The sequence below is a fragment of the Stutzerimonas marianensis genome (assembly GCF_022810315.1).
Classification (GTDB): Bacteria; Pseudomonadota; Gammaproteobacteria; order Pseudomonadales; family Pseudomonadaceae; genus Stutzerimonas; species Stutzerimonas marianensis.
Window position 1 is genome coordinate 113,563 of sequence record NZ_JALGRD010000007.1, and the last position, 56,091, is coordinate 169,653.

Sequence of the window (56,091 nt, forward strand, 5' to 3'; positions counted from 1 at the left end):
ATGCACGGCGCTGCGCCAGTGGTCGGCAGCGGGCGAGCGGTTTCTTCTAGGCGCTTGGCCGCCCGGATGCCAGTGGTAGACTCGCGTCTTTATTCGAGGTGGCAGTATTCATGGCGGCGAAAGTCGAACCCTTCTGGAAGCGCAAGACCCTGGCAGAACTCGACCCCGAAGAATGGGAGTCGCTGTGTGACGGTTGCGGTCTCTGCTGCCTGCAGAAGCTCGAGGACGAGGACGACGGCAGCGTCTACTACACCCGCATCGCCTGCAAGCTGCTTGACCTCGGCACCTGTCGCTGCAGTGACTATCCCAACCGTCGGGCCAGCGTGCCCGACTGCGTGCAGCTCACCGCCGTCGATGCGGCGCAGTTCAAGTGGCTGCCGCCGACCTGCGGCTACCGTCTGGTCGCCGAGGGCAAGGATCTCCCGCTCTGGCATCATCTCGTCTGTGGGGACCCGGACGCGGTCCACGCCGAGCGCATTTCCCAAGCTGGCCGGATGCTGGCTGAAGGCACGGTTGCCGAGGATGACTGGGAAGACCACCTCATTTTTCGTGCCGGTTGACGGGTCGCCGACCCTATATCCAATCCGATCTGGAGCCGTCTGAATGCACTTTCGCCAGTTTCTGCTGTTCGTCGTGCTGTCGCTTGTCCTAGGGCAGAGCCAGGCTGCCAAGCGCGTCGACCTCGATATCAACGTCAGGTTTCTTCCACAGGACGATGCGGCCGAGGTCGAGCTGGTGCTCGAGGACGGCGCGGCGATTCGCTACCTCGACTTCAACCTGGGGGACGATGGGCATTACAGCGATTTCAAGGCTGATTCCGACGAGGCATGGCAGGTCGAAGCAGGGCGGGGTATCTGGCGCCCTGCCAAAGGTACGGCGCGGTTGGCTTACCGGGTCAAGGTCACCCATCAGCGCAAGAATGGCCGCTTCGATGCACGCATGACACCCGACTGGGCGCTGCTGCGTGGCGACGATCTCGTGCCGGCGGCACGCATCGATCAGCAGGATGACGTTCGCCTCGTGTCGCGGTTGGCGTTCACACTGCCCGATGGCTGGAAGAGCGTGGAGACCGGCTGGCCACGCATCGGCAAGAACCGTTTTCGTGTCGACAATCACGAACGCCTTTTCGACCGGCCGACGGGCTGGATACTGGCCGGGAAACTGGGCAGCCGCCGGGCGCGGCTTGGCGAGACGGATGTCACCGTGGCCGCCCCTGTCGGTGAAGATGTTCGACGGATGGACATTCTCACGATGCTGACCTTCGTCTGGCCGGAGGTGCAGGCTGTCTTCCCGCGCGATCCGAAGAAGCTGCTGATCGTTGGTGCGGATGACCCGATGTGGCGCGGTGGCCTGTCGGGGCCTAATTCGCTGTTCATGCACGCCGATCGGCCCATGGTCAGCGAGAACGGCACGAGCTCACTCGTTCATGAGCTGGTCCACGTGTTCAGCCGGATTTCCGACGCTGACCGCAGCGACTGGATCAGCGAAGGGCTGGCCGAGTACTACGCCGTCGAACTGATGCGTCGAGCTGGTGGCCTGAGCGAGGACCGTTATCAAAAGGTCCGTGACCATCTGACCCGGTGGAGCCGCAAGGTCGATAGCCTGCGTGGCGAACGTTCGAGCGGACCGGTCACGGCGCGGGCGGTGCTTCTCCTCCAGGAGCTGGACAAGGAGATCCGTCAGCGTAGCAAGAGTCGACATTCGCTCGACGACGTGGCCCGCGGCCTGATGCGGCTTGATCGGGTCACGACGGACGATTTCATCAACATCACCGAAACGCTGCTGGGCGGTCCGTCGTCGGTTCTCGACACGCGCCTGTTGCGCTGATCGGCATCCCGGCGGGTAGCCGGAGGTGGACGCGAGGCAACCATGAACCTGATTGATCTGCGCAGCGATACCGTCACTCAACCTACGCCGGCCATGCGTGAAGCCATGGCGAGCGCGTCAACGGGCGACGATGTGTATGGCGAGGATCCCACAGTCGACCGCCTCGAGCGCGTGCTTGCGGCGCGGCTAGGCCTGGAGGCGGGGCTGTTCGTGCCGAGCGGTACCATGAGCAATCTGCTGGCGCTCATGTCGCATTGCGAGCGTGGCGACGAGTACATCACCGGCCAGCTATTCCATGCCTACAAGTACGAGGCGGGCGGTGCCGCCGTGCTGGGCTCGATCCAGCCGCAGCCAATCGAAATGGAGGCGGACGGCTCGCTGAACCTCGAACGGGTGGCTGCGGCCATCAAACCGGACGATTTTCACTTCGCGCGGAGTCGCCTGCTGACGCTGGAAAACACCATGCACGGCAAGGTCCTGCCGCTGGACTATCTGGCCGAGGCCAGGCGCTTTACACGTCAGCGCAACCTGGCGCTGCATCTCGATGGCGCACGGCTGTTCAACGCGGCGGTCAGGCTCGGATGCGATCCGCAGGCCATCACCCGTCACTTCGATTCGGTATCGGTGTGCCTGTCCAAGGGGCTCGGTGCGCCGGTCGGTTCGGTGCTTTGCGGCAGCGAGGCGCTGATCGGCAAGGCGAGGCGGCTGCGCAAGATGCTGGGCGGCGGCATGCGCCAGGCCGGCGTGCTCGCCGCTGCGGGGCTCTATGCGCTCGAAAGGCATGTCGAACGGCTCGCCGATGACCATGAGAAGGCCCGGCTGCTCGGTGACGGGCTACGCAGCCTGGGTTACCGCGTGGAGCCAGTGCAGACGAATATGATCTACCTGCAGGTCGGCGACCGTGCCGCGTCGCTCAAGGCCTTCTGCGCCGAGCGCGGCATCCGGATCACCGCAGCGCCGCGGCTTCGGCTCGTCACGCATCTGGACATCCAGCCCGTGCACATCGAACCGATCCTGCAGGCCTTCGCTGAATTTGCCGAAGCACAGCACCAAATCGCCGTCGAATAGCTTGATTCAATCTTATCTATCCACTATGCGGACGGCGTCGGCCCGATATAATGCGGCCCTTTGCCGGCTACCTGTTCGGTAGTTGCGAACCGGCTCCCGGTGTCGCCCCGCCGTGTCGTCTTTGCAGCTGTTCGGCCGCAGTCTTCTGGAAGAAAACTATGAAAAGCGCAGAAATCCGTGAAGCCTTCCTCCGCTTCTTCGAAGAGAAGGGCCACACGCGTGTGGCCTCCAGTTCGCTGATTCCAGCGAACGACCCGACGCTCCTGTTCACCAATGCCGGCATGAATCAGTTCAAGGATTGCTTCCTCGGCCTGGAAAAGCGCGCCTACACCCGTGCCACGACCAGCCAGAAGTGCGTTCGTGCAGGGGGCAAGCACAATGACCTGGAGAATGTCGGCTACACCGCGCGTCATCACACCTTCTTCGAGATGCTGGGCAACTTCAGCTTCGGTGATTACTTCAAGCGCGACGCGATCGCCTATGCGTGGGAGTTCCTGACCTCTGAAAAGTGGCTCAACCTGCCGAAGGAAAAGCTCTGGGTTACCGTCTACGCGAGTGATGACGAGGCCTATGACATCTGGACCAAGGAGGTTGGGGTACCGGCTGAGCGCATGGTTCGCATCGGCGACAACAAGGGTGCGCCCTATGCATCCGACAACTTCTGGGCCATGGGCGACACCGGCCCTTGCGGCCCGTGCACCGAGATTTTCTTCGATCACGGCGAGCACATCTGGGGTGGCCCGCCGGGTTCGCCTGAAGAGGACGGTGATCGCTATATCGAGATCTGGAACAACGTGTTCATGCAGTTCAATCGAACCGCTGACGGCGTGCTGCATGCACTGCCGGCGCCGAGTGTGGACACCGGCATGGGCCTGGAGCGCATCAGTGCCGTCCTGCAGCATGTCAATTCGAACTATGAGATCGACCTGTTCCAGCGTCTGTTGAATGCCTCTGCCGAGGCGATCGGTTGCGGTAATGAAGGCCAGGCGTCGTTGAAGGTCGTGGCTGATCATATCCGCTCCTGCGGTTTCCTCATTGCTGACGGCGTGACGCCGTCCAACGAGGGCCGCGGCTACGTGCTGCGGCGCATCATCCGCCGCGCCTGCCGGCACGGTAACAAGCTGGGGGCCAAGGGCAGCTTCTTCCACAAGATCGTTGCCGCCCTGGTCGCAGAGATGGGCGACGCCTTCAACGAGCTGAAAACCCAGCAGGCGCATATCGAGCGCGTGCTGAAAAACGAAGAAGAGCAATTCGCCAAGACGCTTGAGCAGGGATTGAAGATTCTCGAGCAGGACCTCGCTGAGCTCGAAGGCAAGGTCATTCCGGGTGAGGTGATCTTCAAGCTCTACGACACCTATGGCTTTCCAGTCGACCTCACTGGCGACATTGCCCGCGAGCGCGAACTGACCCTGGACGAGGAAGGTTTCGAGCGTGAAATGCAGGCGCAGCGTGAGCGTGCTCGCTCGGCCAGCGCGTTCGGCATGGATTACAACAGCTTGGTCAAGGTCGAGGGGGAGACGCGCTTCACCGGTTACCTGGGCACCCATGGGGAAGGCAAGGTCCTCGCGTTGTTCAAGGAAGGAATGGCCGTACAGCACCTGGCTGGAGGCGAGGAGGGCGTAGTGGTGCTCGACCAGACCCCGTTCTATGCCGAATCGGGTGGCCAGGTCGGTGATTGCGGCTTCCTGTCCGCCGAAGGGTTGCGATTCGATGTGCGTGATACCAGCAAGGCCGGCGGCGCCTTTCTGCATCACGGTATTCTGGACCGCGGTCGGCTCGAAGTCGGTGCGACCATTGAAGCGACCGTCGATTCCTCGGTGCGCCAGGCCACGGCGCTCAACCACTCGGCAACGCACCTGCTGCACGCGGCGCTGCGGCAGATTCTCGGCGAACACGTCAGCCAAAAAGGCTCGCTTGTAGACAGTCAGCGTCTACGCTTCGACTTCAGCCACTTCGAGGCCATCAAGCCTGAGCAGCTCAAGGCGCTGGAAGACAAGGTGAATGCCGAGATCCGCAGCAACTCTGCGGTGGAAATCGAGGAAACCGATATCGAAACGGCCAAGCGCAAGGGCGCGATGGCGCTGTTCGGCGAGAAGTATGGCGACCAGGTTCGTGTACTGACCATGGGGGGCGGTTTCTCCGTTGAGCTGTGCGGCGGAACGCACGTCAAGCGAACCGGCGATATCGGCCTGTTCAAGATCGTCAGTGAAGGCGGCGTGGCGGCCGGCGTCAGACGAATCGAGGCGCTGACTGGCGAGGCTGCTTTCGCGTATCTGAACGACGCCGAAGAGCAATTGAAGGAAGCCGCGGCATTGGTCAAGGGCACTCGTGACACGCTGGTCGACAAGCTGAATGGTGTGCTGGAGCGCAATCGCCAGTTGGAAAAGGAGCTCGAGCAACTGAAGGCCAAGGCCGCCAGTGCGGCGGGTGATGATCTCGCCGCATCAGCGGTAGAGGTCAGCGGAGTGCATGTGCTGTCGGCGCGGCTGGACGGGCTCGATGGCAAGGCCCTGCTGGCGCTGGTCGATCAGTTGAAGAACAAGCTGGGGAGCGCGGTCATCCTGCTGGGTGGTGTTCAGGATGAAAAAGTCGTGCTGGTGGCCGGTGTGACCCAGGATCTAACGGGTCGCTTCAAGGCAGGTGAGCTGATGAAACAGGCTGCGGCGGCGGTAGGGGGCAAGGGTGGCGGTCGTCCGGACATGGCCCAGGGCGGCGGCAGCGACGCGAGTCGGCTGGACGAGGCCCTGACACTGGTCCGGTCGTTCGTCGAGGGCCGATGACGTCAGTTGGTCGGACAGCCGGGGTGAAGGGTGGGCCGATTGGGGTTGAAAGTATCAATGAGCGCCCGTGATGGGCTTAGGCGGCGATGAAATGGCGTTGATCGTACAAAAGTTTGGAGGTACCTCGGTGGGCTCCGTCGAGCGCATCGAGCAGGTGGCCGCGAAGGTCAAGAAATTCCGCGACAACGGTGACGATATCGTCGTGGTGGTTTCGGCGATGAGCGGCGAAACCAACCGGCTGATCGACCTGGCCAAGCAAATCAGCGAGCAGCCTGTTGCCCGCGAGCTGGACGTCATGGTGTCGACGGGCGAACAAGTCACCATCGCCTTGCTGGCCATGGCGCTCATCAAGATCGGCGTGCCCGCGGTTTCCTACACCGGTAATCAGGTGCGCATCCTTACCGACAGCGCCTTCACCAAGGCGCGAATCCTGCAGATCGACGCGCAGAACATTCACAAAGAGCTCAAGGCGGGCCGCGTCGTGGTCGTGGCCGGGTTCCAGGGCGTCGACGAGGCCGGCAACATCACCACGCTGGGGCGTGGGGGTTCGGACACCACCGGCGTTGCGCTCGCGGCCGCGTTGAAGGCTGACGAATGCCAGATCTACACCGATGTGGACGGCGTCTACACCACGGACCCGCGGGTCGTGGCCAAGGCTCAGCGTTTGGACAAGATCACCTTCGAGGAAATGCTCGAGATGGCGAGCCTGGGTTCCAAGGTGCTGCAGATTCGTGCCGTGGAATTCGCCGGCAAATACAGCGTACCGCTGCGCGTGCTGCACAGCTTTCAGGAGGGTCCGGGAACCCTCATTACCCTAGATGAAGAGGAATCCATGGAACAGCCCATCATTTCTGGCATCGCTTTCAACCGCGACGAGGCCAAGCTGACCATCCGTGGGGTGCCGGATACACCCGGTGTTGCGTTCAAGATCCTCGGCCCGATCAGCGCGGCCAACGTCGAGGTCGACATGATCGTGCAGAACGTGGCGCACGATAACACCACCGACTTCACCTTCACCGTGCACCGCAACGACTACCAGAACGCGCTTCAGGTACTCGAAGGCATTGCGCGTGACATGGGAGCGCGCGAGGTGATTGGTGACACCGACATCGCCAAGGTGTCCATCGTTGGCGTGGGGATGCGCTCGCACGCGGGTGTCGCGAGCCGCATGTTCGAAGCGCTGGCAAAAGAAAATATCAACATTCAGATGATTTCGACGTCAGAGATCAAGGTGTCCGTCGTCATTGAGGAGAAGTACCTGGAGCTGGCGGTACGTGCGCTGCACACGGCGTTCGAACTGGACGCTCCGGCCGGGAAAGTGGAGTGATCATGCGAGAGAGCGGGTCAAGTCGGCACCTTCTGTCGATTCGGCTGGTGAAAAAGGAACTTTAGGCTCTCGGTAGCTGGTCAATAGCTGGTGAAACGCTCTAGGCTCAATGTCTTACGGAACATTATCCGTCTTTATCTTTGCAGACTGCTTACTGAACTGAATCCGTTTTTAAGGAGAAAGGAATGCTGATTCTGACTCGCCGGGTCGGAGAGACCCTGATGGTGGGTGACGATGTGACTGTCACCGTACTGGGTGTCAAGGGAAACCAGGTGCGCATTGGAGTGAACGCTCCCAAGGAGGTCGCTGTGCACCGAGAGGAGATTTACCAGCGGATCCAGAAAGAGAAGGACTCGGAACCAAACCATTAATTTTGTTTGATTTTTGGCTTTGCAAACGGGGTAAAGATGGGTATGATGCGCCCCGTGTTGCGGAGAGGTGGCCGAGTGGCCGAAGGCGCTCCCCTGCTAAGGGAGTACACCTCAAAAGGGTGTCGGGGGTTCGAATCCCCCCTTCTCCGCCATTTTGCATAGTCTGGTCGTGATGGTTTTGGTTGTCGCGGATGTGGTGAAAATCACTAAGCAAACAGCTTGACCGAGAGAATCGCGAACTTATAATGCGCACCCTCAGCGCACTCATAGCTCAGCTGGATAGAGTACTCGGCTACGAACCGAGCGGTCGGAGGTTCGAATCCTCCTGAGTGCGCCAAAATCGGAAGGGCCTGCAGCGATGCAGGCCCTTTTTCGTTTCCGTATGAATCACTTCCTGACGCAGCCGCGCTCATCGAAGCTGACAGTCTGCCTGCTGCCTCGTTCATTCAGGTAACGATACTGAACCTGGCCGTTGCGGCGCGTGATGCCGTCCGGCTTGCCCAAGGCGCTTTCCACGTCCGTCTGGGTCATGCCTTGCTGAACCTTGCCGGAGATGATGGCGTTGCGCCGTGCCTGGCCGGTTACCTGATTACCGCAGCCATCGTCACGCTCGCCAACAACCACGACTGTCCTGTTCGCTGGCGGGTTTCGGATGGATCTTGGCTCAGCGAGGGGTGTCATCCTTTTCGTACTTGGCGTCGGGTTGCGGGCATCCTGTACGGCGAGCGCCTGGTCAGAGGGGCAGCCCTGGCGGGTGAACGTCGTGTGGCCGGCACTGTCAACGCAGCGGTAAACCGTTGCGGCATTCAGGAATGGTGGGCTAATCAGCAAGGCGCAGAAGCACGCCGTAGCCATGGCTTTCATTGCCGTCGTCCTCCTTGACGAGTGTGAACGGACAGCCTAACCGACAAAATCTGCGCGTGCTGCCGTGTCTTCTCTCAACGTGAAGGCGTCGACAGTGACGACGCCTGACATAACGTCCTGGCGTCCCGATGCAAAGGCCTGTATGGCCTTGCATTTCATGGGCTGAACTGGCCAGCGCAGTGTTAATATGCCGCCGTCCGCCCGTTCGGGTTTGTGGATTCCCCTCATGGACTTACCCAGTAGATACACCAATTTTCCGCTAGCTGATCGCGTATCGAATGATTGAACCCTGGCGCATGCCCGCCGCTGGGGTGGAGTGCGCCATGACTGAAGTAGAAGCAAAGAAGCCGCAGGAAAGTCTCCAGGATCGCCTGGCACAAGTCGTTGAGCTGCTTCATCGGCACAAGATCGTGGAGGATCTGGCTCATCGGCAGAGCCAGGAGGGGCAGCATCAGGAGCTGGTGGATCAGCTGGTGCATCGCCAGAACCTGGTCGAACTGCAGCGCCGGCTCGAGGTGCTTCACCCAGCCGATATCGCGCACATTCTCGAAGCGCTGCCGCTCGATGACCGTCTGACGGTCTGGCAGTTGGTCAAGTCCGAACGCGACGGGGATATCCTCCTCGAGGTGTCGGACGCTGTTCGCGAAACGCTCATAGCGGACATGGACGATCACGAGCTGCTTGCAGCGGCGAAGGAGCTCGATGCTGACGAGCTCGCCGATCTGGCCGCCGAACTGCCGCGCGACGTTGTCCACGAGCTGATGGAAACCCTCGATGCGCAGCAGCGTGAGCGTGTCCGTTCGGCCCTGTCCTATCAAGAGGATCAGGTCGGCGCACTGATGGACTTCGAGATGGTGACCATTCGTGAGGATGTCAGTCTTGAAGTCGTCTTGCGGTACCTGCGTCGCCTGAAAGAGCTGCCGGGGCATACCGACAAGCTCTTTGTGGTTGATTACGACGGCGTGCTCAAGGGCGTGCTGCCGATCAAGCGGCTCCTGGTAAACGATCCGGAAAAGCAGGTCGCTGAAGTGATGGCCAGCGATCCGGTGACTTTTCATCCGGATGAGGATGCCTACGAAGCCGCTCAGGCGTTCGAGCGTTATGACCTGGTTTCGACGCCGGTCGTGGACAAGAGTGGCAAGCTGATCGGGCGTCTGACCATCGACGAAATGGTCGACCTGATTCGCGAGGAAAGCGAGAGCGAAGTGCTCAACATGGCCGGTCTGCGCGAAGAGGAAGATATCTTCGCCTCGGTCTGGAAGTCGCTGCGCAACCGGTGGGCGTGGCTCGCGGTGAATCTGATTACGGCGTTCGTTGCGTCACGCGTGATTGGCCTGTTTGACGGTTCGATCGAGAAGCTGGTCGCTTTGGCGGCCTTGATGCCTATCGTCGCAGGTATCGGCGGGAACTCGGGCAATCAGACGATTACCATGATCGTCAGGGCCATGGCGCTGGATCAGTTGGGCACCGGTAACAGTACGCGCTTGTTGCGCAAGGAGGCGGGGGTCGGCTTGCTCAACGGCTTGATATGGGGCGGCGTCATAGGGCTTGTCGTGTACTGGCTGTATGGGAGCTGGTCGCTCGGTCTGGTAATGATGGCGGCCATGACGCTCAATCTTCTTCTCGCCGCGCTGATGGGCGTCTTGATCCCTGTGACCCTGGCCCGGCTTGGGCGCGACCCAGCGCTGGGCGCGAGCGTGATGATCACCGCGGTTACCGACAGTGGCGGCTTTTTCATTTTTCTCGGCCTGGCGACGCTTTTTCTCCTCTGATGGGCGCGGGGTGTGGCTCCTTGTCGTTTGCCTTGGCGTCGTTTTTCGGGCTACTGTTCGCGGGTTTCGCTCTTGGCGAAGCCCTTGAACACCGACACGAATAACAGGCGGCTCGAGCTGCTGATCTAAAGGGAACCCCGATGACCCCTAGCGAACTCCTGCTCGAAGGTGTCGAACTCATGCTGTTCGGCCTTGGTTCTGTCTTCATCTTTCTCGTGCTGTTGATTGTCTGCATACGCCTGATGTCCTCGATCGTTGCTCGCTTCGATACGACACCAAGCGTTCAGCCGAGCACGCCCGCACCCGGCGCAGCGCCAGAAATCGACGCCGATATCCTTGCCGCCATCCAGGCCGCCATCCATCAGCACCGCGCCCGTCGCGGTTGACCCGGAGTTCCCTCGATGAACCCTGTAATCAAACCGCTCGGCATCACCGACGTGGTGCTTCGTGATGCCCATCAATCCATTCTCGCGACCCGGGTTCGGCTGGAGGACATGCTGCCCATCGCTGCCAAGCTCGATCAGGTCGGCTTCTGGTCAGTCGAGTCCTGGGGTGGGGCGACATTCGATGCCTGCATCCGTTACCTGGGCGAAGACCCATGGGAGCGCATCCGTGAACTCAAGAAGGCGATGCCCAATACGCGACAGCAGATGTTGTTGCGTGGGCAGAATCTGCTGGGCTACAGGCACTACGCGGACGATGTGGTAGAAAAATTCGTGGAGCGCGCCGCGATCAATGGCGTCGATGTGTTCCGCGTTTTCGATGCGATGAATGACCCGCGTAATCTGGAAACTGCGCTGCGTGCCGTCAAGCGCCATGGTAAGCATGCCCAGGGGACCATCTCTTACACGACCAGCCCGGTCCATACGCTGGAGATGTGGGTCGATCTGGCCAAGCAGATCGAAGACATGGGTGCCGATTCGGTCGCGATCAAAGACATGGCCGGTATTCTTGCCCCCTACACCGCCTACGAGCTGGTATCGCGTCTCAAGCAGAGCCTGGCCATTCCTGTCCACATGCAGTGTCACGCAACCGCTGGGCTGTCGACCGCCGCGATCGTCAAGGCCGTTGAGGCGGGTATCGACAATGTCGATACGGCAATCTCCTCGCTGTCGATGACCTACGGCCATTCGCCTACCGAATCGGTTGTCGCAATTTTCCGAGGTACCGAGCGCGATACCGGGCTTGACCTCGAGCTGCTGGAAGAGATCGCCGCCTACTTTCGTGAGGTGCGCAAGAAATACGCGAAATTCGAGGGAACGCTCAAAGGCGTCGATTCGCGCATCCTCGTCGCGCAGGTGCCGGGCGGCATGCTCACCAACATGGAAAGCCAACTCAAGGAGCAGGGTGCGCTCGCCAAGTTCGACGAGGTGCTGGCCGAAATCCCACGCGCACGCGAGGATCTTGGTTTCATTCCGTTGGTCACACCCACCTCGCAGATCGTCGGAACACAGGCTGTCATCAACGTATTGACCGGGGAGCGCTACAAGTCGATCACGAAGGAGACCGCAGGCATTCTCAAGGGTGAATATGGTGCAGCCCCGGCGCCCTTCAACGCTGAACTCCAGGCGCGTGTGCTCGAAGGTACAGAGGTCATTACCTGCCGTCCCGCCGATCTGCTGCAGCCGGAAATGGACAAGCTCACCAATGAGCTGCGCTCGCTCGCGAAGGAGAAGCGCATCCGGCTGGCTGCTGACGATATCGACGACGTGCTGACATATGCGCTGTTTCCGCAGATCGGATTGAAGTTTCTGGAAAACCGCGACAACCCCTCAGCCTTCGAACCGACTCCGGGGAGCGAGCCGTCCACACCGCGCGACGCGGGCGAGCCGGGCGTCTACACCGTGGAGGTCAACGGCAAATCTTTCGTCGTGCAGGTCAACGAGGGTGGCGACATAGACGGCATCAAGCCGCTTGGTGCGGCCGGCTCCGTGGCTGCGGCTCCGGTTGCCGCGCCGGCCGCTGGTACGGGTGAACCACAACCTGCCCCCCTTGCGGGCAATATCTTCAAAGTGCTGGTGCAGCCAGGGCAGGCGGTGCAGGAGGGTGACGTCGTAATCATCCTCGAAGCCATGAAAATGGAAACCGAGATTCGAGCCTTCAAGGCAGGCGCCGTCTCCAGTATCAATGTGAAGGTCGGTGATGCGGTGGCTGTAGGCGATTGCCTGCTGACCATCGCCTAAGGGGAGCAACATGGATAAGTTGCTCAAGCTGTGGCAAAGCACGGGTCTGTACCACTTGGAACCGGGCCAGTTGCTGATGATGGTCGTATGTCTGGGACTGATCTACCTGGCCATCCGCAAAGGGTTCGAGCCGTTGCTGCTGATTCCGATCGGCTTCGGTGGGGTGCTCGCCAATATTCCGGTTGCGAACATGGCCGAGGGTGCGGGCATCCTGCATCTTTTTTATGAAGTCGGGCTGCCGACCAGCGTGTTCCCGCTGCTCATCTTCATGGGCGTAGGGGCCATGACGGATTTCGGACCGATGCTGGCCAACCCCAAGACGCTGCTGCTCGGCGCGGCCGCGCAGTTCGGCATCTTCGCGACATTGCTCGGTGCGCTGGCTTTGGCGGCAGCGGGTATCCCGGGTATGGAGTTCACGCTGCGCGAGGCGGCATCCATTGCCATTATCGGTGGTGCTGATGGCCCGACGTCGATCTTCGTTACGGCGAAATTGGCGCCTCACCTGCTCGGTCCGATCGCTGTGGCGGCGTACTCGTACATGGCGCTTGTTCCGCTGATCCAACCTCCGATCATGCGTGCGCTTACCAGCAAGCAGGAGCGAATGATCGTCATGCAGCAACTGAGGCCGGTCGGGCAGGTCGAAAAGATCGTCTTCCCGTTGATGCTGGCCCTTCTGGTGGGTTTGCTGTTACCAGATGCTGCTCCGCTGGTGGGTATGTTCGCCTTCGGCAATCTGCTTCGTGAATGCGGTGTGGTGGAGCGTCTAGCCGACACGACACGTAACGCGCTGATCAACATCGTGACCATTGCGCTCGGTTTGACAGTAGGCTCGAAGCTGTCGGCCGACGCTTTCCTGCAAATGAAGACGCTCGGCATCCTGGTGCTTGGGATGGTTGCATTTTGCGGGGGCACCGCAGCGGGTGTGCTGATGGCAAAGGGTATGAACCTGTTCAGCAAGAACAAGATCAACCCCCTTATCGGCGCAGCGGGGGTCTCGGCCGTCCCGATGGCTGCTCGTGTGGCGAACAAGGTCGGGCTGGAAGCCAATCCGCAGAACTTCCTGCTGATGCACGCGATGGGGCCTAACGTTGCCGGCGTTATCGGCTCAGCCGTAGCGGCAGGCATTCTCTTGAACTTCGTCGGTTGAACTCAGGCCCGTGTCGAGCGCGACACGGGCCGCTCATCCCGCCGCTGCAAAACGTCAAAACGAAAACGCCTCGATAGATCGAGGCGTTTTTTCGAAGGGCGCGCGAGCAGGGTGGTAGTAGCTGTTTCTTATTCTTCGTCGCGAGCCGCCTCGGTGTCCTGCGCAATCAACGCAATGAGCGCGTTCTGCTGTCGATGAGCCAATTGGCGAAAACGCTGCAGCAATTCGCGTTCATGAAGCGTCAGCTCCGGGCTGTCCAGGCGCATGTTCAAGTCATCGTCCAGCGCCCCTTCCTGAAGAAGGCTCTGTTCCAGTCTCGCGATGATTTCAGAATTCATGCTGCGATGATGGTTGCGCGCGACCTCTGCAATACGCTCGCGCATGCCGTCAGGTAGCCGAACCACGAATTTGTCAGCCGTACGGCTGGAATAAACTGCCTGCTTCATTGGGCGCATAGTAAACCGGTTAGTCAGGTGGACGATGGTGGCTCATTGCCGTTCTAGTCACGGTCTGACAACCGAACAGCGCCTGCTGTTCCGCGACCTGCAAAAAAGATGCTAGACGGCTTTATGGCGCCAATTGTACGACGTACACGGCGACAGTAAAGTAGTCTGTGATGGCAAGATGCCGGTAGTGTGATACGCGCCCTGTCCTGAACCTCGACTGCGTCCTACTACTAGCGCAGTACAGGATCGAACTTGATTTTTCGCCCTACGAAGAGCGAAGCAAGGAACAGGATGCCGAACAGGACGGCGCCGCCCTTGATGGCTAGATCCCAAGTGCCGCTGGGGTCCATGGTAAGAGAGAGCGCAACGAAGGTGCTACTGAGAATCAGACAGAAGAGCGTGAAAAGCGACATGGTTTTTTCCCTGATAGAACCTGATGGCGATTCGCGTGTCCTTAGAATACCCACCGCTGTGGTTGTGCCGGAGCGCTGACCTGAACCTGATTGATAGTCTGTGCAGCTGGATAGGCAGGCCGATCAACCGACAAAGGCTGTGGCGCCGATGCGTTGGAAAGTCGAGTACCGCTTTCCGACTTGAGATCGTGAAACTCCAGAGCGGCAACAGCGATCAGTATCGATGTGCTGAGCAAGTAAGCCGGGCGTTGCATGGGCGTCTCCTTCGCGTTGCGGATAGCCATTTACATAGCACGCGCTGTGCCAGTTCTTTTGTTAGAAAAACCTTTTTAATATCAATACCTTGCGAAGGTCGCTGCGTTGTTGGGTAGTGCGCTTTGCACGGTCAACCTGAAGGCTAATTGCATTTTGCAATGCTGACCGCCAGATGCTGTACGCGAACCAGCTCCCGGCTCGCCTTAGGGTTGCGAACTTGCCCATGGATGGCATGTGACAAAGTGAGCGTGGGCAGCTAAGATGCTGCCCCGATTTGTCCCAGTAGCTCAATTGGATAGAGCATCCCCCTCCTAAGGGGAAGGTTGTGAGTTCGAACCTCGCCTGGGACGCCAGCCTTCTCCAAACTGCTTCGGCTTTCACAGAGCAAACGGTAGGACGACAGAACGAGAAAAGGCCCTGCGGCGTCAAGCTGCAGGGCCTTTTTGTTGTCAGGGCAGATCAGCTGAAACGGTCGGATACCTGGTCGCGACGTGCTTCACGTTGCAGCTGATAGACGAAGCGTTCGATGTTGCGCTGTGGAAGGCCGCCGAGGCGGTGAAACCGAAGGCCGCAAAAGGTCAGGTCCAGCTTCTCATCGTAGGACAGGTGTCGCAGCTCGACCGCGGTGGTGATGTTGCCGATAGGCAGGGCGGCTGACAGGTCATAGACCTGGCCAGTCTGCAGGCCACTTGCTATCTGCCCGCTCATACTGATCCTGCAGCCCGTGGCCGACATGTCCAGCAGTCGACCATCCAGCGGCTTTCTGATGGCTTTGCCGCTCAGCGTAACGCTGATTGCAGGGCCGGACAGTTGCGCGCGATAGGCATTGCGGCGCTGGTGATAAAGCATCTCGGTGGGGACGGCAATCCAGTAACAGCGCGCGTCGTCCAGCTCTCCAGGATGGGTGGGTAGCGCATTCTGCCAAGCGATGCGCACGCCTTCATGAAAACCCTCTACCGAGAAAGGTTCGCCCGCGAGCAGTAACCGCTCGCCATCGTTGGGGACCAGCTCATCAAGCGCGATCCAGCCTTTTTCCTGACTGATCTCGACCACGTAGGTCTGATAACGGGCGTTGCGTCCGGAGAAGTGAATCAGCAAAGGCGTACGGTTTTCCTGAAGTAATCGTAGGTTTGCGTAGACTTCTACGGGTGTCTTCAGCATTTGCGGAGGCTGCGGACCGTCGTTCTCGACAAAAAGGCTGGACACTTTGCTTGGCTCTCCGGCACCTGGCGAGATGAAGGTCGCAATGATAGCACTTGGCCCACGAAAAGCCTGTGCGTTTGGTTTCAGGCCTGGCTGAGTGGGCGGTGGTAAGTGCTTTTCGAGGCTGAGCCACGGCGATCGTATAGATCTGGCGTGTCAGCACTGCCTTTCAGGATGCGCAGCATGCCGCCTACTGCCGTCTGGTTGGCGCGAATGAGTTTGCCGTTGCGCTCGTTGGACTGCCGACAGGCCTCCAGAAGCTCCTCGAGCTGCCGTGCGTTATCGAGCAAGCCGGCGCCGCAGCTTGAGCGGGAGGCGTAGGCCTTCATGCCGTCCATATCGCTCGTCACGCCTGCTTGACGGAGTCCCTGGCTACGACGGGCGCCGTGCTGCCCGAGCAGGGCCAGGGTCGTCTGTTTCTGAGTCAGCAGGGTCTCTAGGCCGGCAAGGTCGCGCTCGGCCAGCGCCTGGTATTCCTGATCGATGAGATCAAGAAGCCGTTGCGCGTTGCCGATGTCTTCTGCGAGTTGGGAGAGTAGCTCGGTGTCTTGCATAGCTGCCCCTGATAGCCTTGCCGCCGGCGTGTCAATCAGCGCTGGCTTTCGAAAGCCAGCAGCTTGGACGCAACGCGTTGGCTGTCGACCTGATAGCTGCCATCGGCGATGGCCTGCTTGATCTGAGCGACACGCGCCTGATCGACAGACGGTTGCTGGTTCATTTTCTCCGTTGCCTGCTGTAGACGCTGAGCCTCAGGGCTGAGCTGGACGTTTTCGCCCATGGCTGCTGCACTGGAGGCGCCTTTGCTGGCATCGGCTGCTGGAGTTTGTGTAGCGGAGGGCCGCTCGGCGTTCTGAACACCACTGGTGCGCCCGCTGTTGGGCGGAGTGGCCGGCCCGTTTGGTCGGTTGAAATCGATAACCATGATGGAACCTCGAATAAGTCAGGTCGCTTGCCTGCTTTTCGGCAACCCATGACAAAACTTTAGCGTTTTTTTGGCAGGGCGCTATCGAGGTGACTACATCATGACTTCCACCTGACCCGGCCCTGTCACTCGGGCCTTGACCACGCGGCCAGAGCTTTGGTTCTTGACCCGGATCTGGCTGCCGACAGCACCATCGGATAACGCTTCGCCCGGCATTCTGACATTAATTGCCGAATTTTTCGCGCTGATCACGACCTGATCACCTTTGCGCACCACCTCCGCGAGCGAGACGTAGCTTGGCGGTACGACCTGGTCGGCGAGGACAGGACGGGTCAGCTTGTTGCCCACAACCTGATCGATTGCCGTGAGATAGCCCTGATTGAGGAGGCTCACGTCCCGTTCAGCCAGCGTTACATCGGTTACATCAATGATGCTGTCCCGCTTGAGCGGGCGCAGCGTGACGACGACCTCACGGTATAGATGAACCTGGGCGGGGACGAAGACCGACCAGGGCGCCGAGCCTTCGCAGCTCACCCGGACTGTCGTTCGGCCAACAGGTTGTGCCGGGCTTTCCAGGCGTGCGGCCAGCGGTTGATCGCATGCTGCCAGGCGCAGGCGAGGGTCGAGGCGATTGACCTGCACCTGGTAGCGCGCCTGGATTTGGCTACGCTGCAGGTATTCCGTCACCTCACGCTCAAGAAAGGCGTGGGTCTCGTCGATAAGTTGTTCGGGCCGGGTTGCGGTCGTTGTCTGGGCAGCCTGGCTCAACCCGCTCAAGGCCGGTAGCAGGATTGCGCCGAAAGCAACGCTGAAACGCCGGAAAAAAGTCATTAGTTCGCTCATGACCAACACTAAGCAAGGGGCGTGCCGTCATGCTCCGGCTTCTAAACTGTCTCAGTGCCGATGTGGCAAGCAAGAGGAACCTGGCATGGCCGGTGTATTGGATTCCGTAAACCAGCGAACGCAGCTGGTGGGGCAAAACCGTCTGGAGTTGTTGCTGTTCAGGCTCGATGGCAAGCAGCTGTACGGGATCAACGTGTTCAAGGTCAAGGAAGTCCTGCAATGCCCCAAGCTGACCGTCATGCCCCGCTCGAGCTCGGTGGTCCGGGGGGTGGCGAACATTCGGGGTAGCACGCTTTCGATCCTGGACCTGTCTCGTGCCACGGGCAAGCCGGCGCTGGAGGACATCACCAACAGCTTCGCCATCATCGTCGAGTACAACAACAAGGTGCTGGGCTTCCTGGTTCGCTCGGTCGAGCGCATCGTCAACATGAACTGGGAAGACATCCTGCCGCCGCCCAAGGGCGTTGGACGGGATCATTACCTGACGGCCGTGACTCATGTCGACAGCCAGATGGTTGAGATCATCGACGTGGAAAAGGTCCTGGCTGAGGTCGCGCCGGTGTCGGAAACCGTCTCGGTCAGCATTACCGACGAGGAAACCCACTCCAAGGCATCGCTGTGCCGTGTACTGATCGTCGATGATTCATCCGTTGCGCGAAAACAGATTATCCGTTGTCTACAGAACCTCGGTATCGAAGTCGTTGCGCACAACGACGGTCGTCAGGCGCTGACCTACCTGAAAGGGCTCGTCGCGCAGGGCAAGAAGCCGTCCGACGAGTTCATGATGATGATTTCCGATATCGAAATGCCGGAAATGGACGGCTATACCCTGACAACCGAGGTACGCCAGGACCCGGACATGCGGGACATGCATATTCTCCTGCATACTTCGCTCTCCGGTGTCTTCAACCAGTCGATGGTAAAGCGCGTCGGTGCGGACGACTTTCTCGCCAAGTTCCAACCAGACGATCTGGCGAACCGGGTGATCGAGCGTGTCCGGTTGACGGATGGGAAATGAGGCGCAAGCCTCTCAACAAGACGACCTGAGGGGCGTGATTAGTGTCAGGTGATCTGGATTTCGATCAGTTCCGGGTGTTTCTGGAAAAGACGTGCGGCATCTTGCTGGGCAACAACAAGCAGTACCTGGTGTCCAGCCGGCTCAACAAGCTGATGGAGCAGCAAGGTCTCAAGACTCTCGGTGACCTGGTCAGGAAGATCCAGGCTCAACCTCGCAGTGGACTGCGCGAACAGGTCGTCGATGCCATGACGACCAACGAGACGCTCTGGTTTCGTGATACCTATCCGTTCGAGGTCATGAAGAGCCGCATCTTGCCGGAGCTGCTCAAAGCCGCGCCGGGCCAGCGCTTGCGCATCTGGTCGGCCGCGTGTTCTTCCGGGCAGGAACCCTATTCGTTGTCGATGACAATCGACGAATACGAGCGCAACAGCCCCAGCCAGCCGAAACTATCGGTACAGATCGTCGCAACCGAGCTGTCCGGCGCCATGCTGGCGGCGAGCAAGGCCGCGGAGTACGACAGCCTGGCAATCGCGCGAGGGCTGTCCAGTGATCGTCTCCAGCGGTACTTCGATGTGAAAGCGCCCGGGCGCTGGGGGGTCAAGCCGGCAATCCGCAACCGTGTCGAGTTTCGCGTGCAGAACCTGCTCGACAGCTATGCCGCGCTGGGCAAGTTCGACGTGGTTTTTTGCCGGAACGTGCTCATCTATTTCTCTGCGGATGTGAAGAAAGACATCCTCCGCCGCATTCATGCCACCCTCAAGCCAGGTGGCTACCTCTTCCTCGGCGCATCCGAAGCGCTGAACGGGTTGCCGGAGCTGTATCAGATGGTGCAGTGCAGCCCCGGCATCATTTATAAGGCCAAATAGCCGACCTCCGAGCGGCAGAATTCTGTCGCTGCGCAACAAGATAGCGGCAAGGAGGATGGAAAAACCTTGCCGCTTTTGACGCCTGAGTAGGCGTACTCTTCCTGAAACCCTTGCAATTCAGTGCCTTGAATAAATGGCACGACCTTTGCTGAAGCTCTGTCACGCAGACTTGTATCCGGCAAAGGTCCAGATCATGAGCATCAGTTTCGACAAGGCACTTGGCATTCACGAGAAGGCGCTCGGCTTTCGCGCGCAGCGCGCCGAGGTATTGGCCAACAACATCGCCAACGCCGACACCCCCAATTACAAGGCCCGTGACCTCGACTTCAGCGCTGTGCTGGCCGCCCAGCACAGCAAGAGCGAGGGGCATTTCGGGGTGAACGTCACCAACAGCAAGCATATCGCCGCCGAGGGGATGGAAATCGCCGATCCCGGCTTGCGTTTCCGTACGCCGGCGCACGCCTCGCTCGACCAGAACACCGTCGACGCTCAGGTGGAGCAGGCCGCCTATGCCGAGAACGCCATCGACTTCCAGGCGAGCTTCACATTGCTCAACAGCAAGTTCAGGGGGCTGATGAGCGCCCTGCGCGGCGAATAAGAGGAGTTTTCCCATGTCCCTTAGCAACGTCTTCAACATCGCCGGCAGCGGCATGAGTGCCCAGAGCACTCGGCTGAATACCATTTCCAGCAACATCGCTAACGCCGAGACGGTGTCCTCCAGCGTCGACCAGACCTATCGTGCGCGGCATCCGGTTTTCGCCACCATGCTGCAGCAGGCCGGAGGCGCGCCGAATGAGTCGCTGTTCGCTGAGCAGGATCAGGCAGGCGCTGGTGTCCAGGTGCTTGGCATCGTCGAGGATCAGAGCGAGCTGCAGGCCCGCTATGAGCCTAACCATCCCGCGGCGAACGCCGACGGCTACGTGTACTACCCGAACGTCAACGTCGTCGAAGAAATGGCAGACATGATCTCGGCCAGCCGCTCGTTCCAGACCAATGCCGAGCTGATGAACACGGCCAAGAGCATGCTTCAGAAAGTCCTGACCCTGGGTCAGTAATCCCTACGAGAGATCGCCATGACGACGACTAACGGTGTCAGCGGTACGGGCTCGGTGCTCGACCAATACCAGATCAAGGATCGGGAAGTTAAGAGTAACGACCTTGGCAAGAACGAGTTCCTCGAGCTGCTGGTAACGCAGCTGAACAACCAGAACCCCCTGGAGCCACAGGAGAACGGTGAGTTCATCGCCCAGTTGGCCCAGTTCAGTACGGTCGAAGGGGTCGAGAAGCTCAACTCCAGCGTCGAGACGATGCTGTCCGGCTATCAGTCCTCGCAGGCACTCCAGGCCTCGTCCCTGGTGGGTCGCAAGGTCATTGTGCCGACCGACAAAGCCGTCGTGGATACCAGCGAGACCTTCAAGGCCAGCCTGGTCCTGCCCACCACCAGCAGCAACGTATCGGTAAACGTCTACGACAGTGCCGGTACGGTCGTGAACCGGATCAACATGGGCCAGCAGGAAGCGGGCAACGTTTCATTCATGTGGGATGGCAAGGACTCGAGCGGCAAAACCTTGCCGCCGGGCACCTACCGATTCGAAGCACAAGCGACCTACCAGGGCGAGACCAAGGGGCTGTACACCCTGCTTCCCGCCAACGTAGACAGCGTCACACTCGGACAGAACGGCGGTGAGCTGATGCTCAACCTGGCCGGTGTCGGCAGCATCGCGCTGTCGCAAGTCCAGGTCATCGGCCAGTAACCGCCGGCACGCCCGGCACAGGAGCATTTCATGTCGTTCAATATCGGCCTCAGCGGCATGCGCGCCGCCAGCAAAGACCTCAACGTCACCGGTAACAACATCGCCAACGCGGGCACGGTGGGCTTCAAGCAGTCGCGTGCGGAGTTTTCCGATGTGTATGCCGCCTCGATGCTGGGCTCCGGCAAGAATCCGGTCGGCAGCGGCGTTCTGCTGTCCGACATTTCCCAGCAGTTCAACCAGGGCAACATCAACTACACGCAGAATGCCCTCGACCTGGCGATCAACGGCAACGGCTTTTTCCAGGTCAGCAACAACGGTGCGCTGAGCTATACCCGTGCCGGTTACTTCGGTACGGACAAAGAGGGCAACTTGGTCGATAACTTCGGCTACAACCTGCAAGGTTATGGCGTCGATGACAACGGCAACATCCGCACGGGACAGGTCAGCGATCTGAAGATCCAGACGTCCAGCCAGGAGCCCAAGGCCACGACCAAGGTCACCCAAGGCTTCAACCTGAACTCGACGAACACCGAGCCGGTCAACACGCCGTTCGATCCGTCCGATCCGTTGAGCTACAACTCGTCCACCTCGACCAATATCTATGACGAGCAGGGCAACGCCCATGTCATGACTCAGTATTTCGTCAAGACCGGCACCGCCAATACCTGGCAGATGCACGTCCTGGTCGACGGGCGAAATCCGGCCGATCCAGTCAATAGCACCGCGCCGGCAACCACGGCGCTGCAGTTCAGCCCCTCCGGCGCCCTGATCGATCCGGCCAGTGGCACCTCTGCCATTACCGGTTGGCAGCCGGCCGTGAAGAATACCGACGGTACGTGGTCATTGAACAATGCAGCGCCGGCGGCCGGCTTGAACATGACGCTGGACATGCGAGGCTCGACCCAGTACGCCAGCGCCTTCGCCGTCAACAGTGTCAGCCAGGACGGCTACACCACCGGCGAACTGGCGGGCCTGGAGATCAGCGAGACCGGCGAGATTTTCGCGCGCTACACCAACGGACAATCCAAGGTGCAGGGGCAGATCATCCTGGCGAACTTCGCCAACGTTCAAGGTTTGACGCCTGTCGGCAAGACCCAGTGGGTGCAATCGTTCGAATCGGGCGAGCCGGTTCGCAACCCGCCGGGTAGCGGTACGCTGGGTTCGCTGCAGGCCGGCGCGCTTGAGGATTCGAACGTTGAATTGTCCGACCAGCTCGTCAACCTGATCGTGGCGCAACGCAACTACCAGGCGAACGCAAAAACCATCGAGACCGAAAGCGCCATCACTCAGACGATCATCAACTTGCGCTAAGCGTCCATCCTTTGACAGCGGGGCGGCGGGAAACTGCCGCCTCGCCAGCTTCAGGCCCCTCGGGGCCTTTTTTTTCATATAAAAATCCTTTTATTTCAGCCGTTTAGATTGATTGGCTGCGGTGGCATGCGTCTTGCTATTTAAGCTTCTGAAGAGTCATTACGCGTCAATCAGCGCGTTTCGGAGGTTCGATGGACAAGATGCTTTATGTAGCGATGACGGGTGCGAGCCAGAACGCGCGCGCTCAGCAGGCGCACGCCAACAACCTGGCAAACATCTCGACAACCGGCTTCCGGCGCGACTTCGAGCAGGCCCGCTCGATGCAGGTATTCGGCGACACGTTCCCCGCTCGCGTCTATGCGATGACGGAGCGACCCGGCACGGATTTCAGCGCCGGCACCCTGCAAGAGACCGGCCGGGATCTCGATGTTGCCGTCGAAGGCGAGGGCTGGATCGCGGTACAGGCGCCCGATGGCAGCGAGGCCTATGCCCGCACCGGCAGCCTCAACATCGACACCCTGGGCATCCTGCGCACCGGCGATGGTTTGCCGGTGCTCGGCAATGCGGGGCCGATCGCCGTGCCCCCGGAGGAGAAGGTCGAGATCGGCGCCGATGGCTCCATCAGCATTCGCGCGCTCGGTGAAGACCCGAACGTAGTGGTGACGGTCGATCGCCTGAAGCTGGTGAACCCCGATCCCAAGCAACTGGAGAAGGGCACCGACGGATTGATCCGCATGAAGGACGGCCAGCCTGTCGAGGCTGATGCCGCGGTCCGTGTCACGTCCGGCTTCCTCGAGGCGAGCAACGTCAATGCCGTCGCCGAGATGACTTCGATGCTTGCCCTGTCCCGGCAATTCGAGCTTCACGTGAAGATGATGCGCACGGCCGAAGAAGACAGTGCCGCAGCGGCCCGAGTCTTGCAGAACAGCTAACAAACTAGGCGGCGTGCCTGATTCCCGGCACGCGAGGAGAAGACCATGCTTCCAGCACTGTGGGTGAGTAAGACCGGTTTGTCCGCCCAGGACATGAACCTGACCACCATTTCCAACAACCTGGCGAACGTGTCCACCACCGGCTTCAAGAAGGACCGTGCCGAGTTCCAGGACCTGCTCTACCAGATCCGTCGCCAGCCCGGCGGCCAGTCCAGCCAGGACAGCGAATTGCCGTCCGGCCTGCAGCTGGGTACCGGTGTGCGCATCGTCGGAACGCAGAAGCAGTTCACCACCGGCAGCCTGCAAACCACCGAGCAGCCACTGGACATGGCCATCAATGGTCGCGGGTTCTTCCAGGTCCTGCTGCCCGACGGCACCGTGTCCTATTCCCGTGACGGTAGCTTCCACCTGAACGCCGATGGCCAGATCGTCACCTCCAATGGCTACGCGTTGGAGCCCGCCATCGTCGTGCCGCCGGAAACCCAGACCTTCACCGTGGGCGAGGACGGCACCGTCTCGGTCACGACGCTCGGCAATCCGGCGCCGCAGGTGATCGGCAACATCCAGACCGCTGACTTCGTCAACCCGGCTGGTCTGCAGGCCATGGGCAGCAACCTGTTCCTTGAAACCGCCGCCAGTGGCGCGCCGCAGGTCAGCACGCCGGGCCTCAACGGCCTGGGCACCGTGCTGCAGAACACACTGGAAAACTCCAACGTCAGCGTCGTCGAGGAACTGGTGAACATGATCACCACCCAGCGCGCCTACGAGATGAATTCGAAAGTCATCTCCACGGCCGACCAGATGCTGTCTTTCGTTACCCAGCAGCTGTAACAGCAGTCAGCCGCTGGATTGAGGTGAATATGCGTCGCTTGTTGAATGTCCTGCCGCTGGTGCCTGCCATGATCCTGTCCGGGTGCATGGCGCCGGCTCCGAAACCCAACGATCCGTACTACGCGCCGGTGCTGCCACGCACACCGCTGCCGGCTGCGCAAAACAACGGGGCGATCTACCAGGCGGGTTTCGAAACCAATCTGTACGACGACAGGAAGGCCTATCGGGTCGGCGATATCATCACCGTCACGCTCAACGAAAAGACCCAGGCGAGCAAGAACTCGAACTCCAAGATTTCCAAGGAGAGCAAGGCCAATATCGGTCTCGGCTCGCTGTTCGGCGGCGCCGTCTCGATGGCCAACCCGCTGACCGGCAACAGTATGAGCCTGGGCGCCGAGTACGACGCGTCACGTGACACCTCCGGTTCCGGCCAGGCAGGGCAGAGCAACAGCCTGTCCGGCTCGATCACCGTGACCGTCTCGGACGTATTGCCCAACGGCATTCTGGCGATTCGTGGCGAGAAGTGGATGACGCTCAACACCGGCGACGAGCTGGTACGCATCGCTGGCCTGGTGCGCTCGGACGATATCGCGACCGATAACACCGTGCCCTCGACCCGCATTGCCGACGCCCGCATCACCTATTCCGGCACCGGCGCCTTCGCCGATGCCAGCCAGCCAGGTTGGCTGGACCGTTTCTTCATCAGCCCGTTGTGGCCGTTCTAAGCAGGTGTCGGCTATGAAAGTGTTCAGCTTCTTATTGATGGCTCTGCTGTGTCTGGCTGGCGCGCCGGTGCATGCCGAGCGCCTCAAGGACATCGCCAGCATCCAGGGCGTGCGCAGCAACCAGCTGATCGGTTACGGCCTGGTCGTCGGCCTCAATGGCAGCGGTGACCAGACCACCCAGACCCCGTTCACCGTGCAGACCTTCAACAACATGATGGCGCAGTTCGGTATCAAGGTGCCGGCGGGCGGCAACGTGCAGCTGAAGAACGTCGCGGCGGTATCGATCCATGCCGAGCTTCCGCCCTTCGCCAAGCCCGGTCAGACGATCGATATCACGGTATCGTCGATCGGCAACGCCAAGAGTCTGCGCGGCGGTAGCCTGCTCATGGCCCCGCTCAAGGGGATCGACGGTAACGTCTACGCCATTGCCCAGGGCAATCTGGTCGTCGGTGGTTTCGATGCAGGCGGTGCCGACGGCTCGCGCATCACCGTCAACATTCCTTCGGCCGGACGTATCCCCAACGGTGCCACCGTGGAACGCCCAGTACCCAGCGCTTTCAACCAGGGCACCACCCTGACGATGAACCTCAACCGCCCCGATTTCACCACGGCCAAGAACATCGTCGATCACATCAATGAACTGCTCGGTCCGGGCGTGGCCCAGGCGCTCGATGGCGGTTCGATCAGCATCACCGCGCCGCTCGATCCGAGCCAGCGCGTCGATTACCTCTCGATTCTGGAAAACCTTGAGGTCGACGTCGGCCAGGCGGTCGCCAAGGTCATCATCAACTCGCGTACCGGCACCATCGTCATTGGCCAGAATGTGCGCGTGCAGCCGGCTGCCGTGACACACGGCAGCCTGACCGTGACCATCACCGAGGATCCGCAGGTCAGTCAGCCCAATCCGCTGTCCGACGGCCAGACCGTGGTGGTGCCGAACTCCAAGGTGAAAGCCGAGCAGGAAGCCAAGCCGATGTTCAAGTTCGCCCCGGGTACGACGCTCGACGAGATCGTGCGCGCGGTGAACCAGGTCGGCGCGGCTCCGAGTGACCTGATGGCCATCCTCGAGGCGCTCAAACAGGCCGGTGCGCTGCAAGCAGACCTGATCGTGATCTGAGGACCGGGACATGGAAAATCGTCTGGGAACGGCTCGGCGTACGCCTGACAGTGGCAGCTACTCCGACCTGAATCGCTTGAACCAGCTCAAGGTGGGCAAGGACCGCGACAGCGCCGAGAACGTGCGCAAGGTCGCCCAGGAATTCGAGTCCCTGTTCATGAACGAGATGCTCAAGTCGATGCGGTCGGCCACTGAAGTCATGTCCCAGGACAATCCATTCAACAGCCAGGCCAGCAAGCAGTACCAGGACATGCACGACCAGCAGCTGTCGGTCACGCTGTCGAAGGAGGGCGGTGGCATCGGCCTCGCCGACGTGCTGATTCGCCAGCTCAGCAAGCAGCAGGCGCCCAGCGAGAAGCCCAACCCCTTTGCCCAGGTCGCCCAGACGCAAGGCTCCAAGTGGTCGAGCAGCCCCGACGCCGCTGTCGCCAAGGTCGACCCGGCGCGTAACGACGTGCAGATGCTCAATCAGCGGCGTCTGGCGCTGCCTGGCCGGCTCACGGAGCGCAGCCCGGCGGACGTTGCGATGGCGCCTACGCCGACCGAACAGGCCACCCAGGTAGCCCAGGCCGGAACGGTACAGCCTCTGGTCGACCTTGACTGGAAGCCCGCCACCGCTTTTGCCGCACCTGTCGAGGCACCCTTGACCGTCAATGGCGTCGAGGCGAGCGCACCGAGCGCGCCGAGCAAGACACGCTTCAGTTCGCCGGCTGAATTCATCGCGACCATGCTGCCGATGGCCGAAAAAGCGGCCAAGCGCTTGGGCGTGGAAGCGCGTTTCCTCGTGGCACAGGCTGCGCTGGAGACTGGCTGGGGCAAGTCGATGATCAAACAGAAAGACGGCAGCAACAGCCACAACCTGTTTGGCATCAAGGCCACCGGCTGGCAAGGCGAGTCGGCGAAGGTCACCACCACTGAATATGTCAACGGCAAGGCGACCAAGCAGGTCGCCGGCTTCCGCGCCTACGACTCGTTCGAGCAGAGCTTCAACGACTACGTGCGGCTGCTTGAGAGCAACGACCGCTACAAGCCCGCGATCCAGGTGGCGAGCACCTCGGGTGACTCCGAGCGCTTCGTAAAAGAATTGCAGCGGGCCGGCTATGCCACCGACCCACAATACGCGCGGAAGATCAACCAGATCGCCCGCAAGGTGCAGACCTATCAGACTATCGCCGACGCCAGCACGGCGCCGACGACGCGGACTAGAGGCTAATCATGGCTGACCTGTTGAACATAGGCCTGTCTGGCCTGAGTGCCAGCAAGACTCAACTGTCGATCACTGGTCACAACATCAGTAACGTCAACACGCCCGGCTTCAGCCGCCAGGATGCGTCGCAAGCGACCCGCACGCCGCAGTTCAGCGGTGCCGGCTACGTCGGCTCGGGCACGACGCTGGTGGAAGTCCGGCGCAGCTATAGCGAATTCCTCACCGCCCAGCTGCGCAGCAGCACGTCGCTGAGCAGCGACGTGGAGGCGTACAAGAGCCAGATCGACCAGCTCGACTCCCTGCTGGCGGGCAGTACCACGGGCATTACGCCGTCGCTGCAGAAGTTTTTCTCGGCTTTGCAGACCGCGGCGGAAGATCCCGCCAACATTCCGGCGCGTCAGCTCGTGCTGGCTGAAGCCGAAGGCCTGGCGCGCCGCTTCAATACCGTGTCGGATCGCCTGACCGAGCAGAACAATTTCACCAACAAGCAGATGGCTGCGGTGACCGACCAGGTCAATCGCCTGGCCGGCAGCATTGGCAGCCTGAACAATGCCATCGCCATTGCGGCGGCCAACGGGCAGCAGCCCAACGACCTGCTCGATGCGCGCGACGAGGCTGTGCGCCAGCTGTCGACCTATATCGGCGTGACCGTTACGCCGCAGGACGACAACACCTTCAACGTTTCCGTCGGCACAGGGCAGCCGCTCGTGGTCGGCAGCACGGTCAGCCGCCTGGAAGTGGTCCCCGGTCAGAGCGATCCCAATCGGCACGAGATCCAGTTCGTCAGCGGCAGCTCGCGTCAGGGTATTACTTCGCAGATTACCGGCGGTGAGCTGGGCGGGCTGATTCGCTATCGGGAAGAAGTACTCGACCCGACCCTGAATTCGCTCGGCAGGCTGGCGCTGGCGGTGAGCGACCAGGTCAACTCGCAGCAGATCCAGGGGCTTGACCTGAAGGGGCAGGTCGGAACGGCGCTGTTCGGCGACTACAACTCCAGTTCGCTGATGGGGCTGCGTGCGACGCCGTTCAGCAGCAACACCTCGACCGCCGATGCGTCCCTGCGCATCACCGATACCCAGAACCTGACCATCAGCGACTATCGCATGGAGTTCGACGGCACGAACTATACGGCTCGACGCCTGAGCGACGGTGCGAACATCACCGTCACGCAGAATGCCGGCCCGCCGGCCTATCTCAGCTTCGCCGACAGTGCGGGCAAGGACCAGGGGTTCACCGTCGCCATCAGCGGGGCGCCGAACGCTGGCGACAGGTTTTCTCTGCAGCCGACCCGACGGGGCGCCACGGACATCAAGGTGGTGCTGGACCAGGCCGACCAGCTGGCGTTCGCCGCGCCGGTGAGGGCGGAAAGCAACCTGCAGAACGTCGGGACCGGTGTGATCAGCCAGCCTGGCACGACCGACAGTGTCGACATGGCTGCCTTGAAGGCAGCGCTGGGCAGCGACATCACGCTGACCTACAACGCCGGCACGCCGCCGAGCATTACGGGAACAGGAGTGACGCAGGTCAGCCCCGCGGTGTTCACGCCTGGGCAGGCCAATGAACTCGCCATCGAGATCGATGGGCGCAGCTTCACGTTCACTGTCAGCGGCCGTCCGCAGGATGGCGACACCTTCGTCATCGGTTTCAACACCAATGGCGTCTCGGATAACCGCAACGCGTTGAACATGGTCAATCTCCAGACCAAGCAGACCATCGGCGCAGACCCGAGCGTACCGGGGTCCGGCAAGAGTTTTACCGATGGCTACGGCGAGCTGGTCGAGCGTGTCGGCACTCTGACGGCGCAGGCACGAATGGACAGCGAGGCGACCGGCGCGATCCTCAAGCAGGCCACGGACAATCGTGATTCGTTGTCTGCGGTCAACCTCGACGAAGAGGCGGCGAACCTGATCAAGTTCGAGCAGTACTACAACGCGTCTGCCCAGATCATTCAAGTTGCCCGCACGATGTTCGATACATTGATCAGCACCTTCAGGTAATAAGGCCGGCTTATGCGCATCTCGACCCTGCAAGCATTCAATAACGGCGTATCCGGCATCCAGCGGAACTATGCCAACGCCACGCGCACCCAGGAGCAGATCAGCACCGGCAATCGGATTCTCACGCCGGCGGACGACCCTGTCGCCTCGGTTCGTCTGCTCCAACTCGAGCAGCAACAGAGCGTGCTGAGCCAATATGATTCGAACCTGACGGCGGCCAAGAACAGCCTGACCCAGGAAGAGGTGACACTCAACTCGGTCAACACCGTGCTGCAACGTGTGCGGGAATTGGCCGTCCAGGCAGGCAATGGCGCGCTGGACCCGCAAGACCGGAAATCCATCGCAGCGGAACTGGGCGAGCGCGAAGATGAACTGCTGGCATTGATGAACACGCGCAATGCTCGCGGCGAATACCTGTTCTCCGGTTTCCAGGGCAAGACCCAGCCGTTCGTTCGCGCGGCAGACGGCAGCTACAGCTATCAGGGTGACGAGGGGCAGCGCAAACTGCAGATTGCCAGCTCCCTGAGCATTCCGATCAGTGACAACGGCAAGTCCGTGTTCCAGTCCGTGACGAATGCCGGCCGGCTGTCGATGACTCCGGCCGCCAGCAGCATCAGCGCGCCGGCGGTGCGGCTCTCGGCGCCACTGGTCGAGGATGAAGTCGCGTTTGCCGCGACGGACTTCCCGGCGGCGGGCTTCGAGGTGCGCTTCGATCCGACCGATCCCAAGGCGTACGAGGTGTACGAGGTGGGTGGCACTGTAGCGCTGCAGAGCGGCCGCCTCGACGAAGACGACACCTCCAGCGACAAGCTGGTGTTTCGCGGCATGACGATCCATATCGATGGTGTTCCCGCAGGCGGTGAGACCTTCACCTTTCAGCGAACTGGCCAGGAAAAACAGGGCGTGCTGGACACCGTCGCTAACCTGCGCAAGGCACTTGAAGATCCGGCCACGGGCAATAACGGTGTGCGCGATGCGGTCGGCGTTGCCCTGACCAACCTCGATCACGGCATGGTCACTGTCGATGCGGCGCGCGGCAACATCGGGGCGCGCTTGAACGTCATCGAAACCACTCAGACTGATAACCAGGACGTTTCCTTGGTGAACAAGGGTGTCCAGGCCGAGCTGCGTGAGCTGGACTACGCCGAGGCGCTTTCCCGCCTGTCCCTGCAGACGGTCGTCCTGGAAGCTGCGCAGCAGAGTTACGTGAAGATATCCGGATTAAGCCTGTTCAACGTCATGAGATAACTGGCGCTTCCGCCCGTCGCTGCGCCGGATACAGGCTGCGACCCGCCGGGAATAACGCGCCGATCGGTCAGAGCACGGCTGCCAAGGCCGTTTTCGCGTTTGCAATGGTTCACATAACGGGACACTCGGTTTGACTTGGCTCGCTCAATACTTAGAGTGACCGGGCGGCGCATGGAGTACCGCGCCGGTCTATACCGAACTTCAAAAGGATGTGAAACATGACCAAGTCTTTCCTGACTGCTGCGTTTTTTGCGTTGTTCACCAGCGTTTCGGTCGGTGCCAGTGCCGCCGACGCGCAGCCGGCCAAGCCAGCCTCCGTTGTCGCTCAGGCGGCAGCCATTAACCTCAATACCGCTGATGCCGATACGCTGACCCGCGAACTTGCCGGCATCGGCGCGACCAAAGCCCAGGCCATCGTCGATTATCGCGACGCTCACGGCCCCTTCACCGCGGTCGACGAGCTGCTCGAAGTCAAGGGCATCGGCGCGGCCACCCTGGAAAAGAATCGCGCCAAGCTCAGCGTCAACTGAAGCGGGACCCGATCAAGAGGCCGGTCATCTGACCGGCTTTTTTGTTTCTGCCGTACGCCCCCTGGGCTTGCGAACCGGCGATGCGTATCCGTTGTCGTTGTTAGAACGGCCGTTCACGATGGCCCGCTGGTAGGAAGCAAAAATCGCATCAGAAAGGGATTGACAGGCGCTGGTTATGCACATTCGCTTCCGCTTCGACTTTCGGTCATTCCAACACGCGCTGTGCTTTTTTGGCTTCCGATAAGTCGTTGATTCATAGAGCAATATTAGGGGTGAGCAAAAAGCCGTCGATCCGTAGAGAGGGCCCGCGCCACGGGCGTTGGCGGCAACCATCCAGACGCTGCACACAGACTTACCCACAGGTTTTGTGGATAAACCTTCCAGCCCAAACGGGCCGGCACTTTGCGAGGATTCGAGCCATGGCTGCACCCTGGATGTTCTTCAAGTACCTGCCATTGGCCCGGCGCGTGCTGGCTCGGGGTCGCTTGCCGGCGGTCCTCGTCGCCGTCGCACGGAAACGCTCTTCCAAAGGCGGGCTGCTCAAGGGATTGCGCGAGGATCTCAGCCTGTTGCAGGCGCTCTGCGTCGCCTGGTGGCGCGGCGAATACCGGGCCGTCAGTCGCCCGGCATTGGTCGCGGCGGTTGCTGGGCTGTTGTATTTCCTTTCGCCGCTCGACGCCATACCGGACTGGATACCGGGGCTGGGCTTCGTTGACGACCTGGCCGTGCTGGGCTGGGTGATGCGCAAATGGTCCGGTGAGCTTGATGCGTTTCGTCAGTGGCGAGACCGGCAACCCGCCACTGTCCGTGAAGAGCTGGAGCGCATGCCGGAGGCAGATGGTTCGCTGGGCGAGGATGAGCTGAGCCCAACAAGACGCCGCTAACGCGCACCGATCTGCAGGGATTAATCCCAACTTGCCGATAAATCGATGGCGTTTCGTATTGCTCAAGTGAGGCCTTCTTGGCTAAAACCGACCGCCTAGGCTGTTAATATCCGCCCTTCGAAAGGCAGCCAGCGGAGAGAGCGGATGAGCGTGCAGGTCATCATGCGGGATGGGGCACCCGAGTATGCAGTGTTGCCCTGGGACGACTACCAGGCCCTGCTGACCGCCGCAGGGCAGGCGGCGGAAATCGCTAGGCCGAAATCCATCAATAAGCCTTCATTCAGCGAGCTCGCCGGATTGCGCGAAGCGCGCCAGCTCAGCCAGGCCGACCTGGCGCGAGCGGTGGGGATCAGCCCGGCCTATCTCGCACTGATCGAGACCGGAGAGCGCGATCCGGGCGATGCCATACGCAGCGCGCTGGCGCGGGCGCTGCAGGTCGATGGCTGGGAGCCTCAAGCGTGAGCGATTCCTCCTCGCCGATCCGGATCAGCCGATCACATTGGCAAGCGCTTGTTCACGAGCTGTCGGAAGCCCGTCGGCAGCGTCATCTGGTGACCTATCGCGCCCTCGTCGAGCGGCTCCAGTTACCCACGCCAGCCATGCAGACGCTAACGGCAGCCCTGGAGCATCTCGCTGCGCTCGATGCGCGTGCCGATCGCCCGCTTCGCAGTGCACTGGTGATCAGTCAGGGCGCCAGCCGGCTGCCTCGCACCGGATTCTTCGAATGCGCCAGGCGGCTAGGCCGCTTTACGGGGCCGGTGGATGGCCCGGTCGCTGCGTCATGGCACGCCGGGGAGGTGGCCAGGGTGTTCGAGTTTGATTATCCCGAGGTTCCGTAATGATCTTGAAGCTACGTGCGCGTCTTGGCTATTGGGTTGCGCGAAAGCTGATGGCGTCGCGTTGGGCGGTGCAGCAGCCGAAGATCTGGCGCTGGATGGAAGGGCAGTTCGCGCGCAAGGCAGCGCTAGGGGACCGCTCGGCGCAAAGTTTCTATGGGCATATCCTGCTGTTTCGAGGGCAGGGGTTTGGCGCCAAGCGAGAGGGTATCCGTTTGCTGCGCCTGGCTGCCGAGGCGGGCGATGCAAAGGCAGCCTATCAGATGGGCGTCGTCGCGCTGAGCGAGGACGCTTCGCACGGACCTGATGGTGCTCAGGCTGCTCGGTGGTGGAAGTTGGCGCTCGAGGCGGGCCATCCGCTGGCGGCGACCCGCCTGGCGCAGCTGTACCAGGCCGGTGGGCACGGCCTGGAGGCGGACAAGGATTTGGCAGAGCGCTACAGAGCCAGCGCGGCGCGTGTCGGGCTTTGAGGAGGGGAGGTCGGTGGCTGCGTGCCGATCAGGTGCAGGCTGAAACCAGGCTTCTGCTTGGCACTGCGCTTGGCCTCTGAGGCGAGTGCTGCAAGGCGATCGGCGTCCAGGTCCTCGGCGCTGCCTGGGGTGAGGTGTACGGCGCCGATGGATAGCGAGAGCAAGGAGAATTGTTGTTCACCTCCCTGGCGTCCTTCGGCGATGAAGCATCCAGCCGCCAGATGCTCGTTTCGGTAGAAAGGTATGCAGCGTTTTTCGAAGGCGTCGAACAATCGCTGAATCCTGCTCGGCCAATCGTCCGACAGCATCACCAGCAGGAAATCGTCTCCTCCGATATGGCCGACGAAATCGCAGCCGGGGTCGATCTGTTCATTCAGGCAGCGCGCAAGGCACAGCAGGACCTCGTCGCCCTTGGCGTATCCGTAGATGTCGTTGAAAGGCTTGAAGTGGTCGATATCGACATAGCAGACCACCGCTTCGCGGCGTTGCCGTAACAGGCGCGTCAAGCACTGCTGAATCGGCACGTTGCCGGGCAGAAGGGTCAGAGGGTTGGCGTGGCGGGCCTGCTGGATCTTCATTTCAGTGATCAGCTTGAGCACGTCGATCACCCGTCCGAGGCCGTGGTATCGGCCGTGCTCTGTGATCACAAAGTCTTCTTCGATACGCTGCCGCGCCCGGCTGGTCAGCAGACGGCTGACTTGTTGGAGCGATTGGTTCAGCTCCACGGCGAGGAAGTCATGGCTCATCAACCGGCTGATCGGCTTGCGGGCGAGCAGGTCGGTTGCGAATGGCTTGAGCAGCGCATCGGACAGCAGGTTGCGATGGACAATGCCGACCGGTACCTGCAAATCATCCAACACCGCAACGGAGTTGAGGTTGGCCTGCATGCGGAACAGCGCCAATACATCGGCGATCGGGCTCGTTTCAGCGACGGCTATTTGCTTGAGGACGAGCACCGACAGGTCCGATTCGTCGCTGAGCGAGTCATCGCGCTCGGGGTTGGACGGCAACAGTTTGGCGACGTCGGCGTCCGGCTGCTCCTCGGGTCTGCCGAGCAGGTACCCCTGAACCAGGTCGACCCCCATATCGGCCAGCACGCGTAGCTCTTCGCGCAGCTCGATACCTTCGGCGATCACCTGCGCCCGGGAAGCATGCGCGATCTTGAGAATCGAGCCGACGAACTCACGTTTGACGGCGTCCCGGTGGATGCCATCGATGAAGTACCGATCGATCTTGACGTAATCGGGCCGCAGTTCTGACCACATGCGCAAGCTGGAATAGCCCGCACCGAGATCATCGAGCGCGATCGAAAAGCCCATGTCGCGATAGTGGTGGAGTGCGGCATCGAGCAGTTCGAAATCATCCGTGGGGGTCTGCTCGGTCAGTTCGATGACGACCTGCGATGGGGTGATTCCGTACTGCTGCAGCAGTTCGAGGGTTCGCCCCGGCTTGTGAGTCACGTCGAGGAGCGTTTCAGGCGAGACATTGAGGAAGAGTTTGCCCTGCAGCTCGAGCTGGCTGTAGCGGCGTGAGGCGCAGGCGCGGCAGGTCATCTCGAGCTCGTTGAGGCGCCCGGCATGGCGGGCCGCGGCGAGCAGGTTGATCGGGGAGTGCAGGGAGGTGTTTGACGGCCCTCGGGTCAAGGCTTCGTAGCCGAGTATGGAGCGGCCCGAGAGCGAAACGATGGGCTGGAACAGGGTGGTGATGTCGCCGTGAGCCAGGATGCCATCCAGCGTGCTCAACTGCTCGGTGACGGTCATGATCGTCTCGTATGCGTGGAAATGCGAAGGGCCGCATGTGCGGCCCTCGTATTTACGACGCAAATGATGTCACTTTGATGACATCGTTTGGCTATTACTCCGCGGCGTTGTTTTTCGCCATGGCGTGTTCCAGCCCGAGATAGTCCAGAAGGATGTGCCCGCTTTCGGTGAGATAGGCATCGTCTTCCGGTTTGAGCTTCTCGTCCTCATGCGGCGTGTTTTCATCCTCGCTTTCCAGCTTGGCCAGCGGCTCCTCCCCCTTGGCCTGGCGTCGCGCGTTTTCCAGGGCCAGTTGGCGCTGTTCGATGCGCTCCTGCTGCGCCTTGCGCTTTTCCTCGTTCAGGCTTACGGAGGTTTCATGAGCCAGTTCCTGGGCGAGCGCCAGCCGGTCCCGGGTGAAGACGAAGTCCGCATTGTCCCCGGTGCGCTTGTCGTGACGGGCCTTGAGCTCGGCGAGGAAGGGCTTGAACGGATTCATATCCGGTGTGATCGCCGCGCGAATACTGTCCCAAGGCATGGCCTCGGGCAGGGCGCTTTCGCCAATTTCCTTGGTGTCGACGTTGGCGGGGTAAGAGATGTCTGGAATCACGCCTTGGTGCTGGGTGCTTTGGCCAGACACGCGATAGAACTTGGCCAGGGTCAGCTTGAGTTCGCCATGATTGAGCGGCTGGACGGTCTGCACCGTACCCTTGCCGAAGGTTTGGCCACCGAGGATCAGTGCCCGATGGTAGTCCTGCATGGCGCCGGCGAAAATCTCCGAGGCCGAGGCGGACAGCCGGTTGACCAGCACGGCCAGCGGGCCTTTGTAGAAGGCGCCTTTCTGCTCGTCCGCCAGCACGTCCACGCGACCATCGCTGTTACGGACCAGGACGGTTGGTCCTTGGTCGATGAACAGCCCGGTCAGCTCAGTGGCTTCCTGAAGTGAGCCACCGCCATTGTTACGCAGATCGATCACGACGCCGTCGACCTGTTCATCCTCCAGCTCCGTGAGCAGCTTCTTCACGTCGCGAGTGGTGCTCTTGTAATCCTTGTCGCCCGCGCGGAGCGCCTTGAAGTCGAGATAAAACGCGGGGATCTCGATCACGCCGAGCTTGAAGTCGCGCCCTTCATGAGAGAGGTTCAGCACGGATTTCTTCGCGGCCTGCTCCTCCAGTTTGACGGCTTCGCGCGTGATGGCGACCACCTTGCTGGTCTGGTCGTTCGGCGCGTTGCTGGCGGGAATGATCTCCAGGCGAACCACCGAGCCCTTCGGTCCGCGGATGAGCTTGACCACCTCGTCGAGTCGCCAGCCGATCACGTCGACCATTTCGTCGTCACTTTGACCTACAGCGATGATTTTGTCCGCGGGTGCAATCTGCTTGCTCTTCTCGGCAGGACCGGCCGGGACGAGGCGCACCACCTTGACGTGCTCGTTGTCGCTCTGCAGAACCGCCCCTATGCCTTCGAGGGAGAGGCTCATATTGATGTCGAAGTTCTCGGCGTTGTCCGGCGACAGGTACTGGGTATGAGGATCGTAGGACTGCGCGAAGGCGTTGATGTAGGCCTGGAACACGTCTTCACCGCGGGTCTGTTCGAGCCGCGATAGCTGGTTCCTGTAGCGTTTGGTGAGCAGCTCCTCGATCGCCTTGGGCTCCTTGCCAGCCAGCTTGAGCCGCAGGATCTCGTCCTTGACGCGCTTGCGCCACAGGTCGTCGAGCTCGGCTTCGTCCTTCGGCCAGGCGGCGTTTTCGCGGTCGACCAGCAACTCTTCGTCGACGGTGAAATCGAAGCTGTCGACGCCTTTTTCCAACAGCGACAAGGCGTACTGCAGTCGGCTACGAAGCCGCTCCAACTGAACCTTGTAGATGGCGAAGCCGGGTTCGAGATTGCCGTTGCGCAGGAAGTCGTCGAACTGGTTGCGCCAGGCCTTGAACTCGTCGATGTCGCCCGCGGTGAAATTGCTGCGCGATGGATCGAGCATTTCGATGTAGCTGTCGAAGATCTTCGCCGAGCGGGCATCGTTCAGAGGGGGCTTGTTGTAGTGATGCCGCTTGAGCAGCTCCACGATATTGAGGCTGGCGATCACCTGGTCGCGATCAGGCTGGAGGTAATCCCAGTCGTGTCCCTCGGAGGGCTTGGCCAGGGCGCTCGACGCCTGGAAGCCCAGGAGCAGGGCGACTACGCCAGCAGTCAAGCTGCGTTTAAGGTCGAAGGGGCGGCGCGTGGCTTGGTTATAACGCATATAGGGCCATCATGTTCAGGGGCCGGGACGTGATGTCCGACGGGGATAACAACAGCCCGATGGTAACTGCCCGCTGGCGTGCGTGACAGATCGCGCGTCACACTTGCAGGACAGCGTTACCCTGAGGCACTGCGAGCCCTGCCTAGGTTCCACGCGGGGGAAACGGCAGGTAGCCTAGTCCGGCGATCTATCAAAAAGCCTGCATCGCCAGCGAGAAACGGTTGGGCGGGCACAGGTACGAACCACTATGGAGGCAGCATGAAGGCATTGCAAGGCATCGAAGGGCAGCTTGAGTGGACCGAGCGCAGCGCGCCTGAATGTGGTGCGGGTCAGGTTCGCATTCGCGTAGCGGCTGCCGGCCTCAATCGGGCGGATCTGCTGCAGCGTGCGGGGCTTTATCCGCCACCGCCCGGCGTCACCGATATCCTCGGACTGGAGTGCGCCGGTGTGGTCACCGAGGTCGGCAGCGGTGTAACACACCGGGTCGGCGACCGGGTGTGTGCCCTGCTGGCCGGCGGTGGTATGGCGGAGCAGGTCGTGGTCGATGGTCGCCATGCACTGCCAGTGCCGGAAGGGCTTTCGCTGACCGAAGCTGCGGTCATCCCGGAGGTCTATGCGACCGCCTGGCTGAACCTGTTCCGCCTGGGCAATATCCAGCCTGGTGAAAAGGTGCTTCTGCATGCTGGGGCCAGCGGCGTGGGATCGGCCGGCATTCAGCTCTGCAAGGTCTTCGGCAACCCCTGCTGGGTCAGCGTGGGGTCGGCGGAGCGGCTGGCCTATTGCGAGTCGCTGGGTGCGCAGGGCGGTGTACTGCGTGAGGAGGCACTCGATGCGCTCAAGGACTTCGGACCGTTCGACATGATTCTCGACCCGGTCGGTGGCAAGTACGCGGCGCTCAACAGCCAGCTGCTGGCGACCGACGGCCGCTGGGTGATCATCGGCCTGATGGGCGGGCGCAAGGCCGAGATGGATCTGGCAGCCCTGCTTGCCAAGCGTGTGCAGGTGATCGGCTCGACCCTACGTAGCCGTGATGCGGACTACAAGGCAGCGCTGCTGGCGGAACTGCAGGAAAAAACCTGGCTCCTGTTTGCCGACAGAACCCTTGCCACCCGACTGGAGCGCAGCTTTCCCATCGGGGACGTCGAGGCTGCATTCGCCGCCCTGGCCAGTAATCAGATTTCCGGCAAGGTGGCGTTGGTCATCGACGACAGCCTCTGACGCGCCAGTGACTCAGGGCAGCTCGGCGCTCGAATAGAAGGCGCCGAGTACTTTCACCAGCTGTGCCAGGTCACGGCTGCCCGCCAGTTCCCGGATCGAATGCATGCCAAAGGTGGGCAGGCCGATGTCGACGGTGCGAACACCGAGCTGACTGGCCGTGATCGGCCCGATCGTCGAACCGCAGCCCATGTCGCTGCGGGTCACGAAGCTCTGGACCGACACTTCGTTTTCCAGGCACAGGTGACGGAAGAAGCCAGCCGTCTCGCTGCTCGTCGCGTAGCGCTGGTTGCTGTTGACCTTGATCACCGGGCCGGCATTGAGCTTCGGGCCGTGATTGCCATCGTGCTTGTCGGCGTAGTTCGGGTGCACGGCGTGGGCATTGTCGGCGGAGATCAGCAGCGACCGGTTGACGCTGCGCTGGAAACCGTCACCCTCGGGCAGCACCCGGCGCAGCACCTGCTCCAGGAAGGGGCCGTCGGCCCCGCACATGGACGTCGAGCCGACCTCTTCATGATCGGTGCAGACGAGCACGCAGGTTTCCTCGCGTCCCGCACGCAGCAGCGCTTGCAGGCCGGCGTAGCAGGACAGCAGGTTGTCCAGTCGTGCACCGGCGATGAAGTCACCATTCAGGCCGATCAAGGCGGCTGGCTGGGTGTCGTAAAAGCTGAGTTCGAAGTCCAGCACGACATCGGCGACCAAGCCGTGCTCGCGGCTCAGTTGGTCGGCCAGCAAGGCGCGAAAGTCCGGTCGTTCCTCGCTGGCGACCTGGGCCAGAATCGGCGGTAACTCGTTCTGCGCATTGATCGCCCAGCCCTGATTGGCCTCGCGATTGAGATGGATCGCCAGGCTCGGGATCACTGCGATGGGCAGCTGGAAGTCGATCAATTGACTTTCGATCCGGCCGTCGCGGCTATAGGTGACGCGCCCGGCCAGGGACAGGTCGCGATCGAACCAGGGGGCGAGCAAGGCGCCGCCGTAGACTTCCACACCCAGTTGCCAGAAGCCCTGGCGCTGCAGCTCCGGCTGCGGCTTGACGCGCAAACAGGGGCTGTCGGTATGCGCGCCGACCAGGCGCACGCCATGCTCGGTGACCGGCTTGGTGCCCAGCTGGAAGGCGATGATTGCCGAGTCGTTACGCGTCACGTAGTAGCGCCCGCCCGCTTCGGTCTGCCAGGTCTCCTTCTCATCCAGCGCCCTGAAACCGGCTGCCTGAAGGCTGCGAGCGAGGCTGCGCGTGGCATGGAAGGGCGTGGGGGACGCCTTGAGATAGTCGATCAGACCCTGGTTGAGTTCGTCGCGCATGGGGAGCTCCTGGCTGCAAGGCTGGGAAGTTTATCGGATTAGACGCCTGCCGTATGGCCTCGGTAGCGTCTCGCGACGACTGAACGCAGGCCATACGCTTTCCTTGTTGGTGAGCAGGCTTGCGTCCGTTGACCGGCTTGGATGACTGCGTCGCTCTGGGGATGTTGAGTGCAGGCGCTCAGGCTAGAAGGGCGCCGGGCAATCGAAGCGCAGACGCTCGCCAGTCTGGGGGTGGGTCAGCGATAGCATGCTGGCGTGCAGGCAAAGTCGCCCGTGTGCGGCCAGGGCCTGCTCGTGGGCGTAGAGGCGATCACCCAGCAAGGGATGGCCGATCGACAACATGTGAACGCGTAGCTGATGAGATCGACCTGTGATCGGCGTCAGCTCGACCCGGCTGTAGTACTCATGGCGTTGCAGGACCCGCCAGTAGGTGAGGGCGTGCTTGCCGAGTTCGTGGTCGACGACGTGACGGGGTTTGGTCGGCGGATCATAGCGCAGGGGGAGGTCGATACTGCCGCTGTCCTGCTCGGGCTGGCCCCAACACAGCGCGGTGTAGGCCTTCTCTGTCTCCCGGTCGTGAAACTGGCGGGACAGTTCGCGATGGCTGTCGGCGTCGCGAGCCAGCACGATCAGGCCGGACGTTTCCCAGTCCAGGCGGTGCACGATCAGGGCCTCTGGATAACCGTTTTCCTGCAGCCGGGTGATGAGGCAGTCCTTGTTGTCCTCCGCTCGGCCGGGTACGGACAACAGCAGGGTTGGCTTGTTGATCACCAGCAGGGCGGGATCCTGGTGGACGATCTGGATGTTGCTCAGGGGCATGTGGGTTCCAGAAACGAAATCGGCGACCGGGCACTGCCAGGTCGCCGATCAACTGCGAGGTTGGTCCGTCAACGGTCCGGCAGGGTGATGTTCAGCTCGAGAATCGAGCAGCTGCCCTGATCTTCGAGGGCGACCTGCACCTGGTCATTGTCGATGTTGACGTATTTGCGAATCACCTCGACCAGCTCTTTCTGAAGGGCCGGCAGGTAGTCCGGCTGGGTCCGCTGGCCGCGCTCGTGAGCGACGATGATCTGCAGGCGTTCCTTCGCGATGTTAGCTGGCGTTTCCTTCTTCTTGCGTTCGCGGAAGAAGTCGAGGATGTTCATTCGCGGCCTCCAAACAGCCGTTGCAGGAAGCCCTGCTTCTTGACATCAAGGAAGCGATGATTGACTTCCTTGCCCAGCAGGCGATCGACGGCATCGCTGTACGCCTGGCCGGCGTCGCTCTGGTCGTCGAGGATGACCGGTACGCCCTGGTTGGATGCTTTCAGCACAGCCTGGGATTCCGGAATCACGCCCAGCAGGCGGATCGACAGGATCTCTTCGACGTCCTCGACGCCCAGCATTTCGCCTTTGACCACACGCTCGGGGTTGTAGCGGGTCAGCAACAGGTGTTCCTTGATCGGGTCCTGGCCGTTCTCGGCGCGGCGCGACTTGCTGGCCAGCAGGCCCAGCATGCGGTCGGAGTCACGTACCGAGGATACTTCGGGGTTGGTGACGACGATCGCTTCGTCAGCGAAGTACATGGCCAGGTGGGCACCTTTCTCGATGCCTGCGGGCGAGTCGCAGATGACGTATTCGAAGTTCTCGGCGAGCTCGTCGATCACCTTGCCGACGCCTTCCTGGGTCAGTGCGTCCTTGTCTCGCGTCTGGCTGGCGGCCAGCACATACAGGTTCTCGAGGCGCTTGTCCTTGATCAGGGCCTGGGTGAGCGTGGCGTCGCCCTGGATCACGTTGACGAAGTCGTACACCACGCGGCGCTCGCAGCCCATGATCAGATCGAGGTTACGCAGGCCGACGTCGAAGTCGACGATGACGGTCTTGTGGCCGCGCAGAGCGAGGCCGGTACCGATGGCGGCGCTGGTAGTGGTTTTACCGACGCCACCCTTGCCGGAAGTGACTACGAGGATCTTGGCCAAGGTGATTCACCCTAAAATGGAGGTCGGGTCCCGAGCCGATTTGGCTTCGGGATTGCCCGTTCTGGTGCTTGAAAAATTGCGGCAGTATCCGTTAAAGGCGGGTGATGTTCAACACGTCGCCGGATAGCTTCATCTGTACGGCTTCAGCCCATAGCGGGTCTCGCCGGAGGTCTTCGGCAACCTTGTACTGGCCGGCGATCGAGACCATTTCCGCAGCCAGTTGCTGACAGAAGATACGAGCGTTGGCGTCACCCTTGATGCCGGCCAGCGCCCGCCCGCGCAGCGGGCCGTACACATGGATGTTGCCATCGGCGAGAAGTTCCGCACCGGGGCTGACAGCGGCCAGCACGATTAGATCGCCGCCCTGGGCGTAGACCTGCTGGCCGCCGCGGATTGGCGTGGTCACGACGCGCGTCGGGCGATAGACCGGCTCTGCCGGCTTGGGCGCCTCGGCCGCTGCCTTGGTGATATCCAGCTTGCGTTCGCGCGCGCCGGAAGGTGGCAATACCGGGATGTCCAGCCCGCTCGCGGCTTCGAGGACCTGCGGGTCGCCTGTGCGCAAGGCCAGCGTCCGCAGGCCGTGTTTGCGGCACAGCGCGATCAGTGCGGGCAGATCCGGTGCGGCGTCGGCGGCGAGCTTGTCCAGCGCCAGTACGAGCGGGGTGTTGTTGAAGAAGTCAGGTGCCTGCTCGACCTTGAGAGCCAGCTGCTGGTCGAGGCGTTCCAGGTCGTTCTGTGCCAATTCCAGCACGGTGATGGCGAGCATGCTGCCCTTGAGCTGGAACACGGGCGTTTGATCGTTGGAGTCGGCTTGGCTCATGGTCTGCCTGCTGCGGTAAATGGCGAGGACTTATAGCGGGGGCGGCGGCGCCCTGCAACCCCGGGCAAGGCAAGCGTAACGTGGCCATGCATCGAGTGGCGGCGGCAGCGTCGGTAACTTTGCCGCTAGAATGTGCGTTTTGACTGCTTCGAGCTTGCTGATGGATCGTCCCCGCTTCCGTGCCTCCTTTCTTCATCCGCGTTTCTGGCTGCTGTGGCTGGGGCTCGGCCTGTTGTGGCTGCTGGTCCAATTGCCCTATCGGGTGCAGTTGGTACTGGGCCGTATGGTGGGCGCGATCATGTACCGCGGGGCGCGCTCGCGGCGGCACATCGCCCGACGCAATCTGCAGCTCTGCTTTCCGGAACTGAGCGACGTGCGGCGCGAAGCGCTGCTGAAGGAAAATTTCGCCTCGACCGGCATCGCGCTGTTCGAGATGGCCATGAGCTGGTGGTGGCCGCGCGCGCGGCTGCAGCGCCTGGCGCATATCGAAGGGCTCGAGCACCTGCAGCGCGCCCAGGCCGACGGGCAGGGTGTGATCCTGATGGCGCTGCACTTCACCACACTGGAAATCGGCGCCGCACTGCTTGGCCAGCGCCACACCATCGACGGCATGTACCGCGAGCACAAGAACGCGCTGTTCGATTTCATCCAGCGGCGCGGCCGCGAGCGTCACAACCTGGATGCCAGTGCCATCGAGCGGGAAGACGTACGGGCCATGCTCAAGGCGCTGCGCGCCGGGCGCGCGATCTGGTATGCGCCGGATCAGGACTACGGCCGCAAGCAGAGCCTGTTCGTGCCCTGGTTCGGTATCAACGCGGCGACCGTGACGGCCACGACCAAATTTGCACGGCTGGGCCGGGCGCAGGTGGTTCCTTATACGCAGGTGCGCCTGGCCGATGGTTCCGGTTACCGAATGGTGATTCACGCGCCGCTGGCGGACTTTCCAGGTGAGAGCGAAGAGGCCGATTGCCGCCGCATCAACGAATGGATCGAAGATGCGGTTCGCCAGCATCCGGAGCAGTACCTGTGGGCCCACCGCCGCTTCAAGACGCGTCCGGAAGGCGAGCCGAACCTGTACCGCAAGCTACCGAAGAAGCCGCTCAGCTTGTAAAGACGCCGTCGCGAACATCGCGCAGCGCCTGTTCGATTTCGTCGCGGCTGTTCATCACGAAAGGGCCGTATTGCACGATGGGTTCGCCGATCGGCCGTCCGGCGATCAGCAGGACCCGCGCCCCTGTGTCGCTCGACAGCCTGAGCTCGCCCTCGTCGCTCAGCCGTGCCAGCTGGCGGGTGTCGACCGTCTTGCCCGCGACAACCAGCGAGCCTTCGTAAACATAAAGTAGGAGTCGGTGGCCCTTCGGAATGTCCGGCGAGAGGTCCGCGCCGGCCGGCAAAGTCAGGTCGAAGAGCTGCGGCTCGGTGTCGGGACGCTGGACGGCGCCGGCCTGCTCGATGCCCTCCGCCGAGAAGGTGCCTGCAATGACGACGACTTTGACGCCATTGGGCAGCTTGATACGGGGGATGTCCTGCGGCGCGTAGTCCCGGTAGTCGGGCTCCTTCATCTTGCTTTTCGCCGGCAGGTTGAGCCAGAGCTGGAAGCCGCGCATCACGCCGTGCTCCTGCTGTGGCATCTCGCTGTGGATCACGCCGCGTGCAGCGGTCATCCACTGCACGGCACCGCTTTCCAGAAGTCCGACGTTGCCCAGATGATCCTCATGGCGCATGCGGCCTTCGAGCATGTAGGTCACTGTCTCGAAGCCACGGTGGGGATGCGGCGGGAAGCCGGCAATGTACTGGTCCGGGTCATCCGAACCGAACTCGTCGAGCATCAGGAACGGGTCGAACCGTTCCGGTTCGGCGCCACCGAAGACGCGGGTCAGGCTGACGCCAGCGCCGTCGGAGGTGGCACGGCCGGTATGGGTGGCTATCACTTCGCGCAAGGACATGGTGTCACTCCTCTACTTGATGTGCGGAGCTTAGCGCTGGGTTGTCGATGTGATGATGCGAAATCAGGATGGGAAGCATCGATGGTTTCGATCATTCGCTGATCTGCAGCTCCCGTGCACGTGTGTAGACGTAGCGAACCTTTTCGTACTCGAAGGGCGAGTTCAACTGACCGTAGCGCAGGCTGGTGGTGTGCCGGATGTCGATCAGGCGCAGCGCGGTAAGACCGAACTCGCCACCGCTGGCCTCGGCATAGCTGAAGTAGTCCACCTGGCGCTCGATGCCGAAGTCCGCAACCTGGCCGGTGGTGTCCCTGAGGTTCGACGGGCCCAGTGCGGGCAGGATCAGGTAGGGGCCGTGAGGCACACCGTAAAAACCTAATGTCTGGCCGAAATCCTCGCGCGCGCGCGGAAGGCCCATGCGCGTCGCCGGGTCCCAGATGCCCCCGACCCCGAGGATGGTGTTGAACAGCAGCCTGGCCGTGGTGGTCATGGCTCGCTCGCCCTTCAGTTGCGCCAGGCTGTTGAACAGCGTCGGGATTTCGCCCAGGTTGTTGAAAAAGTTGCTGACGCCTGTTCGCACGACCCTCGGGGTGACATAGCGATAGCCCCGAACCGCCGGCAGCATCACCCATTGGTCGAGGCGGTAGTTGAAGTAGTACATGCGCCGATTGAACGACTCCCAGGGGTCATAGATGTTCAGCGCATCGAAGGTGGCGCGCTCGAATTCACGCTGGTCCAGGCCCGGGTTGAATTCGAGCTGGCGCAGGGGATGAGTGAAGCCGTCTTCGTCGGCGGACGGCGTCTGACCATGGGCGATGCCGCTAACGAGCAGCAGGGCAAGCAGATGACGTCTAGCCACGGAAGAACTCCAGCATGTGTTGAACATTGACGCGGTAGTCGAGGTTGCCGCAGTGGCCGCCGCGCGGATAGAGCGTCATGCGCTCGCCAAAGGTGCGGCGCAGGAAGCCGAGGTCCCCGGCGCCAAGAATGATGTCGTCGGCGTTGTGCATCACGGCGATTTTGGGGCTGTTGCGCAGGTAGTCCTCGAGGGCGTAGAGGCTGACCTGATCAACGAGTTGCGTCAGGCTGCCGCCGTCGGTCTGGGCTCGCCACATCGGGATCAGTTGCTCGGTCAGGTAGCAATCGAAGTCGCAGAGCAGGGCGCGGCGAAAGAACGGCTCAAGGCTGGTACCTTCGTTGATCGGGTAATCCGGCGGCACGATCAGCCCACGCCGGTTGATCAGGTCGGAGGTAAAGGTGATATCCGCAGCGGAAAAGCGAAACACCGAACCGATCAGCATCGCCATCTGTTCGTCCGTCAGCCGCAGGTCCGACCGTTGGAAGTCGAAGAGCAGCGCGGCGTCCAGGTCGATCCGCCCCTGCTGGTGAAAATAGCGCGTCAGCTTCTCGAAGATCAGTTCATAGAAGGTCGTGGTGCTGTCCACGTCGGCGACGCGGGTCTGTACCAGCTTGTCGAGATTGTCGACCGATGTCTTCAGGTTGACCGGGGGATTGATCAGCAGGACGCGATCGAAGTTGAAACTGCGCCGGGTTTCATCGAGCTGGCTGACGAACGCGGCATTGAGTGCGCCCAGGCTGTAGCCGACGAGGTTGAAGCCGGTGACCGGCAGCTCGTGCTGCTGCGCCCGGATCGCCTGCATCACGCGGTACATATCCTTGGCATCGTTCGGGCTGTAGCCCGGCGTGGCGTAGCGCGACGCCGAAGCGATGAAGTCGAAGCTGGTCGGCGACGATAGCTGCACCACGTGATAGCCGGCACCGTAGAAGATCCGCTTGAGTGTTTCGCTCTTGCCGGCCGAGTAGCTGGCACCGGTGCCGGAGATGATGAACATCAGCGGGGCCGGGCCGGGCTGGCGAGCCAGCCGGTAGGTCAGGCGCTTAACCGCCCAGAAATTGTCCGGCAGGATGAACTCGCGCTCGGGGCGCAACCTCAGGCTGTAATCGCGCTGATCGATGTCATCGTCGGTGGGCGTTTCGGCGCGCAGCTCGACGGGCGTCGTGGCGATGGTGGCTTCGAAAGGGTTGCTCAGCGGGTAGCCATAGTCCTCAACGCTGATGTCCGCCGCGAGGGCGGGCAGGCTCAGCAGCGCGAGCAGGGCCGTCAGGCACAGCGACAATCGCATGGATATTCTCCGGATGGCGGATAGGTGGGGCGGTGGGCCCGGATGAAGGTAACGCGGTATGGGCTCGATCGTCGTGTTCCTCGGTTGCCTCTGGTGTCCAATACGCTCGGCCGGCGCCCGCATCATTGCGTTTGCCGCTTGCAACCGCGTCGGGCTCGATTATGCTGAGCGCCGCCCGAGCCGTGGAGCCTCCAAGTTGCGCCTTTCCCCTTCGCTGATGCTGGTCCTGCTGCTGGTGGCCTGCACCGCCACCAGCTACGAAGTTCGTTTTGCGCTGATGGAAGATCCTCGCTGGGTCGGGCTCTGCGCCGAATCCGCCTCCCACTGGGCATGCCAGCTACGGGCCGGGCTCGGTTGGCTCATTCATATGCGGGTTTTGGCCTGGTCGGCGCTTTGCCTCGCATTGCTCGCATTCTTCCTGCCGCGGCGTACCGGTTGGTGGCTGGCAGCGCTGGGACTGCTCCTGGCAGTGCCCGCGTTGGTCCTCTACAGCGCCAGCCTGGCCGTGTTCGCAGTGGTCATCGCGGCGCTACGACTGGTCAGGGCGCCGCGTGCCGCGCTAACCATTGACCATGCTTAGGCCGTCTGGTTGCGTATATCGGTCGTCGCGATAGCGATTTGCCGCTTCGACTGGTGCAGGCTGCGCCAAAGCGCCAGCGTCACGAGCAGGCAGACCAGGGCCCAGCCGAGTGCCTGCCCGTTTTCCACCCCTTCCTGATAAAGCTGTGGTGCGATGCAGGCCGCGACCAAGGCGGTGAGCAGCGTGGTTTCCCGTCGTGACGCGATGGCAGGGCGGGCCAGGTAGACCAGCGCCGGGAACAGCAGTGCGGCGCTCGGAAAGCTGCGATAGCGCGCATCGAATACCAAGGCCAGCGCCATGACCGCCCCGGCGAAGCCGGTGGCCAGGAGGATCAACCCGGCCTTGCCGTCCAGCCAGGCGCGTGCCCGGCGGCGCCAGGTGCTTTCGCTCCCGAGCATTAGCGCCACATGCGCCAGCGCGACGGCGTTGAGCATCAACAAGGCGCCCGTCCAGAGCCACTCGCCCAGATGGCGGCTGGTGATCTCGCCAAGCTCCAGCCAAAGGGCCATGCATGCGGCCCCGACAGCGGTTGCGACCGGCAGCAATGTGGCGGAACGGAGGCGCGTCGGAAGACCGGCGATGGTCAGCGCGCCCCCCCAGGCGACAAGGCTGATCGTCAGCCAGAGCGGCCAGCCCGGCAGGTTCGACACCGGACCAGCGAGGATGCCCTTATCCTGCCTGTCGGCATCGAACAGCCCCCAATAGCCGCCCACGGCACCTTCGCTGGCGCGCTTCCAGGGCTGGTCGAAGGCTTCGATCAGGTTGTAGCGCCAGCCGTTGGCTTCGGCCAGGTGCACGAAGTCGCGGATGAAACGCGCCTGGTTCACGCGGCTGGGCACCGCGGTTTCGCGCTGGCGCCCTTCGCTTGGCCAGCCAGTCTCACCGATCAGGATGTCCTTGGGTGCGTAGCGGTTGCCGAAAACCTGACGCACCTCGGCGACTTCCCGAAGCGCATGCTCGATGCCGGCAGGTTCGTCTTCCCAATAAGGCAGCAGGTGAATGGTCAGGAAATCCACCGCTGGCGCCACCTCAGGATGTCGGAGCCAGAACTCCCAGACATCGGCATAGGTCACTGGGACCTCGACTCCGGCACGAACCTCTTCGATCAGCGCGACCAGCCGAGCGGCAGTGGTTTCCTTGCGCAGCAATACCTCGTTGCCGACGATCACCGCGTCCACCACGTCTCGGTTGGCATTGGCGCTGGCGATCAGGGCATCGATCTCGGCGCGGGTCTGGACAGGGTCGGCACTCACCCAGGCGCCCATCAGCAGCTTAAGACCGTGCTTGCGCGCCAGCGCCGGTACGGCTTCGAGACCGATCATGGAGTAGGTCCGCACGCAGCCGAAGCGCTTGGCCAGAAGGGCCAGGTCCGCATCGATGCGCTCCGGGCGCAGCTCGAACGGCTGATCGAAGGGCGATTGATCCTTCGCGAATGGGCTGTAGGACACGCACTGGAGTCGCGCGCCCGGCGCGCTGGCGTCGGCCAGGTCGACGGGACGACCCAGGCTGTACCAGAAGCTGCTGAGTGCGATCAGGGTGAACAGGCAGGCGATGCCGAAAGGCAGCAGGGTAGGGCGCACGCGCGACGTCATCTCAGCGATCTGCAGGGGGGCGGGGGGCGCATCTTAGCTGAGCGGCGAGCGCTCCGACAGCGGGCTGCGGGCTGCGATCAGGCCTGATGGTGGAGCCAGGCGTGCGGCGGGATGTCCTTCTTTTTCGACGGACGTTTTTCGAAGCGCTGCCAGATTTTCTCGTGGAAATAGAAACCGACCGAGTTGCACAGCGGCTCGATTGCGGCGACCAGGCCTCCGGCTGCCACGCTACCGGTCAGGGCGTAGGTCACCGAAAAGGCGATGCAGAAATGCATCAGGGTAAAGGTGACGGTCTTGGTCATCATGAGCTCCGCTGACGAACGGGAATCGTTCTCTGTTGCAAGCGAGTCTGGCCGTCCTGAGCAAGGCTGTGAAATGGGTGTCTTGCATGATTTGCATAGTGTCGGTCTATGGCTGTCAGGGTGCGGCAAAATGACGCTGCGAAGGCTCTATTCCGGTGCTTTGCGCGAATGAGTAGCCGACCATGGTCGAGTGGTGTTCGGGCTTGGCGGTACTAAAGTAGCCGCCTGCCTGCATGTGCGGGCAGTGATCGTGTGGAGACCATCCAATGAACAACGAAAACCTGTACCGGCAGATCGACGCCGACCCGCGCTTCAAGGAATTGGTAACCAAGCGCAACCGCTTTGCATGGATGCTGGCCACCATCATGTTGGCAGCCTACTTCGCCTTCATCCTGATCATTGCGTTCGACCCTGCCGTGCTCGGCACGCCGCTGAGCAGCGGTGCCGTCACCACCTGGGGCATCCCGGCGGGCCTCGGACTGATCTTCCTGTCCTTCGTGCTGACCGGCATCTACGTCCAACGCGCCAATGGCGAATTCGACCGCATCACCCAGGACATCCTCCAAGAGGCGCAGAAATAACATGCTTGCACGCTTGCTGACCGCGGCCGCCCTGATGGCGGCTGCTCCGGCGCTGTTCGCCGATGCCCTGACCGGGGACGTCGAGAAACAGGCCACCAACTGGACCGCGATTTCGATGTTCGTGGTGTTCATCGTCTTCACGATGGGCATCACCAAGTGGGCGGCCAAGCGCAACACGTCCACCTCCGACTACTACACTGCCGGCGGCAGCATCACCGGTTTCCAGAACGGCCTGGCGATCGCCGGAGACTTCATGTCCGCGGCGTCCTTCCTGGGCATTTCCGCACTGGTCTTCACCAGCGGCTACGACGGCCTGATCTATTCGATCGGCTTCCTCGTCGGCTGGCCGATCATCCTGTTCCTGATGGCCGAGCGCCTGCGCAACCTGGGCAAGTTCACCTTTTCGGACGTCGCCTCCTACCGCCTGGGCCAGACGCAGATCCGCATCCTCTCGGCCTGCGGCTCGCTGATCGTCGTGGCCTTCTACCTGATCGCGCAGATGGTGGGTGCCGGCAAGTTGATTCAGCTGCTGTTCGGCCTGGATTACCTGGTCGCGGTGGTCATGGTCGGCGTGCTGATGGTGATGTACGTGATGTTCGGCGGGATGCTCGCCACCACCTGGGTGCAGATCATCAAGGCGGTGCTGCTGCTCTCCGGCGCAAGCTTCATGGCGATCATGGTCATGTATCACGTCGGCTTCGACTTCGGTCGCCTGTTCTCCGAGGCCGTTGCGCTGCATCCGAACCACCAGGCCATCATGAGTCCGGGCGGTTTGGTGTCCGATCCGATTTCCGCGATCTCCCTCGGCCTGGCGCTGATGTTCGGTACGGCGGGGCTGCCGCATATCCTGATGCGCTTCTTCACCGTCGCCGACGCCAAGGAAGCGCGCAAGAGCGTGTTCTACGCCACCGGCTTCATCGGGTACTTCTATGTCCTGACTTTCATCATCGGCTTCGGCGCGATCCTGCTGGTCAGCACCAACCCGAGCTTCAAGGACGCCTCCGGCGCCATCATCGGCGGCACCAACATGGTCGCGATCCACCTGGCGACGGCGGTCGGCGGCAACCTGTTCCTCGGCTTCATTTCCGCCGTAGCCTTCGCCACCATCCTGGCGGTGGTATCGGGCCTGGCCCTGGCTGGCGCATCGGCCGTGGCACATGACCTCTACGCCTGCGTGATCAAGAAGGGCAAGGCCAAGGAAGAGGACGAGATGAAGGTCACCAAGCGCACCACGCTGGCGCTCGGCATCCTGGCGATCCTGCTCGGTGTGGCCTTCGAGAATCAGAACATTGCCTTCATGGTGGGCCTGGCCTTCTCGGTAGCGGCAAGCTGCAACTTCCCGATCCTGTTCCTCTCGATGTACTGGAAGAACCTGACCACCCGTGGCGCGCTGATCGGCGGCTCGATGGGGCTGGCTACGGCGCTGATCCTGACCATCCTGAGTCCGACGGTGTGGGTCGATGTGCTGCACTTCGAGCAGGCGATCTTCCCGTACAAGTACCCGGCGCTGTTCGCAATGATCGCGTCTTTCTTTGGCCTCTGGTTCTTCTCGGTCACCGACAAGTCGAAGGCCGCTGCCGAGGAGCGTGCACGCTTCTTCCCGCAGTTCATCCGTTCGCAGACGGGCCTCGGCGCCAGCGGTGCGGTCGCTCATTGATCGCCACGCGTCGTCAAAAAAGGCAGCCTTCGGGCTGCCTTTTTCGTTATGGCCCGGCCAGCAGATTGGGGGCGGAGCAGGGCCGTCATTCAGCATTTCGATGGAGGCCGGTCGCGGCTGCGGCTTTCGCTAGACTCGTCGCAACCCCATGAACAAAAGGTTACAAACGATGCACAACCGCATGATGGTCACCGGCGCCGGTTCCGGCCTGGGACGTGAAATCGCGCTGCGCTGGGCGCGCGAGGGCTGGCAACTGGCGCTCTCGGATGTCAACGAGGCGGGGCTGGCCGAAACGCTGAAAGCGGTGCGCGATGCCGGGGGTGACGGTTTCACCCAGCGCTGCGACGTACGTGATTACAGCCAGCTGACCGCCCTGGCCCAGGCGTGCGAAAGCAAGCTGGGCGGAATCGACGTGGTGGTCAACAACGCCGGTGTGGCCTCGGGTGGTTTCTTCGAAGAGTTGTCCCTCGAGGACTGGGACTGGCAAATCGCGATCAACCTGATGGGTGTGGTCAAGGGGTGCAAGGCGTTCCTGCCATTGCTGCAGAAGAGCAAGGGCCGGATCATCAACATCGCCTCGATGGCCGCGCTGATGCAGGCGCCGGGGATGAGTAACTACAACGTGGCGAAGGCGGGCGTGGTAGCCCTATCGGAAAGCCTGCTGGTCGAACTCAAGCAGCAGGAAATCGGTGTGCACGTCGTGTGTCCGTCGTTCTTCCAGACCAATCTGATGGATTCCTACCGCGGCCCCACGCCGAACATGAAGGCGCAGATCGCCAAGCTGCTCGAGGCTTCGCCCATTACCGCCGCGGACATCGCCGACTACATCCATCGCCAGGTCGCCGAGGGCGTGTTCATGATCCTGCCGCACGACGAGGGACGCATGGCCTGGAAGATCAAGCAGCAGAACCCCCAGGCGATCTACGACGAGATGGCGCTGTTGGCGGAAAAGAAGCGCAACAAGAGCAAAACCTGACCGAAAGGTCCAAAAGCCTTGCCGGAGCCGATGCAGCGGGAGTAGGGTGCCAGTCCCGTTTCGCTGCCGGTTTCCGATCGTGAACAATCCCGCCCGCTGGCTGCTCATGCTGGCCCTGGTGCTCGCCGCCATCAATCTGCGCCCCGGTATCACTTCGTTCGCCCCGCTGATCGAGCGGATCGCGGCCGACCTCAATCTCAGCCGCGGGTTGGTCAGCCTTACGACTGCATTGCCGGTGCTGCTGATGGGGCTCTTGGCGCCGCTGGCGCCACGCCTGGCGGTTCGTTTCGGTCTGGAGCGAACCCTATGCCTGTGCCTCGGGCTGATCGCCCTGGCGCTGCTGTTGCGCCTTCTCGCAGACATCCCCTGGTTGCTGATACTGACCGCAGCCATGGTCGGTGCCGGCATTGCTGTGGCGGGCCCGTTGATTTCGGGTTTCATCAAGCGCTACTTCCTCGAGAGTGTCGGGCGGACGGCTGCGTTCTATTCGCTGAGCATGGCGGTCGGGGGCACGCTTGGCGTGGTGCTGACCGCCCCGGCCACCGAGCTGTTCGGGCAGCGCTGGCCGTGGGGTCTGGCGCTATGGGCCGTTCCCGCCGTGCTGTCTCTCTTGGTGTGGACGCGGCTGCCCAACCGGCCGGAGCCGACTGCCGAGCGCAGTGGCGGATTGCCCTGGCGTGAGCCGCGTGCATGGCTGGTAAGCATCTATTTCGCGCTGCAGGCCGGGTTGTTCTACGCCCTGGCGACCTGGCTCGTGGCGCGTTATCACGAAGCGGGCTTCAGCGCCGCACAGAGCAACGCCTTCTTCAGCGGTTTCATGCTGATCGGCTTGCCGAGTGCCTTCCTGATGCCATGGCTGGCGCAGCGCTTCGGCAAGCGTCACCTCATGATGGCCGCCTGCAGCACCCTGGCGACGGCAGCGTTGCTAGTCATCGCGCTGCTCCCTCAGGTGCAGCCGCTGTTGGTGTGCATGCTGCTGGGCGTGGCGCTCAACGGTACCTTTTCGATGTCCCTGGTGCTCCCGATGTACGAGGCGAGCACGCCTTTGGCGGTCAGCCGGTTGACCGCCATGATGCTATGCACGGGTTATAGCCTGGCCTGCTTCGCACCGGTGCTGACCGGAATGGGGCGTGACCTGGCAGGCAGTTACCAAGGCCCCTTCCTGGTGCTGGCGATGCTTGCTGCCGTGATGTCAGTGCTCGCGCTGCGCCTGGCCCCTCGGCGCACGTTGTCGAACCAGGCTGACTGAGCGCTGTGGCGCAGATCACCGCTTCGATGTGTGGCGCGTTCCAGAGCCGTTGAGAAGGCTGGCACCGCGCGCCGAATTGGTTGAACATGTCCGGCCTTTCGCCCGGAGAGCAGCCTGTGGAGCAGGAATCCATCGTCTACGGCAGCATTCGTGACTGGCCGGCCGCCGACCTCGACGAGTGCCGCCGGCGTCGCGCCGCCAACCGCCGCGCGCTAGGCAAGCTGCCTCAAGGGGAGGGTTGGCCCTTCATCGGCCGGGAGATGTTTTCCTTCTGCACGGACGAGGGGTTGTACCAGACCCAGGTCATTCATTTCGGCGCCAGCTATCGCGCCGTCGAGTACGAGTGGTCGTTGTGGGTCCGCCGCTTCGAGGCGCTGCTCGACGAGCTCTACTGGACCAGTGCCGTGGTGCACCTGGAGACCGAGCTCAACGGCTCACACACCTTCCGTTGGGAGACCGAGAGTGGCAGCCACAGCCCTCGCCAGCACGACGTACGCATGCGCTGTGCCTGGGAGCGAGACGGCGGTGTGCTGGGTTGATCAGTCGCCGAGCCATTCGCGCGGCACGTCGCGGCGCAGTGCCAGCTGACATTGCCCGCTGTCGGGGTCGAACACGATGACCGCCAGGCCTTTTTCCAACGCGTGACGCACGCGTTCGACCCTTGTGTTCAGTGGTGTCTCGTCACCGTTGTCGGTGCCGTCGCGGGTGACGAAGTCCTCGATCAGACGGGTGAGGGTGTCGGGTTCGAGCTGGTCGTGTGGGATAAGCATGGGGTCAGGTCGGCTGGGGCAGGTCGGGAGTGAGCGAGCCCTGCGGGCTGGCCTCGAGGAAGCGGTCCAGGCAGGCGTAAAGCTGCTCGCTGTCCAGCGGCTTGCCGATGAAGTCGTTCATGCCGGCTTCGCTGCCAAGGCGACGGTGCTCCTCGAGGACATGCGCCGTCAGGGCCACGATGGGGACGGGCTTAAGGCCGCGTTCGGACTCGAGCCGGCGAATCCTGCGGCTCGCTTCGAAGCCATCGACCTCCGGCATTTCGCAGTCCATCAGAATCAGGTCAATGGCCGCCGGATCCTCGCTGTAGGCTTCGACCGCCCGACGGCCATTCTCGGCGATCAGCACCTCGTAGCCCCTCTTGCGCAGCAGGCTGGAAACCACCATCTGGCTGACCGGGTTATCCTCCGCGGTGAGGATGCGGGGCGATTGTGCCGCGAGGGCGTGCCGTGCGTCACTGAAGGATGGCGAGGCGCTCATGGGCGCGTACAGGCGGTGCAGGGCCTCGCGCAGGGCGCCGAGCAGCAGTGGCTGGTGCAGGCTGGACAGGTTCACCTTGGCGGCAGGCAGTATCGGCGTGACCTGAGGCGGCGTGATCAGAATGGCTGGTTGTTGCGGCTGGAGCTGCTCGTTCACCGAGGCCAGCCACTCCTTGGGACTGCCGGGCCAGGGTGCCATGATCAACAGCAGCGGGGCGGCGGGCTGCTCCCGCAGGTGACGCGCCAGGCCAGCCGGCTCGTCGCAGCGCACCACGCGCATGCCCCAGCGCGACAGCAGCTGGCTCATCGCGCCCAGCGCGGCGGCATCCTGGGAAGCCAGGACCGCGGTACGGCCTTCGAGAAGGGGGCGAAGCGGATCCTGGTATGCGCTGGCCTCACGCAAGGGAATGTCGAAACTGAAGCGGCTACCCTGCCCAGGTGTGCTCTGTACGCCGATCTGGCCGCCCATCATTTCCACCAGTTCCTTGCTGATCACCAGGCCAAGACCGCTGCCACCGTAGCGGCGCGTGGTGCTGGAATCGCCCTGGCTGAAGGACACGAACAACTGGTTGAGCACGTCGGCGCGCATGCCGATGCCGCTGTCCGTGATGGCGAATACCAGGCTGCGGGAGTCGGCAGGGCCCTGGGTGTCGACCTCGAGCACTACGCAGCCGCGTTCGGTGAATTTCAGCGCATTGCTCAACAGGTTCATCAGCACCTGCTTGAGGCGTGTCGGGTCGCCACGTACGTGGCGCGGCACGCCGGGGGCGAGACTGACATGCAGGCCGAGCTGCTTTTCCAGCGCCTGTGCCGTGAGCAGGCTCAGCGTTTCGGAAATCAGCTCTTCGAGGTCGAATTCGATGTCCTCGAGCACCAGCTTGCCGGCACCGATGCGGGCATAGTCGAGGATGTCGTTGATCACCGCCATCAGCGATGCGCTGGAGCTGGAGATGGTGTCCAGGTAAAAACGTTGCTTGCGGTCCAGCGAGGTTTCACGCAGCAGCTGCAGCATGCCCAGTACGCCGTTGAGCGGGGTGCGTATCTCGTGGCTCATCTTCGCCAGGAAGCGGCTCTTGGCCTGGTTCTCGCTTTCGGCGCGCGCCGCGGCCTGGCGGGAGCGGAAACCCTCTTCCTTGAGAAGGTTGATGCGGTCGGCGAGGCCGATCGACAGCGTGATCAGCTCGAACGCAATGCCGATCTTGACTACCGGTGCGCCGTACAGACCGACCAGGTTGAAGCCCAGCGAGCCGGCCGTGACGATGACGAAGGTGGCCAGCAGAACGCCCCAGGCCAGCGTGTAGTAGAGGCCGTAGCGAATGCCGCGACTCCACACGAACGCGCCGGTGATCAGCAGGCCGATCGACGAGGAAATGACCATCACGCTGGCCAGGA

Annotated in this window: 58 protein-coding genes and 3 tRNA genes (2 of these 61 cut by a window edge); 40 read left to right on the forward strand and 21 right to left on the reverse strand. The window is 61.9% G+C overall.

The genetic code is table 11. The features are described from left to right. The 9 genes from MST27_RS13505 to MST27_RS13545 all read left to right on the forward strand — a co-directional run. Position 1 carries a 1-nt sliver of a YcgL domain-containing protein gene (locus tag MST27_RS13505; RefSeq protein ID WP_243606463.1) on the forward strand. Its footprint begins 293 nt before the window's first position, so only 1 of the gene's 294 nt is visible here; its start codon lies off the left edge, out of view; only part of the stop codon is in view: it crosses the left edge, with 1 base visible at position 1. Between the two features lie 109 nt (positions 2–110). Continuing rightward, positions 111–560: a YcgN family cysteine cluster protein gene (locus MST27_RS13510; protein ID WP_243606464.1), complete on the forward strand. Its 450-nt coding sequence runs from the start codon at positions 111–113 to the stop codon at positions 558–560. Between the two features lie 43 nt (positions 561–603). Beyond that, positions 604–1,827, forward strand: a complete 1,224-nt coding sequence (locus MST27_RS13515; RefSeq protein ID WP_243606465.1) for a M61 metallopeptidase family protein — start codon at positions 604–606, stop codon at positions 1,825–1,827. Between the two features lie 42 nt (positions 1,828–1,869). Beyond that, positions 1,870–2,895: a low-specificity L-threonine aldolase gene (gene ltaE, locus MST27_RS13520; protein WP_243606466.1), complete on the forward strand. Its 1,026-nt coding sequence runs from the start codon at positions 1,870–1,872 to the stop codon at positions 2,893–2,895. Between the two features lie 158 nt (positions 2,896–3,053). Beyond that, positions 3,054–5,675, forward strand: a complete 2,622-nt coding sequence (gene alaS / locus MST27_RS13525) for an alanine--tRNA ligase (protein WP_243606467.1) — start codon at positions 3,054–3,056, stop codon at positions 5,673–5,675. Positions 5,676–5,766: 91 nt separating this feature from the next. Beyond that, on the forward strand, positions 5,767–7,002 hold the full coding sequence (locus tag MST27_RS13530) for an aspartate kinase (RefSeq protein ID WP_243606468.1): 1,236 nt from the start codon (positions 5,767–5,769) through the stop codon (positions 7,000–7,002). A gap of 185 nt (positions 7,003–7,187) precedes the next feature. Further along, the gene (csrA, locus tag MST27_RS13535) at positions 7,188–7,373 is read left to right on the forward strand and encodes a carbon storage regulator CsrA (protein ID WP_243606469.1); all 186 of its coding nucleotides are present in this window, start codon (positions 7,188–7,190) and stop codon (positions 7,371–7,373) included. Positions 7,374–7,434: 61 nt separating this feature from the next. Beyond that, positions 7,435–7,525: transfer RNA gene (locus MST27_RS13540), tRNA-Ser, on the forward strand. Between the two features lie 108 nt (positions 7,526–7,633). Then, positions 7,634–7,710, forward strand: a tRNA-Arg gene (locus tag MST27_RS13545). Between the two features lie 50 nt (positions 7,711–7,760). On the opposite strand, the gene MST27_RS13550 is transcribed toward MST27_RS13545, so the two are convergent. Next, positions 7,761–8,237, reverse strand: coding sequence for a DUF4124 domain-containing protein (locus tag MST27_RS13550; protein WP_243606470.1), 477 nt, complete (start codon positions 8,235–8,237; stop codon positions 7,761–7,763). A gap of 323 nt (positions 8,238–8,560) precedes the next feature. Here MST27_RS13550 and mgtE point away from each other — a divergent pair, with 323 nt between their 5' ends. From mgtE to MST27_RS13570, 4 genes are all read left to right on the forward strand, one after another. After that, positions 8,561–10,009, forward strand: a complete 1,449-nt coding sequence (gene mgtE, locus MST27_RS13555; RefSeq protein ID WP_243606471.1) for a magnesium transporter — start codon at positions 8,561–8,563, stop codon at positions 10,007–10,009. 140 nt (positions 10,010–10,149) lie between these two features. Further along, a complete protein-coding gene (locus MST27_RS13560) occupies positions 10,150–10,395 on the forward strand; it encodes an OadG family protein (protein WP_243606472.1) in 246 nt (81 codons plus the stop codon). A gap of 15 nt (positions 10,396–10,410) precedes the next feature. After that, the gene (gene oadA / locus MST27_RS13565; protein WP_243606473.1) at positions 10,411–12,192 is read left to right on the forward strand and encodes a sodium-extruding oxaloacetate decarboxylase subunit alpha; all 1,782 of its coding nucleotides are present in this window, start codon (positions 10,411–10,413) and stop codon (positions 12,190–12,192) included. A gap of 10 nt (positions 12,193–12,202) precedes the next feature. Next, positions 12,203–13,339, forward strand: a complete 1,137-nt coding sequence (locus tag MST27_RS13570) for a sodium ion-translocating decarboxylase subunit beta (RefSeq protein ID WP_243606474.1) — start codon at positions 12,203–12,205, stop codon at positions 13,337–13,339. 128 nt (positions 13,340–13,467) lie between these two features. Here MST27_RS13570 and MST27_RS13575 read toward each other — a convergent pair whose 3' ends face one another. Both MST27_RS13575 and MST27_RS13580 read right to left on the reverse strand, forming a co-directional pair. After that, complete coding sequence (locus MST27_RS13575; protein ID WP_243606475.1) at positions 13,468–13,794, reverse strand: Arc family DNA-binding protein; 327 nt, start codon at positions 13,792–13,794, stop codon at positions 13,468–13,470. 221 nt (positions 13,795–14,015) lie between these two features. Continuing rightward, complete coding sequence (locus MST27_RS13580; RefSeq protein WP_243606476.1) at positions 14,016–14,198, reverse strand: PA3371 family protein; 183 nt, start codon at positions 14,196–14,198, stop codon at positions 14,016–14,018. A gap of 531 nt (positions 14,199–14,729) precedes the next feature. On the opposite strand from MST27_RS13580, the gene MST27_RS13585 reads away from it, so the two are divergent. After that, positions 14,730–14,806 (forward strand) — tRNA-Arg (locus tag MST27_RS13585). Positions 14,807–14,912: 106 nt separating this feature from the next. Here MST27_RS13585 and MST27_RS13590 read toward each other — a convergent pair. The 4 genes from MST27_RS13590 to flgA all read right to left on the reverse strand — a co-directional run bounded on the left by MST27_RS13590 (position 14,913) and on the right by flgA (position 17,421). Next, a complete protein-coding gene (locus tag MST27_RS13590) occupies positions 14,913–15,659 on the reverse strand; it encodes a flagellar brake protein (protein ID WP_338052444.1) in 747 nt (248 codons plus the stop codon). Positions 15,660–15,739: 80 nt separating this feature from the next. Beyond that, the gene (locus MST27_RS13595) at positions 15,740–16,210 is read right to left on the reverse strand and encodes a flagella synthesis protein FlgN (protein ID WP_243606478.1); all 471 of its coding nucleotides are present in this window, start codon (positions 16,208–16,210) and stop codon (positions 15,740–15,742) included. A gap of 35 nt (positions 16,211–16,245) precedes the next feature. Further along, complete coding sequence (flgM, locus tag MST27_RS13600) at positions 16,246–16,578, reverse strand: flagellar biosynthesis anti-sigma factor FlgM (RefSeq protein ID WP_243606479.1); 333 nt, start codon at positions 16,576–16,578, stop codon at positions 16,246–16,248. Positions 16,579–16,671: 93 nt separating this feature from the next. Continuing rightward, positions 16,672–17,421, reverse strand: a complete 750-nt coding sequence (gene flgA / locus MST27_RS13605; protein ID WP_243606650.1) for a flagellar basal body P-ring formation chaperone FlgA — start codon at positions 17,419–17,421, stop codon at positions 16,672–16,674. An 85-nt stretch (positions 17,422–17,506) separates the two neighbouring features. On the opposite strand from flgA, the gene MST27_RS13610 reads away from it, so the two are divergent. The 18 genes from MST27_RS13610 (at position 17,507) to MST27_RS13695 (ending at position 33,147) form a co-directional block, all read left to right on the forward strand. Continuing rightward, positions 17,507–18,439, forward strand: a complete 933-nt coding sequence (locus MST27_RS13610) for a chemotaxis protein CheV (RefSeq protein WP_243606480.1) — start codon at positions 17,507–17,509, stop codon at positions 18,437–18,439. Between the two features lie 41 nt (positions 18,440–18,480). Then, on the forward strand, positions 18,481–19,305 hold the full coding sequence (locus tag MST27_RS13615; protein ID WP_243606481.1) for a CheR family methyltransferase: 825 nt from the start codon (positions 18,481–18,483) through the stop codon (positions 19,303–19,305). A 193-nt stretch (positions 19,306–19,498) separates the two neighbouring features. Then, the gene (gene flgB, locus MST27_RS13620) at positions 19,499–19,903 is read left to right on the forward strand and encodes a flagellar basal body rod protein FlgB (RefSeq protein ID WP_243606482.1); all 405 of its coding nucleotides are present in this window, start codon (positions 19,499–19,501) and stop codon (positions 19,901–19,903) included. A 13-nt stretch (positions 19,904–19,916) separates the two neighbouring features. After that, on the forward strand, positions 19,917–20,360 hold the full coding sequence (gene flgC, locus MST27_RS13625; RefSeq protein ID WP_243606483.1) for a flagellar basal body rod protein FlgC: 444 nt from the start codon (positions 19,917–19,919) through the stop codon (positions 20,358–20,360). 18 nt (positions 20,361–20,378) lie between these two features. After that, the gene (gene flgD, locus MST27_RS13630; protein ID WP_243606484.1) at positions 20,379–21,059 is read left to right on the forward strand and encodes a flagellar hook assembly protein FlgD; all 681 of its coding nucleotides are present in this window, start codon (positions 20,379–20,381) and stop codon (positions 21,057–21,059) included. Positions 21,060–21,089: 30 nt separating this feature from the next. After that, a complete protein-coding gene (gene flgE, locus MST27_RS13635; RefSeq protein ID WP_243606485.1) occupies positions 21,090–22,370 on the forward strand; it encodes a flagellar hook protein FlgE in 1,281 nt (426 codons plus the stop codon). Positions 22,371–22,561: 191 nt separating this feature from the next. Beyond that, entirely contained in the window at positions 22,562–23,302 is a 741-nt protein-coding gene (gene flgF, locus MST27_RS13640) for a flagellar basal-body rod protein FlgF (RefSeq protein WP_243606486.1), read from the forward strand. A gap of 45 nt (positions 23,303–23,347) precedes the next feature. Then, positions 23,348–24,133: a flagellar basal-body rod protein FlgG gene (gene flgG, locus MST27_RS13645; protein ID WP_243606487.1), complete on the forward strand. Its 786-nt coding sequence runs from the start codon at positions 23,348–23,350 to the stop codon at positions 24,131–24,133. Positions 24,134–24,162: 29 nt separating this feature from the next. Next, positions 24,163–24,858 carry a flagellar basal body L-ring protein FlgH gene (gene flgH, locus MST27_RS13650; protein ID WP_243606488.1) on the forward strand — a complete coding sequence of 232 codons (696 nt, stop codon included), beginning with the start codon at positions 24,163–24,165 and terminating at the stop codon, positions 24,856–24,858. A 13-nt stretch (positions 24,859–24,871) separates the two neighbouring features. After that, a complete protein-coding gene (locus MST27_RS13655) occupies positions 24,872–25,975 on the forward strand; it encodes a flagellar basal body P-ring protein FlgI (protein ID WP_243606489.1) in 1,104 nt (367 codons plus the stop codon). Between the two features lie 10 nt (positions 25,976–25,985). Further along, positions 25,986–27,188 (forward strand): flagellar assembly peptidoglycan hydrolase FlgJ, encoded by a 1,203-nt coding sequence (flgJ, locus tag MST27_RS13660; RefSeq protein WP_243606490.1) that lies wholly within the window; start codon positions 25,986–25,988, stop codon positions 27,186–27,188. A gap of 2 nt (positions 27,189–27,190) precedes the next feature. After that, the gene (flgK, locus tag MST27_RS13665) at positions 27,191–29,179 is read left to right on the forward strand and encodes a flagellar hook-associated protein FlgK (protein ID WP_243606491.1); all 1,989 of its coding nucleotides are present in this window, start codon (positions 27,191–27,193) and stop codon (positions 29,177–29,179) included. A gap of 12 nt (positions 29,180–29,191) precedes the next feature. Then, entirely contained in the window at positions 29,192–30,427 is a 1,236-nt protein-coding gene (flgL, locus tag MST27_RS13670) for a flagellar hook-associated protein FlgL (RefSeq protein WP_243606492.1), read from the forward strand. A 218-nt stretch (positions 30,428–30,645) separates the two neighbouring features. Then, a complete protein-coding gene (locus MST27_RS13675) occupies positions 30,646–30,957 on the forward strand; it encodes a ComEA family DNA-binding protein (protein WP_243606493.1) in 312 nt (103 codons plus the stop codon). Between the two features lie 419 nt (positions 30,958–31,376). Further along, the gene (locus MST27_RS13680; protein WP_243606494.1) at positions 31,377–31,841 is read left to right on the forward strand and encodes a YkvA family protein; all 465 of its coding nucleotides are present in this window, start codon (positions 31,377–31,379) and stop codon (positions 31,839–31,841) included. Between the two features lie 144 nt (positions 31,842–31,985). Then, complete coding sequence (locus tag MST27_RS13685; protein ID WP_243606495.1) at positions 31,986–32,303, forward strand: helix-turn-helix domain-containing protein; 318 nt, start codon at positions 31,986–31,988, stop codon at positions 32,301–32,303. Then, on the forward strand, positions 32,300–32,680 hold the full coding sequence (locus tag MST27_RS13690) for a hypothetical protein (RefSeq protein WP_243606496.1): 381 nt from the start codon (positions 32,300–32,302) through the stop codon (positions 32,678–32,680). The genes MST27_RS13685 and MST27_RS13690 overlap by 4 nt, the downstream gene beginning before the upstream one ends. Next, positions 32,680–33,147: an SEL1-like repeat protein gene (locus MST27_RS13695; RefSeq protein ID WP_243606497.1), complete on the forward strand. Its 468-nt coding sequence runs from the start codon at positions 32,680–32,682 to the stop codon at positions 33,145–33,147. The genes MST27_RS13690 and MST27_RS13695 overlap by 1 nt, the downstream gene beginning before the upstream one ends. Here MST27_RS13695 and MST27_RS13700 read toward each other — a convergent pair. Together MST27_RS13700 and MST27_RS13705 are read right to left on the reverse strand one after the other, a co-directional pair. Then, positions 33,114–34,907, reverse strand: coding sequence for a bifunctional diguanylate cyclase/phosphodiesterase (locus MST27_RS13700; protein WP_243606498.1), 1,794 nt, complete (start codon positions 34,905–34,907; stop codon positions 33,114–33,116). The genes MST27_RS13695 and MST27_RS13700 overlap by 34 nt on opposite strands. A gap of 94 nt (positions 34,908–35,001) precedes the next feature. Then, positions 35,002–37,128, reverse strand: a complete 2,127-nt coding sequence (locus MST27_RS13705; protein ID WP_243606499.1) for a carboxy terminal-processing peptidase — start codon at positions 37,126–37,128, stop codon at positions 35,002–35,004. Positions 37,129–37,386: 258 nt separating this feature from the next. Between MST27_RS13705 and MST27_RS13710 the strand changes: the two genes are divergently transcribed. After that, the gene (locus tag MST27_RS13710; RefSeq protein WP_243606500.1) at positions 37,387–38,346 is read left to right on the forward strand and encodes an NAD(P)H-quinone oxidoreductase; all 960 of its coding nucleotides are present in this window, start codon (positions 37,387–37,389) and stop codon (positions 38,344–38,346) included. A 12-nt stretch (positions 38,347–38,358) separates the two neighbouring features. Here MST27_RS13710 and MST27_RS13715 read toward each other — a convergent pair whose 3' ends face one another. From MST27_RS13715 to minC, 5 genes are all read right to left on the reverse strand, one after another. Next, entirely contained in the window at positions 38,359–39,648 is a 1,290-nt protein-coding gene (locus MST27_RS13715; RefSeq protein ID WP_243606501.1) for a M18 family aminopeptidase, read from the reverse strand. 183 nt (positions 39,649–39,831) lie between these two features. Further along, entirely contained in the window at positions 39,832–40,467 is a 636-nt protein-coding gene (locus MST27_RS13720) for an RluA family pseudouridine synthase (protein ID WP_243606502.1), read from the reverse strand. Between the two features lie 68 nt (positions 40,468–40,535). Then, entirely contained in the window at positions 40,536–40,793 is a 258-nt protein-coding gene (gene minE, locus MST27_RS13725) for a cell division topological specificity factor MinE (RefSeq protein ID WP_243606503.1), read from the reverse strand. Next, entirely contained in the window at positions 40,790–41,605 is an 816-nt protein-coding gene (minD, locus tag MST27_RS13730; protein ID WP_243606504.1) for a septum site-determining protein MinD, read from the reverse strand. The genes minE and minD overlap by 4 nt, the downstream gene beginning before the upstream one ends. Positions 41,606–41,696: 91 nt before the next feature. Continuing rightward, entirely contained in the window at positions 41,697–42,425 is a 729-nt protein-coding gene (minC, locus tag MST27_RS13735) for a septum site-determining protein MinC (RefSeq protein WP_243606505.1), read from the reverse strand. 160 nt (positions 42,426–42,585) lie between these two features. On the opposite strand from minC, the gene MST27_RS13740 reads away from it, so the two are divergent. Then, the gene (locus tag MST27_RS13740; RefSeq protein ID WP_243606506.1) at positions 42,586–43,536 is read left to right on the forward strand and encodes a lipid A biosynthesis lauroyl acyltransferase; all 951 of its coding nucleotides are present in this window, start codon (positions 42,586–42,588) and stop codon (positions 43,534–43,536) included. On the opposite strand, the gene MST27_RS13745 is transcribed toward MST27_RS13740, so the two are convergent. From MST27_RS13745 to MST27_RS13755, 3 genes are all read right to left on the reverse strand, one after another. Further along, positions 43,526–44,371 (reverse strand): pirin family protein, encoded by an 846-nt coding sequence (locus MST27_RS13745; RefSeq protein WP_243606507.1) that lies wholly within the window; start codon positions 44,369–44,371, stop codon positions 43,526–43,528. The two genes, MST27_RS13740 and MST27_RS13745, sit on opposite strands and share 11 nt — an antisense overlap. 91 nt (positions 44,372–44,462) lie before the next feature. After that, the gene (locus MST27_RS13750) at positions 44,463–45,230 is read right to left on the reverse strand and encodes an MlaA family lipoprotein (RefSeq protein WP_243606508.1); all 768 of its coding nucleotides are present in this window, start codon (positions 45,228–45,230) and stop codon (positions 44,463–44,465) included. Next, a complete protein-coding gene (locus MST27_RS13755; protein ID WP_243606509.1) occupies positions 45,223–46,515 on the reverse strand; it encodes a serine/threonine protein kinase in 1,293 nt (430 codons plus the stop codon). The genes MST27_RS13750 and MST27_RS13755 overlap by 8 nt, the downstream gene beginning before the upstream one ends. Positions 46,516–46,732: 217 nt before the next feature. Here MST27_RS13755 and MST27_RS13760 point away from each other — a divergent pair, with 217 nt between their 5' ends. Continuing rightward, positions 46,733–47,095, forward strand: a complete 363-nt coding sequence (locus tag MST27_RS13760; RefSeq protein ID WP_243606651.1) for a hypothetical protein — start codon at positions 46,733–46,735, stop codon at positions 47,093–47,095. Here the strand turns inward: MST27_RS13760 and MST27_RS13765 are convergent. Beyond that, complete coding sequence (locus tag MST27_RS13765) at positions 47,092–48,687, reverse strand: glycoside hydrolase family 17 protein (RefSeq protein WP_243606510.1); 1,596 nt, start codon at positions 48,685–48,687, stop codon at positions 47,092–47,094. The genes MST27_RS13760 and MST27_RS13765 overlap by 4 nt on opposite strands. A gap of 77 nt (positions 48,688–48,764) precedes the next feature. After that, positions 48,765–48,989, reverse strand: coding sequence for a DUF2061 domain-containing protein (locus MST27_RS13770; RefSeq protein WP_243606511.1), 225 nt, complete (start codon positions 48,987–48,989; stop codon positions 48,765–48,767). Positions 48,990–49,255: 266 nt separating this feature from the next. On the opposite strand from MST27_RS13770, the gene MST27_RS13775 reads away from it, so the two are divergent. The 5 genes from MST27_RS13775 to MST27_RS13795 all read left to right on the forward strand — a co-directional run bounded on the left by MST27_RS13775 (position 49,256) and on the right by MST27_RS13795 (position 53,991). After that, positions 49,256–49,570, forward strand: coding sequence for a DUF485 domain-containing protein (locus MST27_RS13775; RefSeq protein ID WP_243606512.1), 315 nt, complete (start codon positions 49,256–49,258; stop codon positions 49,568–49,570). A gap of 1 nt (position 49,571) precedes the next feature. Further along, entirely contained in the window at positions 49,572–51,227 is a 1,656-nt protein-coding gene (locus tag MST27_RS13780) for a cation acetate symporter (protein WP_243606513.1), read from the forward strand. A gap of 169 nt (positions 51,228–51,396) precedes the next feature. Then, a complete protein-coding gene (locus tag MST27_RS13785) occupies positions 51,397–52,203 on the forward strand; it encodes an SDR family oxidoreductase (protein WP_243606514.1) in 807 nt (268 codons plus the stop codon). A gap of 106 nt (positions 52,204–52,309) precedes the next feature. Then, positions 52,310–53,452 carry an MFS transporter gene (locus tag MST27_RS13790; protein WP_243606652.1) on the forward strand — a complete coding sequence of 381 codons (1,143 nt, stop codon included), beginning with the start codon at positions 52,310–52,312 and terminating at the stop codon, positions 53,450–53,452. A gap of 116 nt (positions 53,453–53,568) precedes the next feature. After that, positions 53,569–53,991, forward strand: coding sequence for a hypothetical protein (locus MST27_RS13795; RefSeq protein ID WP_243606515.1), 423 nt, complete (start codon positions 53,569–53,571; stop codon positions 53,989–53,991). Here MST27_RS13795 and MST27_RS13800 read toward each other — a convergent pair whose 3' ends face one another. Beyond that, entirely contained in the window at positions 53,992–54,222 is a 231-nt protein-coding gene (locus MST27_RS13800; RefSeq protein WP_243606516.1) for a YheU family protein, read from the reverse strand. It lies immediately after the preceding gene. Positions 54,223–54,226: 4 nt separating this feature from the next. Then, on the reverse strand, positions 54,227–56,091 hold the 3' portion of the coding sequence (locus MST27_RS13805; RefSeq protein WP_243606517.1) for a hybrid sensor histidine kinase/response regulator. 907 nt of this gene lie beyond the right edge of the window; only the last 1,865 of its 2,772 coding nucleotides appear in the window; the start codon falls outside the window, past its right edge — the gene reads right to left on this strand; the stop codon is at positions 54,227–54,229.

Coding starts and splice junctions, on each gene's coding strand:
- MST27_RS13510 (WP_243606464.1), top strand. CDS start 111: ATGGCGGCGAAAGTCGAACCCTTCTGGAAGCGCAAGACCCTGGCAGAA.
- MST27_RS13515 (WP_243606465.1), top strand. CDS start 604: ATGCACTTTCGCCAGTTTCTGCTGTTCGTCGTGCTGTCGCTTGTCCTA.
- ltaE (WP_243606466.1), top strand. CDS start 1,870: ATGAACCTGATTGATCTGCGCAGCGATACCGTCACTCAACCTACGCCG.
- alaS (WP_243606467.1), top strand. CDS start 3,054: ATGAAAAGCGCAGAAATCCGTGAAGCCTTCCTCCGCTTCTTCGAAGAG.
- MST27_RS13530 (WP_243606468.1), top strand. CDS start 5,767: ATGGCGTTGATCGTACAAAAGTTTGGAGGTACCTCGGTGGGCTCCGTC.
- csrA (WP_243606469.1), top strand. CDS start 7,188: ATGCTGATTCTGACTCGCCGGGTCGGAGAGACCCTGATGGTGGGTGAC.
- MST27_RS13550 (WP_243606470.1), bottom strand. CDS start 8,237: ATGAAAGCCATGGCTACGGCGTGCTTCTGCGCCTTGCTGATTAGCCCA.
- mgtE (WP_243606471.1), top strand. CDS start 8,561: ATGACTGAAGTAGAAGCAAAGAAGCCGCAGGAAAGTCTCCAGGATCGC.
- MST27_RS13560 (WP_243606472.1), top strand. CDS start 10,150: ATGACCCCTAGCGAACTCCTGCTCGAAGGTGTCGAACTCATGCTGTTC.
- oadA (WP_243606473.1), top strand. CDS start 10,411: ATGAACCCTGTAATCAAACCGCTCGGCATCACCGACGTGGTGCTTCGT.
- MST27_RS13570 (WP_243606474.1), top strand. CDS start 12,203: ATGGATAAGTTGCTCAAGCTGTGGCAAAGCACGGGTCTGTACCACTTG.
- MST27_RS13575 (WP_243606475.1), bottom strand. CDS start 13,794: ATGCGCCCAATGAAGCAGGCAGTTTATTCCAGCCGTACGGCTGACAAA.
- MST27_RS13580 (WP_243606476.1), bottom strand. CDS start 14,198: ATGTCGCTTTTCACGCTCTTCTGTCTGATTCTCAGTAGCACCTTCGTT.
- MST27_RS13595 (WP_243606478.1), bottom strand. CDS start 16,210: ATGCAAGACACCGAGCTACTCTCCCAACTCGCAGAAGACATCGGCAAC.
- flgM (WP_243606479.1), bottom strand. CDS start 16,578: ATGGTTATCGATTTCAACCGACCAAACGGGCCGGCCACTCCGCCCAAC.
- flgA (WP_243606650.1), bottom strand. CDS start 17,421: ATGAGCGAACTAATGACTTTTTTCCGGCGTTTCAGCGTTGCTTTCGGC.
- MST27_RS13610 (WP_243606480.1), top strand. CDS start 17,507: ATGGCCGGTGTATTGGATTCCGTAAACCAGCGAACGCAGCTGGTGGGG.
- flgB (WP_243606482.1), top strand. CDS start 19,499: ATGAGCATCAGTTTCGACAAGGCACTTGGCATTCACGAGAAGGCGCTC.
- flgC (WP_243606483.1), top strand. CDS start 19,917: ATGTCCCTTAGCAACGTCTTCAACATCGCCGGCAGCGGCATGAGTGCC.
- flgD (WP_243606484.1), top strand. CDS start 20,379: ATGACGACGACTAACGGTGTCAGCGGTACGGGCTCGGTGCTCGACCAA.
- flgE (WP_243606485.1), top strand. CDS start 21,090: ATGTCGTTCAATATCGGCCTCAGCGGCATGCGCGCCGCCAGCAAAGAC.
- flgF (WP_243606486.1), top strand. CDS start 22,562: ATGGACAAGATGCTTTATGTAGCGATGACGGGTGCGAGCCAGAACGCG.
- flgG (WP_243606487.1), top strand. CDS start 23,348: ATGCTTCCAGCACTGTGGGTGAGTAAGACCGGTTTGTCCGCCCAGGAC.
- flgH (WP_243606488.1), top strand. CDS start 24,163: ATGCGTCGCTTGTTGAATGTCCTGCCGCTGGTGCCTGCCATGATCCTG.
- MST27_RS13655 (WP_243606489.1), top strand. CDS start 24,872: ATGAAAGTGTTCAGCTTCTTATTGATGGCTCTGCTGTGTCTGGCTGGC.
- flgJ (WP_243606490.1), top strand. CDS start 25,986: ATGGAAAATCGTCTGGGAACGGCTCGGCGTACGCCTGACAGTGGCAGC.
- flgK (WP_243606491.1), top strand. CDS start 27,191: ATGGCTGACCTGTTGAACATAGGCCTGTCTGGCCTGAGTGCCAGCAAG.
- flgL (WP_243606492.1), top strand. CDS start 29,192: ATGCGCATCTCGACCCTGCAAGCATTCAATAACGGCGTATCCGGCATC.
- MST27_RS13675 (WP_243606493.1), top strand. CDS start 30,646: ATGACCAAGTCTTTCCTGACTGCTGCGTTTTTTGCGTTGTTCACCAGC.
- MST27_RS13680 (WP_243606494.1), top strand. CDS start 31,377: ATGGCTGCACCCTGGATGTTCTTCAAGTACCTGCCATTGGCCCGGCGC.
- MST27_RS13685 (WP_243606495.1), top strand. CDS start 31,986: ATGAGCGTGCAGGTCATCATGCGGGATGGGGCACCCGAGTATGCAGTG.
- MST27_RS13695 (WP_243606497.1), top strand. CDS start 32,680: ATGATCTTGAAGCTACGTGCGCGTCTTGGCTATTGGGTTGCGCGAAAG.
- MST27_RS13700 (WP_243606498.1), bottom strand. CDS start 34,907: ATGACCGTCACCGAGCAGTTGAGCACGCTGGATGGCATCCTGGCTCAC.
- MST27_RS13705 (WP_243606499.1), bottom strand. CDS start 37,128: ATGCGTTATAACCAAGCCACGCGCCGCCCCTTCGACCTTAAACGCAGC.
- MST27_RS13710 (WP_243606500.1), top strand. CDS start 37,387: ATGAAGGCATTGCAAGGCATCGAAGGGCAGCTTGAGTGGACCGAGCGC.
- MST27_RS13715 (WP_243606501.1), bottom strand. CDS start 39,648: ATGCGCGACGAACTCAACCAGGGTCTGATCGACTATCTCAAGGCGTCC.
- MST27_RS13720 (WP_243606502.1), bottom strand. CDS start 40,467: ATGCCCCTGAGCAACATCCAGATCGTCCACCAGGATCCCGCCCTGCTG.
- minE (WP_243606503.1), bottom strand. CDS start 40,793: ATGAACATCCTCGACTTCTTCCGCGAACGCAAGAAGAAGGAAACGCCA.
- minC (WP_243606505.1), bottom strand. CDS start 42,425: ATGAGCCAAGCCGACTCCAACGATCAAACGCCCGTGTTCCAGCTCAAG.
- MST27_RS13740 (WP_243606506.1), top strand. CDS start 42,586: ATGGATCGTCCCCGCTTCCGTGCCTCCTTTCTTCATCCGCGTTTCTGG.
- MST27_RS13745 (WP_243606507.1), bottom strand. CDS start 44,371: ATGTCCTTGCGCGAAGTGATAGCCACCCATACCGGCCGTGCCACCTCC.
- MST27_RS13755 (WP_243606509.1), bottom strand. CDS start 46,515: ATGCGATTGTCGCTGTGCCTGACGGCCCTGCTCGCGCTGCTGAGCCTG.
- MST27_RS13760 (WP_243606651.1), top strand. CDS start 46,733: ATGCTGGTCCTGCTGCTGGTGGCCTGCACCGCCACCAGCTACGAAGTT.
- MST27_RS13765 (WP_243606510.1), bottom strand. CDS start 48,687: ATGACGTCGCGCGTGCGCCCTACCCTGCTGCCTTTCGGCATCGCCTGC.
- MST27_RS13770 (WP_243606511.1), bottom strand. CDS start 48,989: ATGACCAAGACCGTCACCTTTACCCTGATGCATTTCTGCATCGCCTTT.
- MST27_RS13775 (WP_243606512.1), top strand. CDS start 49,256: ATGAACAACGAAAACCTGTACCGGCAGATCGACGCCGACCCGCGCTTC.
- MST27_RS13780 (WP_243606513.1), top strand. CDS start 49,572: ATGCTTGCACGCTTGCTGACCGCGGCCGCCCTGATGGCGGCTGCTCCG.
- MST27_RS13785 (WP_243606514.1), top strand. CDS start 51,397: ATGCACAACCGCATGATGGTCACCGGCGCCGGTTCCGGCCTGGGACGT.
- MST27_RS13790 (WP_243606652.1), top strand. CDS start 52,310: ATGCTGGCCCTGGTGCTCGCCGCCATCAATCTGCGCCCCGGTATCACT.
- MST27_RS13800 (WP_243606516.1), bottom strand. CDS start 54,222: ATGCTTATCCCACACGACCAGCTCGAACCCGACACCCTCACCCGTCTG.